This is a genomic window from Streptomyces sp. NPDC001544 (assembly GCF_042894285.1).
Taxonomy (GTDB): Bacteria; Actinomycetota; Actinomycetes; order Streptomycetales; family Streptomycetaceae; genus Streptomyces.
Window position 1 is genome coordinate 63880 of the sequence record NZ_JBIAVN010000019.1, and the last position, 55929, is coordinate 119808.

53 protein-coding genes, 5 tRNA genes and 1 other RNA gene are annotated in these 55929 nt (G+C 71.8%); 25 read left to right on the forward strand and 34 right to left on the reverse strand.

Annotation, left to right across the window (positions count from 1 at the left end; all coding sequences use genetic code 11):
• Positions 1-458, reverse strand: a 458-nt coding sequence (locus tag ACFY0F_RS33380; protein WP_388802832.1) for a PPOX class F420-dependent oxidoreductase, incomplete at its 3' end; no start/stop codon positions are given.
• A 39-nt stretch (positions 459-497) separates the two neighbouring features.
• The gene (locus tag ACFY0F_RS33385) at positions 498-851 is read right to left on the reverse strand and encodes an STAS domain-containing protein (protein WP_388802835.1); all 354 of its coding nucleotides are present in this window, start codon (positions 849-851) and stop codon (positions 498-500) included.
• A 232-nt stretch (positions 852-1083) separates the two neighbouring features.
• On the opposite strand from ACFY0F_RS33385, the gene ACFY0F_RS33390 reads away from it, so the two are divergent.
• Both ACFY0F_RS33390 and ACFY0F_RS33395 read left to right on the forward strand, forming a co-directional pair.
• A complete protein-coding gene (locus ACFY0F_RS33390; protein WP_388802837.1) occupies positions 1084-1803 on the forward strand; it encodes an ANTAR domain-containing protein in 720 nt (239 codons plus the stop codon).
• A gap of 81 nt (positions 1804-1884) precedes the next feature.
• Positions 1885-2604 carry a GAF and ANTAR domain-containing protein gene (locus ACFY0F_RS33395; RefSeq protein ID WP_388802839.1) on the forward strand — a complete coding sequence of 240 codons (720 nt, stop codon included), beginning with the start codon at positions 1885-1887 and terminating at the stop codon, positions 2602-2604.
• Positions 2605-2608: 4 nt separating this feature from the next.
• On the opposite strand, the gene ACFY0F_RS33400 is transcribed toward ACFY0F_RS33395, so the two are convergent.
• From ACFY0F_RS33400 to ACFY0F_RS33410, 3 genes are all read right to left on the reverse strand, one after another.
• Positions 2609-3430, reverse strand: coding sequence for a YceI family protein (locus tag ACFY0F_RS33400; RefSeq protein ID WP_388802841.1), 822 nt, complete (start codon positions 3428-3430; stop codon positions 2609-2611).
• Between the two features lie 95 nt (positions 3431-3525).
• Positions 3526-6084: an MFS transporter gene (locus ACFY0F_RS33405; protein ID WP_388802844.1), complete on the reverse strand. Its 2559-nt coding sequence runs from the start codon at positions 6082-6084 to the stop codon at positions 3526-3528.
• A 20-nt stretch (positions 6085-6104) separates the two neighbouring features.
• Positions 6105-6596, reverse strand: a complete 492-nt coding sequence (locus ACFY0F_RS33410) for a MarR family winged helix-turn-helix transcriptional regulator (RefSeq protein WP_388802847.1) — start codon at positions 6594-6596, stop codon at positions 6105-6107.
• 227 nt (positions 6597-6823) lie between these two features.
• On the opposite strand from ACFY0F_RS33410, the gene ACFY0F_RS33415 reads away from it, so the two are divergent.
• Positions 6824-7018, forward strand: a complete 195-nt coding sequence (locus ACFY0F_RS33415) for a hypothetical protein (protein WP_388802850.1) — start codon at positions 6824-6826, stop codon at positions 7016-7018.
• Here ACFY0F_RS33415 and ACFY0F_RS33420 read toward each other — a convergent pair.
• Positions 7011-7265 (reverse strand): hypothetical protein, encoded by a 255-nt coding sequence (locus ACFY0F_RS33420; protein WP_388802853.1) that lies wholly within the window; start codon positions 7263-7265, stop codon positions 7011-7013. The genes ACFY0F_RS33415 and ACFY0F_RS33420 overlap by 8 nt on opposite strands.
• 28 nt (positions 7266-7293) lie before the next feature.
• Here ACFY0F_RS33420 and ACFY0F_RS33425 point away from each other — a divergent pair, with 28 nt between their 5' ends.
• Positions 7294-7665: a hypothetical protein gene (locus ACFY0F_RS33425; RefSeq protein WP_388802856.1), complete on the forward strand. Its 372-nt coding sequence runs from the start codon at positions 7294-7296 to the stop codon at positions 7663-7665.
• Positions 7666-7873: 208 nt separating this feature from the next.
• Here the strand turns inward: ACFY0F_RS33425 and ACFY0F_RS33430 are convergent, their stop codons facing one another.
• The 8 genes from ACFY0F_RS33430 to ACFY0F_RS33465 all read right to left on the reverse strand — a co-directional run bounded on the left by ACFY0F_RS33430 (position 7874) and on the right by ACFY0F_RS33465 (position 12446).
• A complete protein-coding gene (locus tag ACFY0F_RS33430) occupies positions 7874-8800 on the reverse strand; it encodes an RNA polymerase sigma factor SigF (RefSeq protein ID WP_388802858.1) in 927 nt (308 codons plus the stop codon).
• Between the two features lie 337 nt (positions 8801-9137).
• A complete protein-coding gene (locus ACFY0F_RS33435; protein WP_388803053.1) occupies positions 9138-9959 on the reverse strand; it encodes an RNA polymerase sigma factor SigF in 822 nt (273 codons plus the stop codon).
• Positions 9960-10152: 193 nt separating this feature from the next.
• The gene (locus tag ACFY0F_RS33440) at positions 10153-10446 is read right to left on the reverse strand and encodes a Dabb family protein (protein WP_388802861.1); all 294 of its coding nucleotides are present in this window, start codon (positions 10444-10446) and stop codon (positions 10153-10155) included.
• An 18-nt stretch (positions 10447-10464) separates the two neighbouring features.
• Positions 10465-10644 (reverse strand): hypothetical protein, encoded by a 180-nt coding sequence (locus ACFY0F_RS33445; protein ID WP_388802864.1) that lies wholly within the window; start codon positions 10642-10644, stop codon positions 10465-10467.
• 123 nt (positions 10645-10767) lie between these two features.
• Positions 10768-10852 (reverse strand) — tRNA-Ser (locus ACFY0F_RS33450).
• Positions 10853-10920: 68 nt separating this feature from the next.
• Positions 10921-11352 (reverse strand): tRNA adenosine(34) deaminase TadA, encoded by a 432-nt coding sequence (gene tadA / locus ACFY0F_RS33455; RefSeq protein WP_388802867.1) that lies wholly within the window; start codon positions 11350-11352, stop codon positions 10921-10923.
• Between the two features lie 71 nt (positions 11353-11423).
• Complete coding sequence (locus ACFY0F_RS33460; protein ID WP_388803056.1) at positions 11424-11954, reverse strand: hypothetical protein; 531 nt, start codon at positions 11952-11954, stop codon at positions 11424-11426.
• A 300-nt stretch (positions 11955-12254) separates the two neighbouring features.
• On the reverse strand, positions 12255-12446 hold the full coding sequence (locus ACFY0F_RS33465) for a hypothetical protein (RefSeq protein WP_388802870.1): 192 nt from the start codon (positions 12444-12446) through the stop codon (positions 12255-12257).
• Between the two features lie 124 nt (positions 12447-12570).
• On the opposite strand from ACFY0F_RS33465, the gene upp reads away from it, so the two are divergent.
• On the forward strand, positions 12571-13206 hold the full coding sequence (gene upp / locus ACFY0F_RS33470; protein ID WP_388802873.1) for a uracil phosphoribosyltransferase: 636 nt from the start codon (positions 12571-12573) through the stop codon (positions 13204-13206).
• Positions 13207-13210: 4 nt separating this feature from the next.
• Here the strand turns inward: upp and ACFY0F_RS33475 are convergent, their stop codons facing one another.
• The 3 genes from ACFY0F_RS33475 to ACFY0F_RS33485 all read right to left on the reverse strand — a co-directional run bounded on the left by ACFY0F_RS33475 (position 13211) and on the right by ACFY0F_RS33485 (position 15146).
• Positions 13211-13822: a LytR C-terminal domain-containing protein gene (locus ACFY0F_RS33475; RefSeq protein ID WP_388803060.1), complete on the reverse strand. Its 612-nt coding sequence runs from the start codon at positions 13820-13822 to the stop codon at positions 13211-13213.
• 124 nt (positions 13823-13946) lie between these two features.
• Positions 13947-14243 carry a type II toxin-antitoxin system VapB family antitoxin gene (locus tag ACFY0F_RS33480; RefSeq protein WP_003999914.1) on the reverse strand — a complete coding sequence of 99 codons (297 nt, stop codon included), beginning with the start codon at positions 14241-14243 and terminating at the stop codon, positions 13947-13949.
• Positions 14244-14528: 285 nt separating this feature from the next.
• Positions 14529-15146 (reverse strand): HhH-GPD-type base excision DNA repair protein, encoded by a 618-nt coding sequence (locus ACFY0F_RS33485; RefSeq protein ID WP_388802876.1) that lies wholly within the window; start codon positions 15144-15146, stop codon positions 14529-14531.
• A 119-nt stretch (positions 15147-15265) separates the two neighbouring features.
• Between ACFY0F_RS33485 and ACFY0F_RS33490 the strand changes: the two genes are divergently transcribed.
• The 4 genes from ACFY0F_RS33490 to ACFY0F_RS33505 all read left to right on the forward strand — a co-directional run bounded on the left by ACFY0F_RS33490 (position 15266) and on the right by ACFY0F_RS33505 (position 20470).
• Positions 15266-17356 (forward strand): penicillin acylase family protein, encoded by a 2091-nt coding sequence (locus ACFY0F_RS33490; protein WP_388802878.1) that lies wholly within the window; start codon positions 15266-15268, stop codon positions 17354-17356.
• Positions 17349-17987, forward strand: a complete 639-nt coding sequence (locus tag ACFY0F_RS33495; RefSeq protein WP_388802881.1) for a GNAT family N-acetyltransferase — start codon at positions 17349-17351, stop codon at positions 17985-17987. Before ACFY0F_RS33490 ends, ACFY0F_RS33495 begins: the two co-directional genes overlap by 8 nt.
• Positions 17953-18468: a cupin domain-containing protein gene (locus ACFY0F_RS33500; RefSeq protein ID WP_388802884.1), complete on the forward strand. Its 516-nt coding sequence runs from the start codon at positions 17953-17955 to the stop codon at positions 18466-18468. The genes ACFY0F_RS33495 and ACFY0F_RS33500 overlap by 35 nt, the downstream gene beginning before the upstream one ends.
• 163 nt (positions 18469-18631) lie before the next feature.
• Positions 18632-20470, forward strand: a complete 1839-nt coding sequence (locus ACFY0F_RS33505) for a copper resistance CopC/CopD family protein (protein WP_388803063.1) — start codon at positions 18632-18634, stop codon at positions 20468-20470.
• Between the two features lie 29 nt (positions 20471-20499).
• Here the strand turns inward: ACFY0F_RS33505 and ACFY0F_RS33510 are convergent, their stop codons facing one another.
• From ACFY0F_RS33510 to ACFY0F_RS33540, 7 genes are all read right to left on the reverse strand, one after another.
• A complete protein-coding gene (locus ACFY0F_RS33510) occupies positions 20500-23295 on the reverse strand; it encodes a SpoIIE family protein phosphatase (RefSeq protein WP_388802887.1) in 2796 nt (931 codons plus the stop codon).
• A gap of 7 nt (positions 23296-23302) precedes the next feature.
• Positions 23303-25840 (reverse strand): SpoIIE family protein phosphatase, encoded by a 2538-nt coding sequence (locus tag ACFY0F_RS33515; protein ID WP_388802889.1) that lies wholly within the window; start codon positions 25838-25840, stop codon positions 23303-23305.
• Between the two features lie 189 nt (positions 25841-26029).
• Positions 26030-26251 carry a hypothetical protein gene (locus ACFY0F_RS33520; RefSeq protein WP_388802892.1) on the reverse strand — a complete coding sequence of 74 codons (222 nt, stop codon included), beginning with the start codon at positions 26249-26251 and terminating at the stop codon, positions 26030-26032.
• A 266-nt stretch (positions 26252-26517) separates the two neighbouring features.
• Positions 26518-26940: a PIN domain nuclease gene (locus tag ACFY0F_RS33525; RefSeq protein WP_388802895.1), complete on the reverse strand. Its 423-nt coding sequence runs from the start codon at positions 26938-26940 to the stop codon at positions 26518-26520.
• Positions 26937-27152 carry a type II toxin-antitoxin system VapB family antitoxin gene (locus tag ACFY0F_RS33530; RefSeq protein ID WP_132835829.1) on the reverse strand — a complete coding sequence of 72 codons (216 nt, stop codon included), beginning with the start codon at positions 27150-27152 and terminating at the stop codon, positions 26937-26939. The genes ACFY0F_RS33525 and ACFY0F_RS33530 overlap by 4 nt, the downstream gene beginning before the upstream one ends.
• Positions 27153-27256: 104 nt before the next feature.
• Entirely contained in the window at positions 27257-29683 is a 2427-nt protein-coding gene (locus tag ACFY0F_RS33535) for a helicase-associated domain-containing protein (RefSeq protein WP_388802899.1), read from the reverse strand.
• A gap of 479 nt (positions 29684-30162) precedes the next feature.
• A tRNA-Ser gene (locus tag ACFY0F_RS33540) sits at positions 30163-30250 on the reverse strand.
• Between the two features lie 72 nt (positions 30251-30322).
• Here ACFY0F_RS33540 and ffs point away from each other — a divergent pair.
• The 6 genes from ffs (at position 30323) to ACFY0F_RS33570 (ending at position 38983) form a co-directional block, all read left to right on the forward strand.
• An RNA gene (gene ffs, locus ACFY0F_RS33545) (signal recognition particle sRNA small type) lies at positions 30323-30419 on the forward strand.
• Between the two features lie 71 nt (positions 30420-30490).
• Positions 30491-32773 (forward strand): DNA polymerase III subunit gamma and tau, encoded by a 2283-nt coding sequence (locus ACFY0F_RS33550; RefSeq protein ID WP_388802902.1) that lies wholly within the window; start codon positions 30491-30493, stop codon positions 32771-32773.
• 85 nt (positions 32774-32858) lie between these two features.
• Positions 32859-34121 carry a phosphoribosylamine--glycine ligase gene (gene purD / locus ACFY0F_RS33555; protein WP_388802905.1) on the forward strand — a complete coding sequence of 421 codons (1263 nt, stop codon included), beginning with the start codon at positions 32859-32861 and terminating at the stop codon, positions 34119-34121.
• Between the two features lie 276 nt (positions 34122-34397).
• Positions 34398-36188, forward strand: coding sequence for a hypothetical protein (locus ACFY0F_RS33560; RefSeq protein WP_388802908.1), 1791 nt, complete (start codon positions 34398-34400; stop codon positions 36186-36188).
• Between the two features lie 294 nt (positions 36189-36482).
• Positions 36483-37994, forward strand: a complete 1512-nt coding sequence (locus tag ACFY0F_RS33565; RefSeq protein ID WP_388802911.1) for a N,N-dimethylformamidase beta subunit family domain-containing protein — start codon at positions 36483-36485, stop codon at positions 37992-37994.
• Between the two features lie 89 nt (positions 37995-38083).
• Positions 38084-38983, forward strand: a complete 900-nt coding sequence (locus tag ACFY0F_RS33570; protein WP_388802914.1) for a phosphoribosylaminoimidazolesuccinocarboxamide synthase — start codon at positions 38084-38086, stop codon at positions 38981-38983.
• 41 nt (positions 38984-39024) lie between these two features.
• On the opposite strand, the gene ACFY0F_RS33575 is transcribed toward ACFY0F_RS33570, so the two are convergent.
• The 8 genes from ACFY0F_RS33575 to ACFY0F_RS33610 form a co-directional block, all read right to left on the reverse strand.
• Positions 39025-39100: transfer RNA gene (locus ACFY0F_RS33575), tRNA-Gly, on the reverse strand.
• A 23-nt stretch (positions 39101-39123) separates the two neighbouring features.
• The gene (locus tag ACFY0F_RS33580) at positions 39124-39738 is read right to left on the reverse strand and encodes a response regulator (RefSeq protein ID WP_388802917.1); all 615 of its coding nucleotides are present in this window, start codon (positions 39736-39738) and stop codon (positions 39124-39126) included.
• Positions 39735-40979, reverse strand: coding sequence for a sensor histidine kinase (locus tag ACFY0F_RS33585; RefSeq protein ID WP_388802920.1), 1245 nt, complete (start codon positions 40977-40979; stop codon positions 39735-39737). The genes ACFY0F_RS33580 and ACFY0F_RS33585 overlap by 4 nt, the downstream gene beginning before the upstream one ends.
• A 16-nt stretch (positions 40980-40995) precedes the next feature.
• Entirely contained in the window at positions 40996-41775 is a 780-nt protein-coding gene (locus ACFY0F_RS33590) for an ABC transporter permease (protein WP_388802923.1), read from the reverse strand.
• On the reverse strand, positions 41772-42710 hold the full coding sequence (locus ACFY0F_RS33595) for an ABC transporter ATP-binding protein (RefSeq protein ID WP_388802926.1): 939 nt from the start codon (positions 42708-42710) through the stop codon (positions 41772-41774). Before ACFY0F_RS33595 ends, ACFY0F_RS33590 begins: the two co-directional genes overlap by 4 nt.
• A gap of 118 nt (positions 42711-42828) precedes the next feature.
• Positions 42829-42904 (reverse strand) — tRNA-Gly (locus ACFY0F_RS33600).
• Between the two features lie 80 nt (positions 42905-42984).
• Positions 42985-43056, reverse strand: a tRNA-Gly gene (locus ACFY0F_RS33605).
• Positions 43057-43229: 173 nt separating this feature from the next.
• Complete coding sequence (locus ACFY0F_RS33610; protein ID WP_388802929.1) at positions 43230-43547, reverse strand: Lsr2 family protein; 318 nt, start codon at positions 43545-43547, stop codon at positions 43230-43232.
• A 342-nt stretch (positions 43548-43889) separates the two neighbouring features.
• Here ACFY0F_RS33610 and purS point away from each other — a divergent pair, with 342 nt between their 5' ends.
• The 8 genes from purS (at position 43890) to purM (ending at position 52290) form a co-directional block, all read left to right on the forward strand.
• Positions 43890-44153 (forward strand): phosphoribosylformylglycinamidine synthase subunit PurS, encoded by a 264-nt coding sequence (gene purS, locus ACFY0F_RS33615; RefSeq protein ID WP_007383088.1) that lies wholly within the window; start codon positions 43890-43892, stop codon positions 44151-44153.
• Positions 44150-44830 (forward strand): phosphoribosylformylglycinamidine synthase subunit PurQ, encoded by a 681-nt coding sequence (gene purQ / locus ACFY0F_RS33620; protein ID WP_388802934.1) that lies wholly within the window; start codon positions 44150-44152, stop codon positions 44828-44830. The genes purS and purQ overlap by 4 nt, the downstream gene beginning before the upstream one ends.
• Complete coding sequence (purL, locus tag ACFY0F_RS33625; RefSeq protein WP_388802937.1) at positions 44827-47085, forward strand: phosphoribosylformylglycinamidine synthase subunit PurL; 2259 nt, start codon at positions 44827-44829, stop codon at positions 47083-47085. The genes purQ and purL overlap by 4 nt, the downstream gene beginning before the upstream one ends.
• Before the next feature lie 133 nt (positions 47086-47218).
• Entirely contained in the window at positions 47219-47719 is a 501-nt protein-coding gene (locus tag ACFY0F_RS33630; RefSeq protein WP_388802940.1) for an ArsR/SmtB family transcription factor, read from the forward strand.
• 45 nt (positions 47720-47764) lie between these two features.
• Positions 47765-48607 carry a M23 family metallopeptidase gene (locus ACFY0F_RS33635; RefSeq protein ID WP_388802943.1) on the forward strand — a complete coding sequence of 281 codons (843 nt, stop codon included), beginning with the start codon at positions 47765-47767 and terminating at the stop codon, positions 48605-48607.
• 9 nt (positions 48608-48616) lie between these two features.
• Positions 48617-49414 (forward strand): sterol carrier family protein, encoded by a 798-nt coding sequence (locus tag ACFY0F_RS33640; protein ID WP_388802946.1) that lies wholly within the window; start codon positions 48617-48619, stop codon positions 49412-49414.
• 217 nt (positions 49415-49631) lie between these two features.
• Positions 49632-51161 (forward strand): amidophosphoribosyltransferase, encoded by a 1530-nt coding sequence (purF, locus tag ACFY0F_RS33645; RefSeq protein ID WP_388802949.1) that lies wholly within the window; start codon positions 49632-49634, stop codon positions 51159-51161.
• Between the two features lie 61 nt (positions 51162-51222).
• A complete protein-coding gene (purM, locus tag ACFY0F_RS33650; protein WP_388802952.1) occupies positions 51223-52290 on the forward strand; it encodes a phosphoribosylformylglycinamidine cyclo-ligase in 1068 nt (355 codons plus the stop codon).
• An 82-nt stretch (positions 52291-52372) separates the two neighbouring features.
• Here the strand turns inward: purM and ACFY0F_RS33655 are convergent, their stop codons facing one another.
• Positions 52373-52624: a DUF3073 domain-containing protein gene (locus ACFY0F_RS33655; protein WP_161181528.1), complete on the reverse strand. Its 252-nt coding sequence runs from the start codon at positions 52622-52624 to the stop codon at positions 52373-52375.
• A gap of 273 nt (positions 52625-52897) precedes the next feature.
• Entirely contained in the window at positions 52898-53998 is a 1101-nt protein-coding gene (locus tag ACFY0F_RS33660) for a Leu/Phe/Val dehydrogenase (RefSeq protein WP_388802955.1), read from the reverse strand.
• A gap of 287 nt (positions 53999-54285) precedes the next feature.
• Here ACFY0F_RS33660 and ACFY0F_RS33665 point away from each other — a divergent pair, with 287 nt between their 5' ends.
• Both ACFY0F_RS33665 and bldC read left to right on the forward strand, forming a co-directional pair.
• Entirely contained in the window at positions 54286-55146 is an 861-nt protein-coding gene (locus ACFY0F_RS33665; protein WP_388802958.1) for a hypothetical protein, read from the forward strand.
• 541 nt (positions 55147-55687) lie between these two features.
• Entirely contained in the window at positions 55688-55894 is a 207-nt protein-coding gene (bldC, locus tag ACFY0F_RS33670) for a developmental transcriptional regulator BldC (RefSeq protein WP_003949541.1), read from the forward strand.
• Positions 55895-55929 lie beyond the last annotated feature (35 nt).

The following is a 55929-nucleotide window of genomic DNA, read 5'->3' on the forward strand; positions in this document are numbered from 1 at the left end:
GCCAGTCGTGCCGGGAAGCCGCCGGTGGCGACCGGGCTCCAGCGTTCGGGGGTGATGCGGATGATGGACTTGCCCTGCTTGACCATCGCCTGCCGGTACTCGTCCCAGTCGGGGTGCTCGCCGGCGATGTTGCGGTAGTACTCGACCAGGGGCTCGACGGAGTCGGGGGTGTCGATGACCTCGGCCGTGCCGTCGATCTGGACCCAGGGGCCGTTCCAGTCGTCGCTCAGGACGATCAGGCTTACCCGGGGGTCACGCTTGGCGTTGCGGGTCTTGGCGCGTTCGGGGTAGGTGGAGACGACGATCCGGCCCGAGTCGTCGACCCCGCAGGTCAGCGGCGACCCCTGGGGGCCGCCGTCGGCCCGGCGGGTCAGCAGGATCGCGTGGTGGCGGGGGCGTACGAAGTCCAGCAACTCGTCGAGGGAGACGGCGGTGTTGGTCGCGATGTTCGGTGCCATACGGCCAGCCTAGGCCGCCCGCCACCGGATTGGCCGGTGCTACGCCGTCAGCGCCTCCGTCAGGTCGTCGTACACCGGGACGTCGCGGCGTACGCCGGTCAGTTCCAGGACGCGGCCGGGGAGTTCCTCGGGGTGGGCCACCACGCGTACCTGGGTGTCCGGGGGCAGGAGGCGGCGTACCTCGTGGATCAGGCGGGCGCCCTGGGAGTCGAGGAAGCCGGTGTCCGTGAGGTCCAGGACGAGTACGCGCAGGCGGCCGGCGCGTGCCTCGCTGAGGGACAGCACATGGGCGAGCAGGGCGTCGGCGTTGCAGAGGTCGATTTCCGGGGGCAGCGTGAGCAGGGTGCGACCGGGCAGGCCACTCGGGTCGCGGGGAGTCGGGAGGAAGGTCACGGCACTCACCTGACGGCAGACGGACGTCCGGATTCCTGACGGAATGGAACGCGGCCGCTTCCTGACCCTCGGCCCATTCCACCACGCGTCGTGCGGTCACGGAAGCGCGTGCTGCCGGGTCGTCGGGCGAAGGTCACCTTGCGGCAACGGAGCAGCTAGAGTGCTGTACGTCCTGTGCTCGCAGTCGGGAATGTGCTGCGGAGCTCTCCTGCGCATGGCCGTGAGGCCTTGCATGCCGAAGAGGTTCGTGGTGGCTGCGTCTGACTTTTCCGATGTGCCCGGTTTGCCGGTTGACTTCGAGCTGGCCGAGGCACTCACGGTGGCGGCTCGGCAACTGCACGAGACCACCACCTCGCACGGCACCCTGCGCACCGCGGTCAATCTGGCGGTTCACCTGCTGCCCGGCGCCGAGCACGCCGGCATCTCGGAGATCGAGCGCGGCGACCTGCGTCGCACGATCGCCTGGACCGACGAGGTGGTACGCACCGCCCAGTCACCGGACGGCGCCGAAGGCGCACCGCACTGGGAGCAGTTGTGGAACACCCCGGTGGCGCGGATAGAGGACAGCGGGACCGACGGCGGCGGTGGCCTGCTGTCGGACCTGGGGCTGCGCTCGGTCCTCTCCCTGCGGCTGCGCGCCGACCGCCGCCGGCTCACCGTGCTGACCGCCTACTCCCGCAAGCCGCGCGCCTTCGACGAGGCCACCACCCGGGTGGGCCGGCTGTTCACCGCCCATGTCAGCCTGGCCCTGCAGTCGGTGACCGTCCGCGAGCAGCTCACCGAGGCCATGCGCACCCGGGACCTGATCGGCCAGGCCACCGGCATCCTCATGGAACGCCTGGACATCGACGCGGCGGAGGCCTTCGACAGCCTGGTCCGCACCTCCCAGCGGGAGAACGTCAAGCTGCGTGACCTGGCCCGCCGCATCGTGGGCAACAAGGAAGGGGCCTGAGGCCCACGGGCCCGTCAAGAGGGAGGCGTGAAGGGGCCCACACCCTGCTTCAGCGGCCGGTGACGGGATATCCGATACGTCATGAGATCTGAGACCCCTGACACGCTGGACCGGGCGATGGCGCGCAGCGGTGGTCTCGACACGCTGCTGCGCGATCTGGCCGACCGTGCCGTGCACGAGGTGCCCGGCGTGGTGGCGTGCAGCATCACCGTGCGCCGTGCCGACCGGCTGCTCACCCTGGCGGGCAGCGGCGGCATGCCCGGCGGGCTGGACCAGCGGCAGTACGAGAACGGCGCGGGCCCGTGCGTCGACGCGGCCGGCACCGGGCAGGAGCAGTACGCGCCGGACCTGGCCCGGGAGACGCGCTGGCCGGCGTACCGGACGTACGCGCTCTCCGTCGGTGTCCGCAGTGTGCTGGCGATGCCGCTGGACGTCGAGGGGGAGACGGGCGCGGCCCTCAATCTCTACGCCGCCGAGCCGGGCGCCCTGGAGTCCGGCCACGAGCAGGCCCGGCGCTTCGCGGAGCGGGCCGCGGACACCGTGAACGTGGCCCTGCACATCGAGCGGAAGCAGCAGTCCGCCGCCGACGTGCGCGTCGCCCTGCTCTCCCGCAGCGTCATCGACCAGGCGATCGGCATCCTGATGGCCCGTGAGCGGGTCGACGCCCAGCGGGCCCTGGAGCGGCTGCGCCGTGCGTCCCAGGACCGCAACGTCAAGCTCCGCGACCTGTGCGCCGACCTGGTGACCCGGGTCGGCGGCACCCCGCCGCCCTCGCCGGAGCGGTCCTCGGCCGAGCGGTAGCGACTCAGCCGAGCGGCAGCGACTCGCCCTGTACGGCCTGGACGTCCAGCTCCACCTTCAGCGTCGTGCCGATGGCCGCGATGCCCGCCTGCAGGACCTGGTTGTAGTTCATCGCGAAGTCCTCGCGGTGCAGCTGAGCCGTCGCCCGGAAGGCCGCTCGGGTGCCGCCCCACGGGTCGGCGCCGGTGCCGAGGTAGGCCAGGTCGAGGTCGACGGGACGGACGATCCCGTGCATCGCGAGTTCGCCGTGCACGGTCCAGCGGTCGGAGCCGGTGGCCGTCAGACCCGTCGAGTGGTACGTGATCTCGGGGTGCCGCTCGACGTCCAGGAAGTCGGCGGAGCGCAGATGGGTGTCACGTGTGTCGTTGCCGGTGTCGACGGAGGCGGCACTGATGACCGCCTGGACACGGGACTTGGTGACGTCGTCGGGCGCGATCTCGATCGTGCCGGAGAAGTCCCTGAACCGGCCGCGCACACTGGAGATGCCCAGGTGCTGGGCGACGGCGGCCACCGAGGAGTGCGCGGGGTCGATGGTCCACGGTCCGGGCGGGGGCAGTTCGGTGCCGCCCTGCCGGGCCAGCGTCACCGTCCCGACCTCGGCCCGCCCGCTGGCGGTGACGAGGGCGCTCGCGGCGGCGGGCGCGTACCCGACGGCCGTGACGATCACCGTGTACGCTCCCGGCGCCAGCTCGGTGGTGTCCCGCACCGCGCCCTCGGCGTCCGCCTCGGCGCGCAGCACCTGCGTGCCCGTCATGTCGGTCACCGTGACGACCGCGTGCGACACGGCCCAACCGTCGCGGGTACGGATCCTCGCGGTCAGTCCCATCCCGTCAACTCCCTGAAAAGCTCTGAATAGCGCTATGAATCGCGCCCATGGAAGCCGGCCCGGGGCAGCGCGGGCTGCCCCGGGCCGGCCGTGGACTACTCGCCGGGGTGGGCGAGTTCGATGTCGTGGCCGTCGACTCCGCTGCCGGACAGCGTCAGGGCCGTGGCGGCCGGCGGGTAGCCCGTCGCGATGACGGTGTACTCGCCGCTGTCCAGGTCGGCGAAGGCGTACGCCCCGTCCTCCCCGGTGGTGGCCGTGCCGACCACGTTGCCCGCCGCGTCCACCAGGGTCACGCGGGCGTCGGCCAGCGGACCGTGCGGGGCGCGTACGACACCCTGGAGCTGGGCGCCGGCGTCCAGGTCGACCTCCAGCCGGGTGACGCCGGTGGCGCCGATCTCGACGGGCAGGGCGCGCGGCCGGAACCCGGCGGCGTTGACCGCGACGGTCACGACGCCCGGCACCAGTTCGGTGAAGGAGAAGTCGCCCTGCTCACCGGTGTTGCCGGTGGCCAGCAGATCGCCGCGCACATCGGTGACGATCACCATGGCGTCCTTGACCGGCAGCGCGCTCCCGGCCGCCCGGACCACACCGCTCAGCCCGCTGGTGCCGCTGAGCAGGATGTCGTACGACACCGGCTCCTCGCCCACCACCACGGTGGACGCCTGCGGCTGGTAGCCGTCGGCGGAGGCGATCAGGACGTAGGAGCCCGCGCCCGGGGCGCTCAGCGTGTAGGAGCCGTCGGCCTGCGCGACCGAGCGGCCGAGCTGGCGGCCGGAGAGCGAGATCAGGGTGACGGCGGCCTGCGGGACCGGGGCGCTCTCGGCGCCGCGGACGAAGCCGTGCAGCGGGGTGCCGCCGGACGCGGACTGCCCGGGCGCGGCGACCGTGGCGACGGCGGCGAGGCGCTGCGTGCCCTCGGGACCGGCCTCGGTGGTGGAGCCGGCGTCGGCCCAGCGGGGCACCCGCTGCTCCGCGGCGGGCTCGAAGACCTCGGCGGCGGGGGCCTGGGCCTCCGCGACGGCCGGGGCGGCGGCGGGGTCGACCGGTGCGGCCTCGCCCTCGGCGGCCTGCGCCAGCGCGCCCTTCGTCTTCAACGGGACCTCCTTGATGAACAGGGTGATCAGGAAGGCGATGGCCGCGAGGCCGCCGGCGATGAAGAAGACGTCGGCGATGCCGTGGCCGTACGCGCTCTCCAGGAGCGTGCGGATGGGCGCCGGCAGTTTGTCCATGTCGGGGATGCTGTCGGTGGAGCCCGATCCGGCGGCCAGGGCGGCCTGGTACTTGGGGCTCAGGGCGGAGACGCCGTCCTGGACGTAGTGCGTGATCCGGTGCGACATCACCGCGCCGAGGGCGGAGACGCCGACCGCACCGCCGAGGGAGCGGAAGAAGGTGACCGTGGAGCTGGCGGAGCCGAGGTCGGACGGAGCCACCTGGTTCTGCGTGGCGAGCACCAGGTTCTGCATCATCATGCCGATGCCGAGACCCAGCAGCGCCATGAAGATGGCCATCTTCCAGTAGTCGGTGTCGTAGCGGATGCCGCCCAGCAGGCACAGGCCGGCCGTCACCAGGACGCCACCGCTGACCAGCCAGGCCTTCCAGCGGCCGGTGCGGGTGATGAACTGACCCGAGACGGTCGAGGAGACGAACAGACCGCCGATCATCGGGATGGTCATGACGCCGGACATCGTCGGGGACTTGTCGCGGGCGAGCTGGAAGTACTGGCTGAAGAACACCGTGCCGGTGAACATCGCGACACCGACGAACAGCGAGGCGAGCGACGCCAGCGTGATGGTGCTGTTCTTGAACAGGCGCAGCGGGATGATCGGCTCGCTCGCCTTGGACTCGACGAGCACGAACAGCGCGCCGAGGACGATCGAGCCGCCGACCATCGCGTACGTCTGCCAGGACAGCCAGTCGTACTTGTCACCGGCGAAGGTGACCCAGACCAGCAGCAGGGAGACGGCGGCGGAGATGAAGAACGCCCCGCCCCAGTCGACCTTGACGTCCCGCTTCACCACGGGCAGGTGCAGGGTCTTCTGCAGCACGATCAGCGCGATGACGGCGAAGGGCACGCCGACGTAGAAGCACCAGCGCCAGCCCAGCCACGAGGTGTCGGTGATGACACCGCCGAGCAGCGGGCCGCCGACGGTGGCGATGGCGAAGGTGGCGCCGAGGTAGCCGGAGTAACGGCCGCGCTCACGCGGGGAGATCATCGCCGCCATGACGATCTGGGCCAGGGCGGACAGACCGCCGACGCCGATGCCCTGCACGACACGGCAGGCGATCAGCATGCCCGGGTTCTGCGACAGGCCGGCGGCGGCCGAGCCCAGCACATAGATGACCAGGGCTATCTGGACGAGCGCCTTCTTGCTGTACAGGTCGGCGAGCTTGCCCCACAGGGGAGTGGCCGCGGTCATCGACAGCAGGGCGGCGGTGACGACCCAGGTGTAGGCGGACTGGCCGCCGCCGAGGTCGCTGATGATGTGCGGCAGGGCGTTGGTGACGATCGTGGACGACAGGATCGCCACGAACATGCCGAGCAGCAGCCCGGAGATCGCCTCCATGATCTGCCGGTGCGTCATCGGGGCGTCGGCGCCTGCGCCTCCCCCGTGCTTGGCGTGAGCCCGCACACCGGCTGGTGTGGTCGTTGCCATGGGCTTCCTTTTCCTACGTCTTATGCGGGTGTACGGGTGGTGGTCTCGAGTACGGGTGTGGCGGCCGTCGGTCTGTGGGGGGTCCGGCAGTCGCCGAAGCTCGCCCTGAGCCGGGTCATGAGCCTGATCAGCTGGCCCACCTCCTCGTCGGTCCAGTCGCTCAGCCGCTCGGCCAGCAGCTCGCTGCTGCGCCGGGACAGCTCGCAGACCTTGTCCTCGCCCGCCGGGGTGAGACGCAGGATGCGCGAGCGCTTGTCCGCCGGGTCGGGTGCCCGTTCGATCCAGCCCCGCTCGGCGACGTGCGTCACGTGCCGGCTGGTGACCGACATGTCCACGGCCAGCAACTCGGCGAGCTTGCTCATGCGCATGTCCCCATGCCGGCCGAGCAGCGTCAGCACGCCGGCGGAACCGGCCGGGCAGTCGGGCGGCAGGATCCGTCCCAGGTCCCGTTTCACGGCGCCGAAGGCGCTGAGCTGACGCGCCAGCTCTTCGAACTGCGTCTGCTGCGCCATCACACCTCCCGTATTCGTTGCTTGTGGCAACCATAAAGGTGATTGGTTGCTGCAGGCAAATATGATCGGGGTCGACGGCATAAAAACTTGGCAAAGGCAAGTACTGCGTCAGTAAACGAGCAGGTGGCCACGGCTCCTGGGTGCATGCCGCCCACACTCAGCCCCAGCCGGCTCCCACCCGGCCCCCCACTTGGGCCGTCCCCCGCGATTCGCTAGTGTCTCGGGCCATGGCTAACACCCAGGGCCCCCAGGGCAACTACGACCCCGCAGGCAGCACCCAGATGTTCCGCGCGTTCGTCGACGAGGCCCCCCAGGGGCGGCAGCAGGCGGCCACCTCGTCCGGCCCCCGCGTCGGTCTGATCGTCGGCGTCGTCGCGGCGATCGTCGTCGTGGCGGTGGTGGCCTGGCTCGCGCTCATGTAACCGCCCGCGGCTCCTTCCACTCCACGTCCACGTCGCGCGTCTCGACGTGCATGCCGAGGGGCACCCTCCAGGCGGCGACGCACACCGTCCAGGTGTGCTCCTTGTGTGCCCCGGCACCGATCGGCGCCGGCAGGTCCTCGGCCGACCCGACGGTCGCCCAGTCGGTGCCGAGCGCGTCGACGATGTGCGTCCCGAAGTGCACCGTGCCCGAACGGACGGCCGTTCCGCCCGAGTTGTGGAAGTCCACGGTCACGTCCTCGCACCAGCGTCTGTCCGTGGGCGCACGGGCGGGTTCGCCCCAGGTGAGAGCGGCCGGGCCGGGAGCGGGTGTGGAGGAGGGCGGCTCCGGCGCCGAGGAGGACGGCCCCGACGTGGGGGCGGACGGCTTCGGGGTCGTACGTCCACCGGACTCGGGGACTCCGCCGGCACCGGGTGAAGTGGGGCCGGGCCCCTGTCCGGAGCCGGACGGCTCACTGCGGCCACCCGGCGCGGCGCCGCTCGTCGAGGGAGCGCCGCTGTTCCGGCCCGTGGTCCTGCTGCCGTCTCTCGCGGTGCCGTCGAGCGGCACCAGCGTCACCGCGTCCGTGGGGCCCGCCCCCGTGGCCGACGTGCCCGGCGTGCCGCCCACCGGGCCGACCGCGGCGTAACCTTCGCCACCGCCGCTTCCGCACGCGGACAGGGCCGCGCCGAGGAGGACGACGGCCGCCGACGCTGCCGTGACGACGGCGCACCGGCGGCCATGAGTCGGGCCTGTCGGTTCTTTCGGTCCTGTCGATCCCGCAGGACCTGTCGCTCCCGTCGCGCGAAGCATCACGCCATACTGGCTGACACTCCGTCAGACGGGAAGGGCTGCGGTCAGTCCGAGATCAGACCGTCCCTGAGCTGTGCCAGGGTCCGGGTCAGCAGCCGGGAGACGTGCATCTGAGAGATGCCGACCTCCTCGCCGATCTGGGACTGGGTCATGTTGGCGAAGAAGCGCAGCATGATGATCCGCCGCTCCCGGGGCGGGAGCTTGGCCAGCAGCGGCTTCAGGGACTCCCGGTACTCCACGCCCTCCAGGGCGCTGTCCTCGTAGCCGAGCCGGTCGGCCAGGGAGCCCTCGCCGCCGTCGTCCTCGGGGGCGGGGGAGTCCAGCGAGGACGCCGTGTAGGCGTTCCCGACCGCCAGGCCGTCCACGACGTCTTCCTCGGACACGCCCAGCACGGCGGCGAGTTCGGTCACCGTCGGGGAGCGGTCCAGCTTCTGGGAGAGCTCGTCGCTGGCCTTGGTGAGGGCCAGCCGCAGCTCCTGCAGGCGGCGCGGGACGCGGACCGACCAGGAGGTGTCGCGGAAGAACCGCTTGATCTCGCCCACGACCGTGGGCATCGCGAACGTCGGGAACTCCACGCCGCGCTCGCAGTCGAAGCGGTCGATCGCCTTGATCAGGCCGATGGTGCCGACCTGGACGATGTCCTCCATCGGTTCGTTGCGGCTGCGGAAGCGGGCCGCCGCGTACCGGACGAGGGGGAGGTTGAGTTCGATCAGCGTGTCCCGGACGTAGGCGCGCTCGGGGCTGTTCTCGTCGAGCGCGGCGAGCCGCAGGAACAGGGAGCGGGACAGCGTGCGGGTGTCGATGTCCGCCGAGACCGGCAGGGCCGGGGTGTCGGCGGCCGGGATGGCCGGGGCCTGCGCGGAGTCGAGGGGCGTGACGTCGTCGATCACGTCGAGCACATCGAGCTCCTTGGGTGCTGCCTCGCTCATGGTGGGCGTGAGCACCTTCGAGCTGCCCTGTTCTGCGGACATGCCACCCCCTTTGGGTCGCGGGACGATCGCGGCTGCGCTCTGACGAAGGAACGCAGCCCTCACCTGAATACCGGAGCCGAAGCCGCGGCAAACGCGCTTCCCGCAGAATGTCACATGTCGGCAACACGCTGTAGTGACATGTCGACACACAGGAAGCGAATCGGCCCTGGAAAAAAGGGGTCTGACGGTTTTTCGGGGCACAACTGCCGGGAAGTTCCCCGGTGAGTGATTCGCTCGCGCCGGTTATGACTCGATCCTGCTTGCGAGTCTTATCCGTGATACCCCGCGTGATGCCGTGCGCACTCCGGTGCGCCCCCTGCGCCCCCCGTGCCTCGGCTTATGCCTCGATCCGGTTGGCGGAACGCAGTCGCTGGAAGCTGCGTGCGAGGAGGCGGGACACGTGCATCTGGGAGACGCCGAGTTCCGCGCTGATCTGTGACTGGGTGAGATTGCTGTAGTAGCGCAGAAGCAGAATTCGCTGTTCTCTCTCGGGGAGCTGGACCAGGAGGTGGCGTACGAGGTCGCGGTGTTCCACCCCGTCCAGGGCCGGGTCCTCGTAGCCGATGCGGTCGAGCAGTCCCGGCAGTCCGTCGCCCTCCTGCGCGGCCTCCAGCGAGGTCGCGTGGTACGAGCGGCCGGCCTCGATGCAGGAGAGCACCTCCTCCTCGCTGATGCGCAGCCGCTCGGCGATCTCGGCGGTGGTCGGGGTGCGCCCCAGGGCCGTGGTCAGGTCCTCGGTGGCGCTGTTGACCTGCACCCACAGCTCGTGCAGCCGGCGCGGTACGTGGACGGTGCGGACGTTGTCCCGGAAGTACCGCTTGATCTCACCGACCACCGTCGGCATCGCGAAGGTCGGGAACTGCACGCCCCGGTCGGGGTCGAAGCGGTCGATGGCGTTGATCAGGCCGATGGTGCCGACCTGGACGACGTCCTCCATGGGCTCGTTGCGGGAGCGGAAACGGGCGGCCGCGTACCGCACGAGGGGCAGGTTCGCCTCGATCAGCGCCCCGCGGACCCGGGTGTGCTCCGGGCTTCCCGGCGTCAGCTCCTTGAGCTGGGCGAAGAGCACCTGGGTGAGCGCGCGGGTGTCGGCGCCGCGGCGCTTCTCCGGAGCGGGTGCCTCCTCCTGGGGCGGCGCAGTACTGGCCGACACGGTCAACGCCACCTCTTCATCGGTCCTCCGTCAAAAGGCGGTCATAGCATCACAAGACATGTGCACTGTGTGCAAGCACCGCATAACCCCGTGTTGAGGACAAGTTGGGGCAAAAACCACCCGCAAGAAGCAGTGCGCCAGAAGCAGCGCAGCCCCCCGCCGTACCGGCGGAGGGCTGAAGAGGCAGGGGCCCGTGGGTTCAGAACTCGTAGTCGGCGATCACCCATGTGGCGAACTCCCGCCACAGTCCGACGCCCGCCTGGTGGTCCGGGTGTTCCACGTAACGGCGCAGCGCCTCGGCGTCGTCGAAGGCGGAGTTGATGGCGAAGTCGTAGGCGATGGGCCGGTCGCTGGTGTTCCAGCCCAGCTCCCAGTGGCGGATCTCGGGGATCCTGCCGTCCAGGGCGCGGAAGGCCGCCTCGCCCGCGACGACCCGGGGATCGTCGCGCCCGACGCCCTCGTGGAGCTTGAACAGGACCAGGTGGCGGATCATGGGCTCCAGCTCTTCCCGCTAGTTCTTCGCTCCGTCGGCGACCCAGGTCATGAAGTCGCCGATGGCCTTTGCGGCATCCGATATGCCCTGGAAGCCTATCTGCACGTAGTCGGCGGCCTTTGCCGGGTCTGTGATGATCACGTACAGAGCGAAGACCACGAGCACGTACACGGTGATCTTCTTGGCGTTCACCGCCACCGCGGCCTCCCCTGTCGCTGACTGTGCCGTGCGCTGCTGACTGTGCCGTGCGCTGCTGACCGCGCTGAGCGCTGTTGATAATCGCACAAAGGGCCCCGTCCAACGGACGGGGCCCTTTCCAAGCGGTAGCGGAGGGATTTGAACCCTCGGTGACTTGCGCCACACTCGCTTTCGAGGCGAGCTCCTTCGGCCGCTCGGACACGCTACCGAGGGAGACCTTACAGCAAGGTGGGCCGTGGTCCGAAATCCTTTCCGGGGCCCCTGAATGGCCTGGCTTCAGCGCTCCCGGAAAAAGTCGGTGAGGAGCCGGGCGCAGTCCTCGGCCAGCACGCCCTCGACGACCTCGGGGCGGTGGTTGAGCCGCCGGTCGCGGACCAGGTCCCAGAGCGAACCGGCCGCGCCCGCCTTCTCGTCACGGGCGCCGTAGACCACCCGGTCCACTCGGGCCTGCACGAGCGCGCCCGCGCACATGGTGCAGGGCTCCAGCGTGACCACGAGCGTGCATCCGGCCAGCCGCCACTCCCCGAGTTTCGCCGCGGCCCGCCGCAGCGCCAGCACCTCGGCGTGGGCCGTCGGGTCGCCGGTGGCCTCGCGTTCGTTGTGCCCGGTCGCGAGCACCGTCGTACCGTCCCTGGACAGCACGACGGCGCCGACGGGAACGTCCCCGCCCCGGACGGCCGTTCGGGCTTCGTCCAGGGCGAGCCGCATGGCGGCCCGCCAGCGGTCGCGTACCGGGTCCGGTGTCCTGTCCCGGGATGCCTCGTCCGGGTCCGGGGCGGTCAGCGGACGGTCTCCAGCACCTCCGAGGCGCCCAGGGCCTCGGCGATGGTGCCCAGCGCGTCGTCCGCGTCCAGGGCGCGCAGCTCCTTCTCGCCGATGCCCAGGTCGTCGAGGATCTCGCTGTCGCCCACCGGGCTGTGCGGCACCGAGTCGGCGGAGGAGCCGTCCTCGTCGTCATCGTCGTCGGACTCGCCCTCCTCGGTGCCGTCGAGGTCCAGCGCGTCCAGGTCGGGGCCGTCGGAGCCGGGCTCCCGGCCGAGCAGCTCGTCGGTGAGCAGCAGCTCGCCGTACGCGCTGCGGGCGGCGGCGGCGGCGTCCGAGACGTAGATGCGAGGGTCGTCCTCGCCGTCCACGCGGACGACGCCGAACCAGGCGTCCTCCTGCTCGATCAGAACGAGCACCGTGTCCTCGTCGGGAGAGGCTTCCCGGGCCAGGTCGGCCAGATCCGACAGGGTCTCCACATCGTCGAGCTCTGTGTCGCTCGCTTCCCACCCGTCTTCGGTGCGCGCGAGCAGTGCGGCGAAGTACACCGTGACTCTCCCACTGGTCATAGGCGTGCCGGTTGGGGGTCCCCCCGGCGGAGGTTCTGGGCGGAGAGAGCTCTGGCTCCGAGCCCCACCCACTCGGAATCGTGGCAGAAACAAGGCGTTCAGGGGACGTCTTCCGCTCCCTGTGTCCGGCAGTTTTGATCGCATGGACGCATACGGGTATCCGCGCGTCCATGACGGAGTCACCAGCGCACTCGTTGCCGCCACCTGCGGATCGTACGCGGCTTTTCCCGCCGCCCACGCACAGCGTTACCGGGAACACCCCAGGAAAGGCGGATCTTCCTACCAGCGGAACGTGCGCATGCGCATGGCGTGGCGGAGTCTGGCCACCTTCGCCCGGCGGGGCTGGACCCGGTCGCGCAGCTCCCGGGCCTCGGCGAGCTCGCGCAGGAACCGCGCGCGGCGGCGCCGGCGCTCGGCGTCCGTCTCCGGCTGCGCCGTGTGCGTGTCGTTCACGGAGGCGTCCTCGGGCATGTCGGATTGGTTCTCTGGCAGGTCAGACACAGTCACACCACCCCAGTCCGTCTCTCCACTTTCCCCCGGAGGGGTGGTTTGATGCCAGAGCGAGCGGTGGTGTGACGCGGTTACTGTTATGGGCATGCGTCTCCACGTCGTCGACCACCCCCTGGTCGCCCACAAGCTCACCACCCTGCGCGACCGCCGCACCGACTCCCCGACCTTCCGCCGGCTGGCCGACGAACTGGTCACCCTGCTCGCCTACGAGGCCACGCGGGACGTGCGCACCGAAGCGGTCGACATCGAGACCCCGGTCGCCACGACCACCGGCGTCAAACTCGCCCGTCCGCGCCCGCTCGTCGTCCCCATCCTGCGGGCCGGTCTCGGCATGCTGGACGGCATGATGCGGCTGCTGCCGACCGCCGAGGTGGGCTTCCTGGGAATGATCCGCAACGAGGAGACGCTCCAGGCGTCCACGTACGCCACCCGCATGCCGGAGGACCTCTCCGGCCGTCAGGTGTACGTCCTGGACCCGATGCTGGCCACCGGCGGCACGCTGGTCGCGGCGATCCAGGAGCTGATCAGGCGCGGCGCCGACGACGTGACGGCCGTGGTGCTGCTGGCCGCGCCGGAGGGCGTCGAGGTGATGGAGCGCGAGCTGGCGGGCACCCCGGTGACCGTCGTCACGGCGGCCGTCGACGAGCGCCTCAACGAGCACGGCTACATCGTGCCGGGCCTGGGGGACGCGGGCGACCGGCTGTACGGGGCGGCCGAGTAGGCCGTCAGCAGTCCTTCTTCTTCACGGTGGACGCCGGCGCGGGCGCGGACAGCTCGGCGACGGCCTTGTCGGCGTCCGCCCGCTTGCTGAGGTTCTTGAACCCGTCGCCGATGATCAGGTCGACGGCGTCGCCCTTGCGGGTGGCGTCGGTGTGCTGCTCGGTGCCGGTGAGCTGCGCGGCGACGACGGGCAGCGAGGTGTTCAGGGCCGACGCGGGGCCCAGGAGCACGCCGGGGCCCTTCACCTTCTTGTCGTACTGCTTGGCCGCGTTGCCCACGTCACCGATGCGGAACCCGCGCTTCTTCAGCTCGTCCGCGGTGGCCTTGGCCAGGCCGGTGCGGGCCGTGGCGTTGTAGACGTTGACGGTGATCTTCCCGGGCGCGGGCAGCGGCTTCGTGTGCGCGGCGGGGCTCGCCTTGGTCGTGCAGTCTTTCTTGGCGCCGACCGTCTCGGACTTCCCGCCGCCGGTGAACACGTCGATGAGCTGCAGCGTGCCCCAGCCGGCGACCCCCAGTGCGGCGACGCCGGCCACGGCCATGAAGGCGAGCCTGCCGCGCCTGCGGGGAGGGCGCATCCGCGGGTACTTGCCCCCCGTGATCCGGTACTGGCCGCCCATGCCGGGGGGAGTCAGCATGCTCATGAGCGCAGCGTAGTGCGCCCGGGCGACGATTCCTACTAGATGATCATTCGACGCCGGTCAGCAGAACCCGAAAGGGGCAATTCGCGGTGCGCCGGCCGATTCAGTCGAGCTCGAGCACGCGGGCGTGCAGGACCTGACGCTGCTGGAGGGCGGCGCGGACCGCGCGGTGCAGGCCGTCCTCCAGGTACAGGTCGCCCTGCCACTTCACGACGTGCGCGAAGAGGTCGCCGTAGAAGGTCGAGTCCTCGGCGAGAAGGGTTTCCAGGTCGAGCTGGCCCTTGGTCGTCACGAGCTGATCGAGGCGGACCGGGCGCGGCGCGACGTCCGCCCACTGCCGGGTGCTTTCCCGGCCGTGGTCGGGGTACGGCCGGCCGTTTCCGATGCGCTTGAAGATCACACGGAAAGCCTACCGGTCCCGACGTTCCGGGCGCAGCCCAGGCGACACAGCGCGGCGTTGGAAAAGACACCGTATACGGGTCATACCCGTCGTGGGCGGGTCGCGAATCGTTGTGCACAGGCTGTGGACCGAGGCTGTGTTGCTCGTGTGGGCACGGGGTTCGGCGTCCGGCGTGTGCTCCGGGATCCGTGGCCGGTGGTCGGCGAGGTCTTGCTCGGGGCTTCCGGGGCCTCCTGGAACGGTGGCCGGGGCCCGGGCGGGCAGGGACCGGGGGGGGGGGTCCGCCTACTTGCCGGAGGCCTTCGCCGCCTTCATTTCCTGTTTGTGGGCGCGCACCTTGGCCAGTGAGTCAGGGCCGGTGATGTCGGCGACGGAGCGGAAGGACTGCGGCTCGCCGTAGGGGCCGGCGGCCTCGCGCCAGCCCTCGGGCCGCACGCCGAGCTGTTTGCCCAGCAGGGCGAGGAAGATCTGGGCCTTCTGCTTGCCGAACCCGGGCAGGTCCTGGAGCCGGCGGAGCAGTTCCCGTCCGTCGTCGACGCCCTTCCAGACGAGCTCGGCGTCTCCGTCGTAGTGCTCGACGAGGTACTGGCACAGCTGCTGGATCCTCCCCCACTCTCGGCTTCGCTCGAGCGGGGGGACCCCCATGGCCATCGACCCCGGGTAGCGGTGCACGGCCGGTTTCTCCGACAGCAGCGCGGCGAAGGCCTCCGGGTCCCGGGCGGCGATGTCGTGCGCGTCGAGGTCGTCGGCGCCCATCCGCCGGGCGATGGTCGACGGCCCCTTGAACGCCCACTCCATCGGGACCTGCTGGTCCAGCAGCATGCCGGTCAGCGCCGCGAGCGGGGACCGCCCGAGGAGCTCGTCGGCCTCGGGGTCCTGGGCGAGGTGCAGGGTGACGTCCATGACCCCGATCATCCCCCGGTCCGGGCACCCGCGCCCCTCCGCCCGTCGCGTACGATCACGCCAGGACAGGGAGTTAGGGAAGGCTAACCTAAAGGTCGATCGAGGGGTGGCGGCACAAGGTGGACACCGGAACCTACCGAGACGCCTGGGGCATCCCGCACCTGCGCGCCGGCAGCGCACACGAACTCGCCCGTGCCCAGGGCCGCGTGACCGCCCGCGACCGGGCCTGGCAGCTCGAGGTCGAGCGGCACCGGGCGCAGGGCACGTCGGCCTCCTTCCTCGGCGCGCCGGCCCTCTCCTGGGACGTCCTCGCCAGACGGGCCCGCCTCGCCGACACGGCCGTACGCTGCTTCGCGGCCCTGGACGGACGCGACCCGGAGACGGCGGACTGGCTGAGGGCGTACGCGGACGGCGTCAACGAGGGCCTGGCCCGGACCGACGCCCCGGAGTTCGCCCCTACCGCCCTCACCCCCGGCCGCTGGGAGCCCTGGACCCCGCTCGCCGTCTGGCTGTCCACCCACATCCTCTTCGCGGGCTTCCCGGCCAAGCTCTGGCGCGAGCGGGCCGTACGGCACCTGGGCGCGGACGCCGTCGGCCTGTTCGCCACCGACGGCCCCGGCACCTCGGGCAGCAACGGCTGGATGCTCGCCGGCGAGCGGACCACGACCGGCCACGCCCTCATCGCCGGCGACCCGCACCGCTTCATCGAGGATCCGGGCGTCTACCAGCAGATCCACCTCTCCTGCCCGGAGTTCGACGTCGTCGGCCTGGCCGTGCCCGGCGTCCCCGGCATCGCCCACTTCGGCCACACCGGCACGGTCGCCTGGGCGATCACCAACGCGATGGCCGACTACCAGGACCTGTACCGGGAACGGCTGAGGCGCACCGGCGCCGGGGTGGAGGCGCTCGGCCCCGACGGCGTCTGGCACCGCGCCCACCGGCACACCGAGAGCGTGGAGGTCGCGGGGGAGGAGCCGGTCGAGGTGGAGGTGATCGAGACGGAGCGCGGTCCGGTGATCGCCGGGGGACCGGAGGGCCTCGACGGACCCGAACCCGGACCCGACGCCCCCGGGACGCCCACCGCCCTCGCCCTGCGCCACCCGCCCCGGGTGACCGAGGACCTCGGCTTCAGCGCCCTGCTGCCCCTGCTGCGCGCCCGCCGGGTCGCCGACGTGGACCGTGCGCTGGACGCCTGGTCGGAGCCCGTGAACGTCGTGCTGGCCGCCGACACCGAGGGCGGTCTCCTGCACCGGGTCGCGGGCCGGGTGCCGGTACGGGCGGAGGCCAACCGGATCCGGCCGGTGCCCGCCTGGGAGCCGGGGCACGAGTGGCGCGGCCTGCACGAGACGCCCTGCGCCGGACTCACCGACGGCGTCGCGGTGATGGCAAACCAGCGCGGCCCCGCGGCCCCGCTCGGCGTGGAGTTCGCCCCGCCGCACCGCGCCGACCGCATCACCGCCCTGCTGCGGGAGAAGGACCGCTGGTCGCCCGGCGACATGCCCGCCCTCCACATGGACACCCACCTGGCCTCCGCGGGCCCGCTGCTGGACCGTCTGGCCGCCCTGGACGGGCTGTCCCCGGCCGCCGCCGAGCTGCGCGACCGCCTCCTGTCCTGGGACCGCCACATGGACGCGAGCAGCACCGACGCGGCCGCCTACGCGGCGGTGCGCGGCGCGGTCGTACGCCGGATCGCCGCCCACCCCGCGTTCGCCGCCCTCGCCGAACCGCCCGCCTGCCCCGAGGTCCTCCTCCCCTGGCTCGCCCTGCTCCCGCGCGTCGGCTTCGCCCTGGAACACCTGCTGACCGCCGAGAACCTGTACGGCGTCGACCGCCCCGCCGCCGTCCGCGCGGCCGTCGAGGAGGTCGCCGCGGACGGGCCGGCCGGCACCTGGGGCGACAGCCACCGCCTCGCCCCCTGGCGGGCGCTGCCAAAGACGCCGGACGACGAACCGGGGCTGTCCGGGGACCACGACTGCGTGCTGTGCACCTCCGCCGTGCCCGGCCTCACCGACCGGAGCGCCCGCGGCCCCGCCGCCCGGTACGTGTGGGACCTGGCCCGGCGGGAGGGCAGCCGGTGGGTCGTCCCGTTCGGCGCGTCGGGCGTGCCCGGCTCGCCCCACCACCGCGACCAGCTCCCGCTGTGGCTCGCCGGGGACCTCGTCCCCGTCGTCACCGACTTCGACCGGCTCGTGAAGGAGACCGATGTCTGACCCGTACGCGACCCGCGCGGCCGTCCACGAGCAGGTGATCGACGGCTTCGGCACCGTCCGCGTCCTGCCCCTCGACCCGCACGCCGACGCCGGGGTGGTCCACGACTGGGTGAGCGAGGAGCGGGCCGTCTTCTGGGGCATGACCGGCCTGACCCGGGACCAGGTCGCGGAGATCTACACCCACATGGACTCGCTCGACACGCACCACGCCTTCCTGCTCCTCAAGGACGGCGCACCGGCCGGGCTGCTGCAGACGTACGAGCCGGAGGCCGACCGGGTCGGCGAGACCTACGCCGTCCGCCCCGGCGACATCGGCATCCACCTGCTGCTCGCCCCCGCGGGACCCGGCGGCGCGTGCACCGGCTGGTCCTCCCACCTGCTGACCGCCGTCACCTCGTACGCCCTGCGGGGCACCGGCCGGCACCGGATCGTGGTCGACCCCGACGTGCGCAACGAGAAGGCGGTCGCCCGCTTCCTCCGGCAGGGCTTCGAGGCGGGCGGGACGGTCGTGCTGCCGGAGGTCGACCTCCCCGACGTGCACCTGCCCGAGAAGCGTGCGCAACTGGCCTTTCTGACCCGGGAGGTAGCCTGCCGGGATGACGGTGACGCACGACGGGCCGGACCGGCCTGACGGCCCGGTCACGGCGGAGTTCCTGGTCGCCCACTACGGCCTGGAGCCGATCCCGCGCGAGGGCGGGCTGTTCCGGCAGACCTGGGCCGGTCCCGGGAGAGCCGACGGCCGCCCCGAGGGCACGGCGATCGTCGCCCTGCTCACCGCGGACGACTACTCGGCCCTGCACCGCCTGCCCACCGACGAGATCTGGCACTTCTACCTCGGTGACCCTCTCCACCTGCTGCTCCTCGCCCCCGACGGGACGTCCGCCCGCCCGGTGCTGGGCCCGGACGTCCTCGCCGGACAGCAACCGCAGCTCACCGTGCCCGCGGGCACCTGGATGGGCGCGCGGGTGGCGGCGGGCGGCGCCTGGACCTTCTTCGGCTGCACGATGGCACCCGGATTCACCTTCGAGGGCTACGAACACGGCGCCGCGGCGGACCTGACGGCGCGTTACCCGGCCGAGGCCGCCCGGATCACGGAACTCTGCCGTCCATGAACCGTCCATGAACCCTGCCGGGTGGTGAGCACGGCCGCCCTCCGCCGCGTACATACCGGGAAGTACGCGAGTCCGAAGACGGAGCGGTGACGTGGGCGAAGTACGACGGCCAGACGCACGCAGCGGTGGCACGCAGGACGGAAGGCGGCGACTTCGGGGGCTGGTGCTGCTGGGCAGCATGCTGGTTCTGCTCCTCTTCGGCGGAGCCGGCCCCGCCTCGGCGCACGCCGCGGTCCGCAGCACCGACCCCGCCGACGGATCCGTCCTCAAATCCGCGCCCAGACAGGTCACCCTGACCTTCACCGAGTCCGTCGGACTGCTCGACGACTCCTTCCGGGTGTACGACCCCTCCAACCACCGGGTCTCCACGGGTGAGGCCCGGCACGCCCCGGGCCGCTCCGACACCGCCCGGATCACCCTGCCCGCGCGGCTCGGCACCGGTACCTTCACCGTCGCCTGGCGGGTGGTCTCGGCCGACAGCCACCCGGTCTCCGGCGCCTTCACCTTCTCCATCGGCAAGCCCTCCGCGACGACCGCGCCACTGGACACGGGACAGACCGAGGACCCCGCCACGGGCAGCCTGTGGAACATCGGACGCTACGTGGCGTACATGGCGGCGGCGCTGCTGATCGGCACACTGACGTTCGCCGCGGTCTGCCGCCCGCCCGACCTCGAGCCGCTGCGGAAGGCGGTCGCGGGCGGCTGGTGGGCGCTGGTCGCGGCCACCGTCGTGCTCTTCGTGCTGCGCGCCCCGTACGAGGAGGGCGCCGCACCGGCGTCCGCCTTCGACGGGTCCGCGCTGACCCGCACGGCGACCGGCCGCCCGGGCCTGCTCCTGCTGACCCGCCTCGCCCTGCTGCTCGTCACGGGCGCCTTCCTGCTGCTCCTGCGCCGCAGGAGCAGCGCGCCCGGCCGGCCGGTCCTCGCGGCCGGCGCCGTGCTCGCCGTCGGGCTCGCCCTGACCTGGGCGGCCGCCGAACACGCCTCGGCGGGCATCCAGGTACCGGTGGCCATCACCTCGTCGGTCCTGCACCTGCTGGCGATGGCGGTGTGGCTCGGCGGACTGACCGCGCTGCTCACCACCCTGCGCGGGGCGGCCGGGTCCGGGTCCGTCACCGTGCCGCCCGCCACGGTGACCCGCTTCTCCCGCCTCGCCTTCGCCTCCGTGACCGTCCTGGCCGTCACCGGGGTCTACCAGTCCTGGCGGGGTCTCGGGTCCTTGCGGGCGCTCGGCGACACCACGTACGGCCGCCTCCTGGTCGTCAAACTCGCCGCGGTGATGGTGCTGTTGCTGATGGCGAACTTCTCCCGTCAGTGGACGGCACGGCTGGCGGTGGTCGAGGTGAGCGAGAGCGTGCGGGAACGGGTGCCGGAGACGGTCGGAGGACCGTCTCCGGCACCCGAGGAGGAGACACGGGAGTCCGGGCCGGAGTCCATCGAGGAGTCCGCCGAGGAGCCCGGCCAGGCGTCCCACCGGAAGTCCCCCCGGATGGCCTCGCCGTCGCTCGGTGTCCACCGGGCCCTGCGGCGCTCGGTCCTGGCCGAAGTGGCCGTCGCCGTCGTCGTGCTGGGGGTCACCACGGTCCTCACGGGCACGCTGCCCGCCCGGGCGGAGGCCGAGGCGGCGGCGGACGGTGCGGCGTCGGAGAGCGGCCTGCCGACCGCGTCCGTCACGTTGATCCCCTTCGATCTCGGCAAGCCCGGCGCCCGCGGCAGCGTCCAGGTCACCCTGGACTCCGGACGGGTGGGACGGCGCTCCGTCGAGGCCGTGGTCTACGGCCCCGACGGCGGCCTCTCCACCGTCCCCGAACTGCGCCTCTCCTTCACCCTCCCGGCCCAGAAGATCGGCCCGATCGACGCCAAGGTCACCAACCGGGGCGGCTACTGGGGCACCGACTCCCTCAACCTCCCCATCCCGGGCACCTGGACGATGAAGGCGACGGTGCGGGTGTCGGAGGTGGACCAGGTGAGCGCGTCGAGGACCGTACGGATCACGCGGTAGCCGGCCCGCGGCCAGGGACGCCGTCCGGCTCACATACCCGGGTCACCGAACTGTTCGAGGAGGACGTCGGCCGGTGTGTGGGCCAGGACGGGGGACGCGCCGTCCTGGACGGTCTGCTCCGCCCAGATGACCTTGCCGCGGGTGGTGTACCGCGTCCCCCACCGCTGCGCCAGCCGGGCCACGAGGAACAGCCCGCGCCCGCCCTCGTCCGTGGTCGCCGCCCGCCGCAGGCGCGGCGAGGTGCTGCTGCCGTCCGACACCTCGCAGATCAGGGACTGCCCGCACAGCAGCCGCACCCCGATGGGCGCGGAGCCGTACCGGATCGCGTTCGTGACGAGCTCGCTGAGGATCAGCTCCGCGGTGAACGCGATCTCCTCCAGCCCCCACTCCCGCAGCCGCCGTCGGCAGCGCGCCCGCACCGAGGGCACCACCGCCGGGTCCGGCGGCACCTCCCACTCGGCCACACGCGAGGGCGGGATCAGCCGGGTACGGGCCGCCAGCAGCGCGATGTCGTCGCCGCGGTGCGCCGGCTTCAGCGCGTCGATCACCGCCTGGCAGGTCTCCTCCGGAGCGCGCCCTCCGGCCCCGCCCAGCGCTGCGCGCAGCCCTTCCAGCCCGACGTCGATGTCGCGGGTACGGTCCTCCACCAGCCCGTTGGTGTACAAGACCAGCTGGGAACCCTCCGACAGCCGCAGCTCGGCGGTCTCGAAGGGGCCTCCGCACAGGCCGAGTGGTGCGGAGGCCGGCACCCCGGGGCAGTCGACCGTGCCGTCCGGGCGCACCACCACCGGGTCGGGGTGACCCGCCCGGGCCACCGTGCACGTCCCCGTCACCGGGTCGTAGATCGCGTACAGGCAGGTCGCCCCGGACACCCCCTCGCCCTCGTGGCCGTCCGCTCCGTCGCCCTCCTCGTTGTCCATGCGTACGACCAGCTCGTCCAGGTTCCAGAGCACCTCGTCCACCGGCAGGTCCAGCGCGGCGAAGTTGTGCACCGCCGTACGCAGCCGGCCCATCGTCGCCGCCGCGCGCAGCCCGCGCCCGACGACGTCGCCCATCACCAGAGCCACCCGCGCACCCGGCAGCGGGATGACGTCGAACCAGTCCCCGCCCACCCCCGCCTCGGCCGGCAGGTACCGCCAGGCCACGTCCAGCGCCTCCTGCTCCGGCTGCCCCCGGGGCAGCAGGCTGCGCTGCAGCGTCACCGCCATCGCGTGTTCCCGGGCGAACCTGCGGGCGTTGTCGATGGCCACCGCCGCCCGGGTGGCCAGCTCCTCCGCGAAGGACAGATCGTCCGGCTCGAACGCCGGGGAGTCCTTCGTCCGGTAGAAGTTCGCCACGCCCAACGGCACGCCCCTCGCCCGCAGCGGCACGGTCAGCAGCGAACGCAAGCCCCCCTCCAGCGACTTCCGGGCGCGCTCCGGATCCTGCTCCTGCCAGCCGCGTGCCTCACGCAGGTCCGCCTCCAGCACGCCCCGGCCCTTCTGCAGCGTCCGCATCTGCGGGGTCGCGGTCGAGAAGTGGATCACCTCGCCCAGCGGATACACCGGCACCATCCGCTGATCGCCGGCGATCGCCGCCCGCCGCAGATGCCGCCAGCCCTCCGCCGTCGGTTCCCACCCGCGCAGCACCGCGTCCAGCAGGTCCACCGTGACCAGGTCGGCGAACCGAGGCACCGCCACCTCGGCCAGTTCCCGGGCCGTACGCTCCACGTCCAGCGTCGTCCCGATCTCCGTCCCCGCCTCGTACAGCAGCCTCAGCCGTTCCCGCGCGGCCTCCGCCCGCCCGGAGACCGCCGCCAGCTCGGTGGTGTCCCGCAGGGTCAGCACGCTGCCGCCGCGGCCGTTCCGCGGGAACGTGGACCGCTTGTTCACCGCCAGCAGCCGGTCGCCCACGAGACACACCTGGTCGGTGACCTCCTCCGGCGACTCCAGCAGCCGCGTGAGCCGCTCCGGCAGTCCCAGCTCGCTCACATGACGCCCCAGTGCGTCCGCCGCCAACCCGAGCAGCCGCGCCGCCTCGTCGTTGGCCAGCACCAGACACCCCTCGGCGTCGCCGATCAGCACGCCTTCCCGCACCGCGTGCAACACCGCGTCATGGTGCTCGTACATCCCGGCGAGCTCCGCGGGCGTCAGCCCGCGTGTCTGCCGCAGCAGCCGCCGGGAGGCGAGCGTCGTCCCCATGCCCGCCAGCAGCAGCGCGACCGCGCCGGTGCCGAACGCGATCGGCACCTGGGGTATCCACAGCCGGGCCACGTTCCTGACCGTGATCCCGGCGGAGACCGCGCCCACGACCGTGCCCCGCGGATCGGTCACCGGTACCACCGCCTGCACGGCCGTCCCCTTGCCGGCCGGCAGCGGCGGTCCCCCGGCCTGCTCCACGACGGTACGGCCGCGCAGCGCGGAGCCGATGTCACCGACGAACTTCTTCCCGATCTCCGCCGGGTAGGGGTACGTGTACCGGATCCCCCGGGTGTCGGTGACGACCACGAAGTCCACGCCCGCCCGCTTCCGCGCCTGCTCGGCCCGGGGCTGCAGCACCGCGGAGGGATCCGGGCCGCGCAGCGCCTGCGCCGTCCCGGGCGCGTTCGCGAACGACTCGGCCGCGACGACCGACTCCCGCCGCCCCTGCTGCACCGCGTCCCGCGCCGCCTGTAGCACCACGGCCGCCACCGCGGCCAGCACCAGCAGCACCACGATCACGACCTGCAGCAGGAACATCTGCCCGGCCGTACTGCGCGGGTTCAGCAGGGAGACACGGCGCCCACCCGGGCGTCCGGCGCCCACCCCTGCCGTCGGGCTCCGGGAATGCCCGGAAAACACCCTCATGCATCCTTCATAACACCGGGGAGCGAGCCTCACCGGGCGGGTCGGTCGGCCCGGCGGACGGCTCCACGGGCAGCGGCTGTTCGGCCCAGATGGTCTTGCCGGTCGCGGTCTGGCGGCTGCCCCAGCGTTCGGAGATCTGGGCGACGAGCAGCAGCCCGCGCCCGCCCTCGTCGAAGACGCGGGCCCGGCGCAGGTGCGGCGCGGTACTGCTGCCGTCGGAGACCTCGCAGATCAGCGTCGCGTCGCGGATGAGACGCAGCATGATCGGGGGTTCGCCGTACCGGACCGCGTTCGTCACCAGCTCGCTCACGATCAGTTCGGTCGCGAACGCCGTGTCCGTCAGCCCCCAGGCGGCCAGCTGCGTCCCCGCCACCTTGCGGGCCCCGGCCACGGCCGCCGGGTCCTGCGGCAACTGCCAGGTGCGGACCTTCGCGCTGTCGAGCGCGGACGTCCGGGCCAGCATCAGCACGATGTCGTCGGCGGAACGGTCGGCCAGTACGGCGCGCAGCACCTGGTCGCAGGTCTCCTCCAGCGGACCGCCCGGACCGCCGAGCGCCTGCTGGAGCAGGGCGAGCCCGACCTCGATGTCACGGTCGGCGGCCTCGACCAGGCCGTCCGTGTAGAGGGCGAGCAGGCTGCCCTCCTCCAGTTGCAGCTCGACGGATTCGAAGGGCAGGCCACCGAGGCCGAGCGGCGGCCCGGCGGGGAGGTCCAGGAACCGTACGCCGCCGCCGGGGGTGACCAGGGCGGGCGGGGGATGCCCGGCGCGGGCCATGGTGCAGCGCCGGGACACCGGGTCGTACACGGCGTACACGCAGGTGGCGCCGACCTCGCCGGAGGCGTCCTCGGTCCGTCCGCGTACCTCCGGGCCCTCCTCCCGGTCGAGCCGGATGACGAGGTCGTCGAGCTGGGTGAGCAGTTCGTCGGGGGCGAGGTCGACGTCCGCGAGGGTCCGTACGGCCGTCCGCAGCCGGCCCATCGTGGCCGACGCGTGGATGCCGTGGCCCACCACGTCGCCCACCACCAGGGCGACCCGGGCACCGGACAGCGGGATCACGTCGAACCAGTCCCCGCCGACGTCCGCGCCGGATCCGGCCGGCAGGTAGCGGTAGGCCACCTCCATCGCCGCCAGACCCGGCGGCCGCTCGGGCAGGAGGCTGCGCTGGAGCGCCAGCGCGGTGCGGCGTTCACGGGTGTAGCGGCGGGCGTTGTCCACGCTCACGGCGGCTCTCGCGACGATCTCCTCCGCGAGCAGCAGGTCGTCCGCGGTGAAGGACTCAGCCGTGCGGTGCCGCAGGAAGTGCACCAGACCGAGGGTCACCCCGCGGGCGCGCAGCGGTACCAGCATCACCGAGTGGATCATGTGTCTGGCCACGGTCTCCGCCCGGGCCCGGGAGGACCGGATCCACTCCCGCATCTCCGGATCCGCCATGCGTTGCCGTGTGCCGCGGCCCCCGGCCAGTGTCTGCGCCGGCGGCGTCCCCACCGGGTAGAGGAACGTTCCGCCCGTGGGCACCACCGATTCCGGGCAGCCGTCCAGGACCGACTTCTGCGCCGTGCGGCGAACGGTGACCGGCTCGTCCGGCAGCACCGGTTCCGGCTCGTCGCCCAGTGCGACGGACTCCAGCAGGTCCACGGTGACGAAGTCCGCGAAGCCGGCGACGGCCACGTCGGCCAGTTCCTCGGCGGTCCGGGTCACGTCCAGGGTGCTGCCGATGCGCAGGCTCGCGTCGTTGAGGACCGCGAGACGGCGGCGAGCCCAGTACTGCTCCGTGGTGTCGAAGACCGCCGCGGACAGCCCCCGGACGGCGCCGGTCCCGTCCTTCAGCGGCGACAGGAACATCGACCAGGCACGCTCCCGGGTGTCACCGGGGGACTGGCCGCGCCCCTCGTGGAACACCGTCTTCCCGGTGCGCAGGACCTCTCGCTGGAGGCGGTCGTACTCGTCGAACGGCGCTCTGGGCTCGATCTCCCACAGGGTCAGGCCCCGCATGTCCGCCTCGGACCTGCCCATCAGCCGGGTCATGACGTCGTTGGCGGCCACCAGCCGGGCCTGGCGGTCGTAGACCGCCACCGGCACGGGGAGCTGCGCCAGCGTCAGGTCCCACAGCTCCGCGCCCTCCGGCTCCGGCTGGACGGCGAGGTCCGCCGGGACGGCACCGGTCACCAGCCAGAGCCGTCCGGGGCCCGCGTCGGCCAGCGGCGTCCCCCGCAGCCGCACCACGACACGGTCTCCGTCCCGGCGCCGCAGTGCCACCTCACCGGCCCACCGCTGCCCGTCCGCCACCCGCCGCCGCGCCGACCCGGGCAGCTCACCGGCGAGCAGCTCCCCGGCGGGCCGGCCCACGATCTCGGCTGCCCCGTATCCGAGCAGCCGCTCAGCCGCGTCGCTCCACGCCAGCACCAGCCCGCCGGCGTCGACGACGACCGCCGAGTCCTCGGCTGCGCGTACCTCCACGGTGCCTCCGGATGTGACGCCCCTGCCGCTGTGCGGACACCCGGGTACCCAGTCCGACGCCGTGCTCCACGGCCGGCCGACGGGCATCGGGTTCTTACGAGACCCTGACAGGGGAGCCGAAATCCCCCGTCACCCGAGTCTCGTGGGCGACCATGGAGGGCATCGCCGCGGTATGAAAAGCGGCTGCCGCGGAACAGCGCCCCGGGGGCTCCTCCGGGGCGCGACGCGTTGTCCCGGAAGTCAGCGGCCTGGTGCGCCGTGCCGGGCAGAGCGGTCCTACAGCTTGGTCATCTTGGCGTACGGGCTCAGGATCCGCATCTGCGCCGATCCGAAGTCCACGAGCGCCGCGATTCCCTCCTCGACGCCGACAACCCGGCCGAGGCCGTACACGTCATGGGTGACCTGGTCGCCCACCGCGAAGTGCTTGGGGACCGGGACGACCGGGGCCTTGAAGGGGCTGGTGGGCAGATGACGCTTGGGTGCAGCGGGCTTTGTCATGGTTCAGTATGGGCCCATGTGGCGTCCCGTTGGCTGTGGCCGTCGGCACAGATCCACTGCGTTGACGTCCAGGGCGGTCGCGTTCGTCCACCACGACCGGTCCTGCACCGCCTAGGTGTATTGATCACGAGCGTTGTTGACAGTCGCCGGGCTTGATCATGGCGAAGACCTCCGGTGTGGTGGAGCTGTCCAGGACTGCACCCCCACCGCAGGCGGTGGGGCCCTTCGACATCGTGCCCGGTGAGGCACTGGCAACCACCGCCCGGCTATTTGCCGCTCTCCGGGCCGTACCACTGGAGAGCCTGGCCGGTCACTGCCGCGATGCAGGCGAAGTCGTGGTCGCGGTGCAGGAGGGTGAGCCCTTGCAGTTCGGCCGTCGCGGCGACGACGAGATCCACCGCACCCGCACTGCGATGCTTTCCCTGTTTGGTGAGTGCTTCCTGGACCTGCCAGGCGCGGTCGTATGCGCGGTCGTCGACGGGAACCCAACCGAAGATCAGGCGCATGTCCTCGATGCCGCGCGCCCTGTCGGCGGCCGACCGGGCGCTGTGGAAGAACTCAAGCTCGGTGATCGGGCAGGTGGCGATGAGCCCGGCGGCTGCCGCCTGGTCCCAGCCGTACTGCTCCGCGTCCTCGCGCATGAACCGAGCGAGCGCGCTGGTGTCGATCAGGAATTGGGCCGCGTTCACCGGCGGTAGTTCCCCTTGCTCTCGAACAGCTCCAGATCGAACGCGCCGTCCTCGGCCGCGGCCCGCAGCCGGGCGAGAGCCAGGGCACGACGTCGACTCTCCAGCACCTCGCGAAGAGCGGTGTTGACCGTCTCCTTCTTGGTGCTCGTCCCGAGGGCTTTGGCCACGTCCGCGACCAGCTCGTCGTCCAGGTCGATAACAGTCCGGCTCATTTAGTGACCTCCCTGATATCAAATGTGGGGTCAAGTATATCTCGCGAGGTGCCCGCAAGATGCGCACACTGGGCGCCCGGGCACCCGGCCTTGACCGTCGAGTCCTACGCGGGCATCACGCCATGGATGCGGGAGAGAGTGAAGACGCGTTCCGCCTCGCGCAGGTGGCACCAGGCGTCGAGGTAGGGCGGGTCGAGTTCCAGGTCGCTGAGGGTCCGTACGGTCCGGTTGCCCGAAGTGGCGATGTACTCGACCGTGATGGCCGCACCCGTGTCGATGGCATGGGCGACCTGGCGGACGTCGCTGTACGACAGGTGCTTCGCGTATCCGGCGACGATCTCCTCGGTGTCCGTCGCGAACGGCACCCCACTGCCGAACGGGGCGGGTTCCGGTGCCGTCGGCGGGGCCTTGAGCAGGAGGTCGGCCAGGGCGTCCATCTCGGTGCAGGTGGGCGCGTCCGAGGCGCGGGTCGCGGTGGTCCGGGGGCCACGCCGCCCGACGTTCCCTCGCGGCGGCGGGACGGCGGCGGCCCTCTGCGGCTGGCGTTTCTCGATACGTACCGTTCCCCCGGCGGTCTCGGCGACCGGGGCGTAGCCCGCGGCACGGAGCGTGGCGAGAGTCGTCGCCGGTGGGCTGCCGCTGACCAGGACCGTGGGGGCGAGTTGCCGTAGGGCGAGCTTGGACAGTGCGCGGTGGGCGGCGAGTTCGGCCAGGAGCGCGGGTTCGTCGCCGTGGATGACACAGGCCGCGGGGGCGATGCGCACCCGTCCATGACCTCGCGCGGTGTCGGCGATGAGATAGGTCAGCGGCTGTGGCAGGGCCGTGGCGGAGCTACCGGCCAGGTCGGCTGCGATGTCGTCCGGCGTACGGCCGGCGTCCAGGGCCCGGCGGATACTGCCGGCACTGAAGCGCCATACCGACGCCGTCCCCCTGGTCTCCCGGTCGGCCATCGAATCCAGCAGCGCCGAGAGCCGCGCGGACGGGGTGCCGGTGACGACGGCGGTCAGGTCGGCGCCGATCCGGGCCGTCGTGGTCGCGGGGGGCAGCAGCCGCCGGGCCGTGATGTCGAGCTCTTCGTCGGCCTGGGCCGCCAGGTGGGCACCGAGCGGGGACAGCGCACCCCGTGCCAGCACGCCCAGCAGTTCGCCTTCGCGGATCACGGTGCTGAACGGTGCCGTGTCCTCGGGCGAGGCGTCGTCGGCGAGCGGGCGGTGCCAGGCCACGAGCGGCCCCAGCTCCGAAGCGACCTTCACGCCCTGTCCTGCGGGGAGCCCTGCCGCCGCGGAGAGCAGCCCGCGGCGGGCTTGCAGACAGCCCCCGCAGGCAGGCGCGCCGGCGAGCGCGGGAAGCGCCTTGTTGTCTTCGTCGCGCGCCCGGGCGGGGGTGAGCGGCAAGTCCCGCCATGCCCGGAGCAGTACGGCGAGTTGTTCTGCGGGCTCCTGCTCGGCCCAGGTGTCGTACGCCTCGGTGGGAGGTACGCGATCACCGTCGCGGGCCAGCAGTCCGGCGGCGTACGCGGTCTCCAGGGCGATGCGTACGACGGCTTCCTCCGCCTGTGCGGCCTTGCCGAGCCGGGCCAGTTCCCGCGCGCCGATCCCGCCCGACTTCAGCCGGACCGGTGGGGCGGTCGCGCACGCTGAAAGGACGGAGGCTGCCTGGGCCGCGAACGCGGTGGCGGCCACCGCGGCCTCCCGCTCCACCTCCGAGGAGGTGACGGGCACCAACTGTGGGACGGGCGGAAGAGGTTCGAACGGAGCGTGCCAATTGGGCCCCCGCAGAGCCAAGGCCACCTCGACCGGCATCCGGACGGGCCCGTACTGGTGACGGTCCTGGAACAGAAGCCCGCGGTCGAGTGCCCAACGGGCGCCCGGCTGGAGGTCGCGGCCAGGAGCCCCGAACACGACGAACGGTGACTGACGTGGCGTGGACCTGGCGCTCTGCTCAAGCAACTTCCGCGTGGCCACCGGTGCCCCCGCCACCAGCGCGGCGACCCGTTCCGCGTCACTGTGATGCTCCACCAGAGCCGCGAGCCGCTGCTGCTTGGTGCCGGGTGGCTTGATACCCAGGACCGCCAGCATGCCGCGCAGTTCCTCCGAGGTGGTGCCGGCCAGCAGCTCCTCCAGCGGGGCGTCAAGTCCCAGGGGCGTGCTCCACGCCTGCCGCAAGGGCGTGGACATGCGGAGTGCCTCGTTGTCGTCGTGCCACACGAGCGCCCGATCCGACAGCGCCTCCAGGGTCGCGTCCAGAGCTTGCACCGCTGCAGGGGAAGTCGAGCCGAGCAACTCTGCGAGGCTGTCGCGGGTCGCTCGTGCTCCCAAGGCTGCCAGCGCCTCGGCGGCCTGCAAGCACGGCAGCGTGAGGCTCGGCAGGACGAGCGCCACGGACCCCGGACGTTGGAGACGGTCCGACAGTTCCCCCAGCGAGCGTGGTTCCGGAGAGGCGGCCGCGTCCTTCCGCAGGGCGAGTACGCGTGCCAGGCGGGAACGGTCGAGTTCGCTCAGCCAGGTCGCAAGCGTCGATCGGGACTTCATGAGGGTGCACCTCGACAGGCAGAGAACGTCACGGGCGGGCCGAAGCCGCTTCGGTGCCAAGGTCAAGGATGGCGCAGTTCCATGATCCGCAGATGCCGTACGAAGACAGAGCCAGCCCACGGCAGGAGAAGATCCGGCTGCCCGCTCACCGAAACCAGGAAGCCCAGGAGCGGGAGCGGATCGCGGCCGGTGCCGACTGGGAGGGCAAGGGATACGTCTTCGCGTCGCCGGTCGGCGGGCCGCTGAGCCCGAACACCGACCGTGATCGACTCGATTGGGTTGGGAGCCCGGGGGAGCGGCTCGGATGCGCGCCCGCTACATGCATGTGACGGGGGTCATGCTCCGCAAGGTCGCGCAGCAGGTCGGCGACGCGCTCTGGGAGCTCCCGGAAACCAACTGAGACGGAAACTGAGACGGACAACGCCGAAGGGCCCCACCGCAAGCGGTGGGGCCCTTCGGCATCGTGCCCGGTGAGGCACTGGCGGAGGATACGAGATTCGAACTCGTGAGGGGTTGCCCCCAACACGCTTTCCAAGCGTGCGCCCTAGGCCTCTAGGCGAATCCTCCGCCGGAAACATTACATGACCGAGGGGAGTGCTCGCGAACTCGTTCGCGCAGGCCGGGATCGGGTACTCTGTGCGCAGCCCCTCACGCGGCGCTATCTGACTGAACTCCCCCAGGGCCGGAAGGCAGCAAGGGTAGGTTGGCTCTGGCGGGTGCGTGGGGGGCGTCTGCGTTGCGGTGGAGGCCGGTCGCGGGTGGCTCGGGCGGGGACCGTTGTCAGTGGGCGCCTATAACCTCGTAAGCGTGTCGTCTCTCGCTCTGTACCGCCGCTACCGCCCGGAGTCCTTTGCCGAGGTCATCGGGCAGGAGCATGTCACGGACCCGCTGCAGCAGGCGCTGCGGAACAACCGGGTCAATCACGCGTACCTGTTCAGCGGGCCGCGCGGGTGTGGCAAGACGACCAGTGCCCGGATCCTGGCCCGCTGCCTGAACTGCGAGAAGGGGCCGACGCCGACGCCCTGCGGGGAGTGCCAGTCCTGTCGGGACCTGGCGCGCAACGGGCCCGGTTCCATCGACGTCATCGAGATCGACGCCGCTTCGCACGGCGGTGTCGACGACGCGCGTGAGCTGCGGGAGAAGGCCTTCTTCGGGCCTGCCGGCAGCCGCTACAAGATCTACATCATCGACGAGGCCCACATGGTCACGTCGGCCGGGTTCAACGCGCTGCTGAAGGTCGTCGAGGAGCCCCCGGAGCACCTGAAGTTCATCTTCGCCACCACCGAGCCCGAGAAGGTCATCGGGACGATCCGGTCGCGGACCCATCACTACCCGTTCCGGCTCGTGCCGCCGGGGACGCTCCGGGACTACCTGGCGGAGGTGTGCCAGAAGGAGGCCATCACCGTCGAGGAGGGTGTGTTCCCGCTCGTCGTGCGGGCCGGCGCGGGCTCCGTGCGTGACTCCATGTCCGTCATGGACCAGCTGCTCGCCGGCGCCGGCGAGGACGGCGTGACGTACGCCATGGCCACCTCGCTGCTCGGGTACACCGACGGGTCGCTGCTCGACTCCGTCGTCGAGGCCTTCGCCACCGGAGACGGGGCCGCCGCCTTCGAGGTCGTCGACCGGGTCATCGAGGGGGGCAACGACCCGCGCCGGTTCGTCGCCGACCTGCTGGAGCGGCTGCGGGACCTGGTGATCCTCGCCGCCGTGCCGGACGCCGTCGACAAGGGGCTCATCGACGCCCCCGCCGACGTCCTGGAGCGGATGCAGGCCCAGGCCGGCACCTTCGGCGCCGCCGAGCTCAGCCGGGCCGCCGACCTCGTCAACGAGGGCCTGACCGAGATGCGCGGCGCCAACTCGCCCCGCCTCCAGCTCGAGCTGATCTGCGCGCGCGTGCTGCTGCCCGCCGCGTACGGTGACGAGCGCTCCGTCATGGCCCGGCTGGACCGGCTGGAGCGAGGGGTCAACTTCTCCGCCGCGCCTGCCGGTGCGCCTGCCGCGGGGTACGTACCCGCGCCCGACGCCCACACGGGCGGTGGCGGGATGCAGGTGCCGCCGGGCGGCGGTGCCGCGGCGGCCCGGGCGGCCGTGCGGGGGCAGGGGGGCGCCGGCTCCGGTGCGGCCGGGGCTCCCCCGGCCGAGCCCGCGGCTCCGCCCGCGCCGTCGCCTGCGCCCGCACCGTCCCCCGCGCCCGCGCCCGCACCGTCGCCCCAGCAGGCTCCCGCGGGGCCCCCGCCCGGCGAGCAGGCCCCGCCGCCCGCACCCGCGGGTACTCCGGCGCGCGGCGCCTGGCCCACCGCGGCTCCGGCGGGTGGCGGCCGGCGGCCCGGCGGCTGGCCCACGGCCGCCCCGGCAGGCGGCGGACAACCGGCGGCGGCCGGTGCACCGGCGCCCGCCCCGGCCCCGGCGGCCCCGGCACCCGCTCCGGCGGCACCCCCTCAGGCACCCGCGCCCTCGGCCCCCGCTCCCGCCGGTGGCCCCGACCCGCGCATGCTCTGGCCGAACATCCTGGAGGCCGTCAAGAACCGCCGCCGTTTCACCTGGATCCTGCTCAGCCAGAACGCCCAGGTCGCGGGCTTCGACGGCACCACCCTGCAGCTCGGCTTCGTCAACGCCGGTGCCCGCGACAACTTCGCGAGCAGCGGCAGCGAGGACGTGCTGCGGCAGGCGCTGGCCGAGCAGTTCAACGTGCAGTGGAAGATCGAGGCCCTCGTCGACCCCTCGGGCGGGTCCGGCGGCTCCGCACCCCCGCCCGTCGGCGGACCCGGGGGCTTCGGCTCCTCCGGCCCCTCCGGGTACGGCGGAGGCGGTGCCGGTGGTGGCTACGGCGGCTCCGGCGCCGCGAACCCGCAGCGCCCGGCCGCCCCGCAGCCGAGCCAGGCCGCCCCGCAGGCCCGGCCCTCGGCTCCGGCAGCCTCTCCGGCGCCCGCCTCCCGGCCGGGGCCCGCACACGAGCCGTCCCCGGTATCCCCGGAGGACGACATCCCCGCGGACGACGACCCCGACCTCGACGAGTCGGCCCTGTCCGGACACGAACTCATCGTCAGGGAGCTGGGAGCGACGGTGGTGGAGGAGTTCTCCAACGAGTGACGCCGGGAGTCCGCAGGGGCTTGTAGGAACGTACAACCTCCCCGCCCTCCGGCTCTCATGGGGAACGCCAGCTAGGCTGGCCCCCGTGAAGGTCCTCGTCATCGGCAGCGGCGCCCGCGAACACGCCCTGTGCCGCTCCCTGTCCCTCGACCCCGACGTCACCGCGCTGCACTGCGCCCCAGGCAACGCCGGCATCGCCGAGGTCGCCGAGCTGCACCGGGTCGACGCGCTCGACGGCGCCGCGGTGTCCGCGCTGGCCACCGAGCTGGGCGCCGACCTCGTGGTGATCGGCCCGGAGGCCCCGCTGGTCGCCGGTGTCGCCGACGCCGTCCGCGAGGCGGGTATCCCGGTGTTCGGCCCCTCGCGGGAGGCCGCGCAGCTCGAGGGGTCCAAGGCGTTCGCCAAGGAAGTGATGGCGGCGGCCGGTGTGCCGACCGCCCGCTCGTACGTGTGCACGACCGCCGACGAGGTCGCCGAAGCCCTCGACGCCTTCGGCGACCCTTACGTCGTCAAGGACGACGGGCTGGCCGCCGGCAAGGGTGTCGTGGTCACCTCCGACCTGGAGGCCGCCAAGGCCCACGCGGCCGGCTGCGAACAGGTGGTCATCGAGGAGTTCCTCGACGGCCCGGAGGTCTCGCTCTTCGCGATCACCGACGGCGAGACCGTCGTCCCGCTCCAGCCCGCCCAGGACTTCAAGCGGGCCCTGGACGGCGACGAGGGCCCGAACACCGGCGGCATGGGCGCGTACTCCCCGCTGCCCTGGGCCGACCCGAAGCTGGTGGACGAGGTGCTGCAGAGCGTCCTGCAGCCGACCGTCGACGAGATGCGCCGCCGTGGCACGCCGTTCTCCGGTCTTCTCTACGCCGGTCTGGCGATCACGAGCCGGGGTGTGCGGGTCATCGAGTTCAACGCCCGCTTCGGCGACCCCGAGACCCAGGTCGTCCTGGCCCGTCTGAAGACCCCGTTGGCCTCGGTCCTGCTCGCCGCCGCGAACGGCACCCTCTCCGACCTAGCTCCGCTGCGCTGGAGCGACGAGGCGGCGGTCACCGTGGTCGTCGCCTCGCACAACTACCCCGGCACCCCGCGCACCGGCGACCCGATCACCGGCCTCGACGAGGTGACGGCCCTGGACGCCCCGCACGCCTACGTCCTGCACGCCGGCACCAGGCGCGACGGTGACGCCGTCCTCAGCGCGGGCGGACGCGTGCTGTCCGTGACGGCCTCCGGCAGGGACCTGGCCGAGGCACGGGACCGGGCCTACACCGCTGTGGCCCGTATTCGCCTGGACGGCTCCCAGCACCGTTCGGACATCGCGGCGAACGCCGCGGCGGAGGCGGCAGGCGCGTAAAGCCGCCGGTCAACAGCACTGTGCGGACGACCAGGCCCCGGATGCGAATCCGGGGCCTGATCGTTGCTGTGCGTCATCCACCTCTGACCAAAGCCATTCCATCGAGTGACCGATGCCCTATCCGGCTGACGGGGGCCCGGGCCCCAACTAGGGTGCGGCGCAAGCGTTCCGGCACTTGGCCCACCGGCATTGCGATGTCACTGGGGGGTGCCACAGTGGGGGAGTGAGCAACGCCAGGACAGCGCGAGGACAGCACGGAGGGGGTGAGGTCCGGTCGTGACCGGTATCGGTATGGAGGCAGGCGCGCAGGCCGCGCGGTCCCGGGCCCTCGCCGTGCTGCGGGTGCGCGGCCGGGGGCTCGCCGTCGCCGTGCTGCCCGCGGCCGCCGCCGTGATCCTGCTGGCGGGAGACTCCAGCGGCCATCTCGTCGGCCAGGGCTGGGACGTCGCCCGCTGGGTGGTGAGCGCGCTGGCCCTGGTGGTGCTGCTCGCCGCGGCGGGGATAGCCCTGGTCGTCGTCCGGGCCCGGCCCGCGGTGAGCCCCACGGTGTCCGTCCCCGAGGAGTCCGCGCCGGACCTGTACCGCATGGTCCGCGACCTCGCCGACCGCCTCGACGTGCCCGCGCCGTCCGCGATAGCGATCACGCCGGACTGCGACAGCTGGCTGGAGGACCGCACCCATCCGGCCCACGGCCCGCCGCCGCCCGAGTCCGGCGACGAGATAGCCGGACCGGGGCGGCGCCACCATCGGCGTACGGCCGTGGCTCCCGTCCTCGTCATCGGCTCCCCGTTCCTGTGGTGGATGCGGGTCGGCGAACTGCGAGCGGTCCTCGCCCCGGTCGTGGCCGGTACGGGGCCCTCGGCGCATCCGGACATAGCGGCCGCCCGCCGTTTCGTACGGGGGCTGGACGCGGCGGTGGCGGTGGCGTCCACGCCCGGCCGCTGCCGGATGGTCCGGGGAGTGTGTGCGGGGCTCGGCTGGGTGGCCCGGTTGCTGCTGCGCGGCTGCCGGGAGCACGCGGCCCTGATGGAGCGCGCGGTCGCGGCCGCCGCCGCCGAGCGTGCACAGGCTGTGGATTACGGGCTGCGGATCGTCGCCCAGGAGCAGGTCGGGCTGGCGTACGCGGGCTGGGACCGGCTGCTGACCCGGGTGGCACTGCCCGCCTGGCGGATGGGCCGCTGGCCCTCGCGGCTGGACGCGGGTGTCGTCGCGGCGCTCACCGAGCTGTCCCGGCGGGACCGGCTGGCCGAGGGCTTCGCCTCCCGGCTGGGCGAGCGCCCCGCCTGTGACCTGCTCGAGGAGCCGGGCCTGGTGGACGAGGCCGCCTCCCTGCTCGCCGCCCGTCTCTTCCACGGCGGCCCCGCCGAGTCCGGTCCGGACTGGGCGCCGGTGGACTGGCAGGAGTACCCGGAGGAGGTGGTCGACCGCACCTGGCGCACCGAGGCGGCCCGTCTCCACCGGGTCCTGGACTCTCTGGGCGTCCGCCCCGCCGCCACCGCCTCCCCCGCCCCGACGCTGTCCCGGGTGCTGGAGCACCTGTCGTGCCCGCCGCACCCACCGCCCGCCGGCGCCGAGCCGGACGGCTGCCGGGCCGACGACCCGCGCTACGCGTCCGCGGACGACCCGGGCCACGCACCGGCGGACGGCGAGCCGCTGAACGAGCGCAGCGCCTCGCTCGCCGCGCGGCTCAGCGCCGAGGTGGCCCGCGAGGAGGCCACCGGGCCGGATCCGGCGCAGACGGCCGGTGCGGGCGCAGGCCAGGGCCCCGACACCGCCCTGTGGGACGACGGCGCGCTGCCCCTGTTCCCGCTCCAGCCCCCGCGCACCGCCCGCGACCTGCTCGCCGAGCACGTCACGGCGATGGTGTGCTGCGCCGCGGTCGACACGGCGGGCGCGAGCCCGGGGCTGGACTGGCTCGACGGTCCCTCGCTGCTCGTCCACGGCGAGAGGGCCGCCGACCTCTCCGCCCGGGTGCTCAGCCTGATCGAGGAGGGAGACCCACTGCCGTTGCGCGCCTGGCTGGTGGAGTCGGGGATACGCCCGGAGAAGCCGGTACGGCTGGTCTGACGAGCCGGCCGGACGGTCGTACCGGAATCGACTCTTCCAGTTCAGGTCAATTCGCAACGAATAGTGACCATACGCGTGTCGAATGTGCTGTGCTGGGACCGAACGCGCTCATGGCAAGGGCGTACGACATACGACAGGCACACAGGACAACTCGCAAGCCAGGCACACCAGTTCGCACGGACACGTCGCGGAACGCGTCGCACGGACCACGACGTACGGACCAGTCGCACGGACCAGTCGCACGGACCACGACGCACGGACGAGACCACGGGGGCACGAGGGAGGGGAGCGGCCATGGCTTCGGACCACATTCGCCGCTGGGAGTCGGGAGCACTCGCGCACGCCGTCACGGACCCCTTCGGACAGGGCCCGGTCCCCTGGCTGCGCGGCAGCGAGACGTACTTCGACGACACGGGACACGTCGTCCCCTGGTACGTGGACACCACCCTGCAGCACCCGCCGACGACCGGCGCCGGCCGGGGCGCCGGACGGGTCCCGGCCCCGCGGGCCTCCGGCGGCGGTCCCCGCTCCGCCGACGACGTGCACCGCCAGATCAAGGGGTTCACCTCCGCCGGCGCGGTCGCACCCGGCGAGGCCCTCGACTTCCACATCACCGTGGACCCGCCCCAGCAGTTCGGCGTGGACATCTACCGCATCGGCCACTACGGAGGCGACGGGGCCTCCAAGATCACCACGAGCCCCCGGCTGTCCGGCATCGTCCAGCCCAAGCCGCTGACCGCCGACCGCACGGTCTCCTGCCACCACTGGTGGCTCTCCTGGCGACTGCAGATCCCGTCGTACTGGAACATCGGCGCGTACGTCGCGGTGCTCACCACGGCCGACGGCTACCGCTCCCACGTGCCGTTCACCGTCCGGGACAACCACCCGGCGGACCTGCTCCTGCTCCTGCCGGACATCACCTGGCAGGCCTACAACCTGTACCCGGAGGACGGCCACACCGGCGCGAGCCTCTACCACGCCTGGGACGAGAAGGGCCGTCTGCTGGGCGAGGCCGACGCCGCGACCACGGTGTCCTTCGACCGCCCCTACGCGGGCGCGGGACTGCCCCTGCACGTCGGTCACGCCTACGACTTCATCCGCTGGGCCGAGCGCTACGGCTACGACATCGCCTACGCCGACGCACGCGACCTGCACGCCGGCCGGGTCGACCCCACCCGCTACCGGGGCCTGGTCTTCCCCGGCCACGACGAGTACTGGTCGACGCAGATGCGCCGCACGGTGGAGCTGGCCCGGGAGAACGGCACGTCGCTGGTCTTCCTCTCCGCCAACACCATGTACTGGCAGGTCGAGCTGGGCCCGTCCCCCTCCGGCGTCCCCGACCGCCTGCTGACCTGCCGCAAACGCAAGGGCCCGGGCAGGCCCGTGCTCTGGCGGGAGATCGACCGACCCGAGCAGCAGCTGGTCGGCATCCAGTACGCGGGCCGGGTCCCCGAGCCGCACCCCCTGGTCGTACGCAACGCCGACCACTGGCTGTGGGAGGCGACGGGCGCGCAGGAGGGCGAGGAGATCGAGGGCATGGTCGCCGGCGAGGCCGACCGGTACTTCCCGCGCACCCCGCTGCCCGAGCACGAGGAGCGCATCCTGCTCGCCCACTCCCCGTACACCGACGGCGAAGGCGTCCTACGGCACCAGGAGACGTCCCTGTACCGCGCCACCTCCGGCGCCCTGGTGTTCGCCTCGGGCACCTTCGCCTGGTCCCCGGCCCTCGACCGCCCCGGCCATGTCGACCCCCGTATCCAGCGGGCCACGGCCAATCTGCTGGACCGTATCTGCAAACGGGACTGACGGCTGTCCGTGAGGGCACCCGACCCGCCGTCCGTGACCCGTGTCCGGTACGGGACAATCGAGTCTGGACCAACCCACGGGGAGGAACCGTGTCCGGATTCGTAGAAAAGCCCGAGCCGATCCAGGTTCCGGGTCTGGTGCACCTGCACACCGGCAAGGTGCGCGAGCTGTACCAGAACGAGGCGGGCGACCTCGTGATGGTCGCCAGCGACCGCATGTCCGCCTACGACTGGGTGCTGCCCACCGAGATCCCGGACAAGGGACGCATCCTCACCCAGCTCTCCCTGTGGTGGTTCGACAAGCTCGCCGACCTCGTACCCAGCCATGTGCTGAGCACCGAGCTGCCCGCCGGCGCGCCCGCCGACTGGGAGGGCCGCACCCTGGTCTGCAAGGCGCTGAGCATGGTCCCGGTCGAGTGCGTGGCCCGCGGCTACCTCACCGGCTCCGGCCTGGCCGAGTACCGGGAGTCCCGTACGGTCTGCGGCCTCGCCCTCCCCGAAGGCCTGGTCGACGGCTCCGAGCTGCCCGCCCCGATCTTCACCCCGGCCACCAAGGCCGCGGTCGGCGACCACGACGAGAACGTCTCCTACGAGGAGGTCGCGCGCAAGGTCGGCGCCGACACCGCCGCCCGGCTGCGCCAGGCCACCCTCGCCGTGTACGCCCGCGGCCGTGACATCGCCCGCGACCGCGGGATCGTCCTGGCCGACACGAAGTTCGAGTTCGGCTTCGACGGCGACACGCTGGTCCTCGCCGACGAGGTCCTCACCCCGGACTCCTCCCGTTTCTGGCCGGCCGACCAGTGGCAGCCGGGCCGCGCGCAGCCGTCGTACGACAAGCAGTTCGTCCGCGACTGGCTGACCTCCGCCGAGTCCGGCTGGGACCGCAAGGGCGAGCAGCCCCCGCCGGCGCTGCCGCAGCAGGTGGTGGAGGCGACCCGGGGGAAGTACGTGGAGGCGTACGAGAGGCTGACGGGCGTCCGCTGGTCGTAGGAACGGCGAAGGCCCCCGGTGGGAACCGGGGGCCTTCGCACTGGAGCGGACGACGAGGCTCGAACTCGCGACCTCAACCTTGGCAAGGTTGCGCTCTACCAACTGAGCTACGTCCGCATTGCGCCGTGGCGCGAGAGCAACTATACCCAACCTCGCTCCCGCGCGAGACGCACCGCCGTGTGCCGGTTCTCCGCCCCGAGCTTCGTCGCGGCCGAGGAGAGGTAGTTCCGCACCGTCCCCGGGGACAGCGCGGCCCGCTCCGCGATCTCCGCGACCGGTGCCCCGTCGGCGGCCAGCTCCAGCACCTCCGCCTCCCGCGCGGTCAGCGGCGAGTCCCCAGCGGAGATCGCGTCGGCGGCCAACTCCGGGTCGACGTAGCGGTTTCCGCCGTGCACGGTACGGATGATCTCCGCGAGCCGCTGCGCGCTGACCGTCTTCGGCACGAACCCGCGCACACCCGCGGCGAGGGCCCGTTTCAGATGGCCGGGACGCCCGTGACCGGTGACGATCAGTACCCGGCAGCCGGGCAGTTCGGTGCGCAGGGCTGTGGCGACCTTCACACCGTCGGCGCCCGGCATCTGCAGGTCCAGGACCGCCACGTCGGGTGCGTGCGCCCGTGCCATGGCCAGCGCCTCCGGCCCGCTCGCCGCCTCCGCCACCACGAGGAGGTCGTCCTCCAGGGAGAGCAGCGCGGCCAGCGCACCGCGGATGAGGTGCTCGTCGTCGGCGAGCAGCAGACGTACCGGAGCACTCATGACGCGACCTCACTCATACCGGCCACACCGGCCAAGGGCACCTCCGCGACCAACCTGAACCGGTCAGCCCCGACCGGCCCCGCCTCCAACGAGCCGTCGACCGCCGCCAGCCGTTCCCGCAGCCCGGCGAGCCCCGAGCCGCCGCTCCCGCCGGGGCCGGCGACCCCGTCGTTCTCGACCGTCAGCACCACAGACCCCTCCCGTAGCCGCAGCCCCACCGTGCACCGCCCCGCGTCCCCGTGCCGCAGCACGTTGGTCGCCGCCTCCCGCACCACCCAGCCGAGCGCGGACTGCACCTCGGAGGGCAGCCCGTCGGCGTCCCCGGTGATCTCGCAGTCGATCCCTGCCGCCGTCAACACGCCCTTCGCACCATCGAGTTCGATTCCGAGATCGGCCTCGCGGTAGCCCCGTACGACGTCCCGCACCTCCCGCTGGGACTCCTGGGCGATGCGCTGGACCTCGATCATCTGCTCCACCGCCTCGGGCCGCCCGCGCCGGGCCAGCTGCACGGCCAGCTCGCTCTTCAGGGAGATGACGGACAGGTTCCGCCCGAGGACGTCGTGCAGGTCCCGCCCGAACCGCAGCCGCTCCTCGGCGACGGCGAGCCGGGCCCTGGTCTCGCGGGCCTCGTCGAGTTCGTAGACGGCGTTGAGCAGCCAGACGGAGAAGAGGCAGGTGGTGGCGAGGGATCCGGCGCCGATGAGCACCACGAACGCCGTGACCACCACTTCGGCCAGGGGCGCACCGAACGGGAACGACGCCGTGCTCGCGCCGAACGCGGCTCCGAGCACGGTCGCGAACACGCGCCGCCGCCTGCGCACACCCAGCGCCATGGTGCCCGCGCCGAAGGTCAGGATCCCCGCGAAGACCGTGCCGACGGCGGTGGCCATGCCCGGTCCCCCGGGCTGGTACCTCTTCAGTCCGAGAGCGACGTTCGCCAGCACGAAGGTGAGGGTGGCGAGCACCCACAACAGGCGTATCGGCCGGCCGCGCCGGCCGCGGGTCCAGTCCAGCGCCCGGGATGCGGTCACGCCGCCGGTCACCGCGTGGAGGGCGACCATGGCCATCAGCCAGCCCGCAATGCGCGCATTCACCTGTCCGAACACCGGCAGCCCGATCGCCGCGACCTCGATCACGGCGAAGAGGTGCAACGACCAGCGGGTGTAGGTCTCGACCTTCTCCGGCGTGCTCTTGCGCCGCCACCAGCCGGCGGGCCTGCCCGTGTCCCCTGTGCCCCGCATGTTCCGTCCCCCTGGGTCACCGCCGCGGTTCCCAGCGGAACCGCCGCCCTACAGCAAACACCGCCACGACGGTCCAGGCCAGCGCGGTCGCCAGGGCGCCCAGTGCGTCGTACGCGCTCAGCTCGCCGGTCCAGCCGGCCCGGACCAGCCGGGCCGCCGGGGACAGCGGGAGGAGTTCGCAGACGGAGACGAGGCGGTCGGGCATGACCTCCGTCGGGATCGCGAAGCCCGAGCCCATCATGGAGACGAGCACCAGCGGCAGTGCGGTCACCTGGGCGCTCTCGGCGGTCCTGGTGAAGGAGGCGGTGAGCGCCGCGAGCGCTGCGGACAGCACCAGGCCCAGCAGCAGCCCCAGGACGGTCAGATACGGCGCCTTTGGGGCCCCGGTGTCCAGGAGCACCGTGCAGGTCGCGGCCAGCAGCAGCGACTGGGCGAGGCCGAGACCGACGGCTGGCAGGGCGGTGCCGGTGAGGATCTCGGCGTCACCGAGTTCGCCGGTGCGCAGCCGTTTGAGGACGAGTTCCTCCCGGCGCGCGACGAAGGCGCTCACCAGGGGGGTGTACACGGCGAAGAGGAAGGAGAAGCCGATCGCGGCGGTGAGCATCACCGTGCCGGCGGTCAGCCCCTCGGCCTTGAGGTCGATCCGGTCGATCGCCCGCCGCACGCTGAACGGCAGCGCGAGCGGGACTAGCAGCGCCGTGACGACCGCACTGCGGTTGCGGCCCAGCAGGGTGAGCTCGGCCCGTGCGAGGGCGCGCAGCCGCCGGGCGGTCGGGGTGAGGGCCAGGGTGCTCATGCGACGACCTCCAGGTCCCGCGCGATGGACAGGAACGCCTCTTCCAGCGAGGCCGAGCGCACATCGAGTCCGTGCAGTTCGACCCCGGTCCGCTCGGCCCACAGCAGCAACGCGGTGGCCGTGCGCTGCAGCTCCCGGGTGCGCAGCCGCACGTCCCGGCCGGTCAGCTCGTGTCCGCACACCCCCAGTTGGGCGAGCGGCGGCAGGTCTCCGAGGAAGTAGCCCTCGGGGAGCCGGAAGGAGATCCGCGCAGGCCGGCCGGCGGTCACCTCGTCCGGTGTGCCGGCGGCCGCGATGCGCCCCTCGTGCAGGATCGCGAGCCGGTCGGCGAGGCCCTCGGCCTCCTCCAGGTAGTGCGTGGTCAGCAGCACGGTGGTGCCGCTCTCGCCGAGGGCCCGCACCAACTCCCAGGTGTCCCGGCGCCCTTCGACGTCGAGCCCGGTCGTCGGCTCGTCCAGGAACAGCACCTCGGGCTCGCCGAGCAGGGCCAGCGCGAGGTCCAGTCGGCGTCGCTCACCCCCGGAGAGCTGCTTCACCCGCACCCCGGCCTTCCCGGCCAGCCCCACCAGGCCCAGGGCCTCCGACTCGGGGCGGGCCCCGCTGGTGCACCCCGCCCACATCCGGGCGGTCTCGGCGACGGTCAGCTCGGAGGGGAAGCCGCCCTCCTGGAGCATCACGCCGGTGCGCGGCCGTACGGCCGCCCGTTCCCGCCAGGGGTCGTGGCCGAGGACGCGCACCCGGCCCCCGGCCGGTGCCGCGAGCCCCTCCAGCAGTTCGACCGTCGAGGTCTTGCCCGCACCGTTGGTGCCGAGCAGTGCGAAGACCTCTCCACGGGCCACGGAGAAGCTGATTCCGCGTACCGCCTCGAACCCGCCCCCGTATACCCGCCGGAGGTCGGTGACCTCGATCACGTTCTCGTGTTCGCCGCTGTTCATGCCTTCAGCGTCCCGGCGACCAGGAGGCGGCGGCAGTGCGCGGTGTCATGGTCCGGCGTGACAAATGTCAGCAGCCCGGGGGAACGAAAAAACCCCGGCCGTATGACCGGGGCTTCCCTGGAGCGGACGACGAGGCTCGAACTCGCGACCTCAACCTTGGCAAGGTTGCGCTCTACCAACTGAGCTACGTCCGCACTGCTCCCGACCGGCTCCCACCGATCGGTGCGAGCACCAGCCTACCTGATCCACAAGCTGATCAGGACCGGCGGTGCAGAGCGGGTGACAGGAATTGCACACTGCGCCTTCCCCCTGGAAGGGGGATGTTCTGCTACTGAACTACACCCGCATGTACTCCGTCGGGCTCGGGCCTTTCGGCCTCGCCCTTCGGCGTGCTCCAGACATTAGCTGAACAACAGGGGGGTTGCGCAAGTCGGTTCCCCTCGGGGGTGCCCGACACCCAACGCGGCTGCCCCCAGGGCCCGCTGACGGACCCTGAGGGCTCACCCCTCGCGGGCGGACTCACTGTGCCGCGCTGAACGCCTCGTAGACCTTCTTGGGGATACGGCCGCGCGCGGGCACGTCCATCTTGTTCGCCTGGGCCCAGGCGCGGACCGCCGCGGGGTCGGGGGCGACCTCCGTCTGGCGGTACGCCTTGCCCGACCTCGACCGCTTGCGGCCGGCCGTCACGTAGGGCTCGAGGGCCTTACGCAGTTTCTTGGCATTGACCTGGTTCAGGTCGATCTCGTACGACTTGCCGTCGAGTCCGAAGGCGATCGTTTCCGCCGCTTCCGAGCCGTCGATGTCGTCAAAGAGAGTGACCACGACCTTCTGCGCCACGAATATCGGTCCCTTCGTGCGACACCTCTCCGGTGATGACGTGCCGAGACGTCCGGAAGATGTCGACTGTCCGCCTGTTATTGGGCAAAGTATCGGCTATTGCCAATTCATTTGTACAGTGCGCGGCATTGGAAAGTGAAGCCCGGCTAAATCCGTCCGCGTGTCCGGGGGCAATACGGTTCGCCGGACGATCCGGTAACTTTCCCAGAATTTTTCACGGTGTACCCCGTTCGACACCGGACCGTGATGCCGCTCACGTAGGTTCCTACAACTCTACCCGCGTAGAAATTTTGTGCGGGTAGTCTGAAGGAACCTGCTCAGCACCACACACCGGGAGTGCCAGTGGCACGCGTCGTAGTCGACGTCATGCTCAAGCCGGAGATCCTCGACCCCCAGGGCCAGGCGGTGCAGCGCGCACTGCCGCGCCTGGGTTTCGACGGCATCTCCGACGTACGTCAGGGAAAGCGATTCGAACTGGAAGTTGACGGGCCGGTCGACGAGGCCGCGCTCGCCCGCATTCACGATCTTGCCGAATCCTTCCTCGCCAACACCGTGATCGAGGACTTCACCGTCAAGGTGGAGGAAGTCGCGGAGGCCGCGAAGTGACCGCTCGTATTGGCGTCGTCACTTTCCCGGGCAGTCTGGACGACCGGGACACCCAGCGGGCGATCCGCCTCGCCGGTGCGGAGCCGGTCGCGCTGTGGCACAAGGACAAGGCCCTCAAGCAGGTCGACGCCGTGGTGCTGTGCGGAGGTTTCTCCTACGGCGACTATCTGCGCGCCGGCGCCATCGCCCGCTTCTCGCCGGTGATGGAGCCCCTCATCGAACAGGCGAAGGCCGGCCTGCCGGTCCTCGGCATCTGCAACGGCTTCCAGATCCTCACCGAGGCCCATCTGCTGCCCGGCGCGATGCTCGGCAACGACCACCTCCACTTCATCTGCCGCGACCAGAAGCTGCGGGTGGAGAACGCGGAGACCTCCTGGACCACCGACTACCGCGCCGGCCAGGAGATCCACATCCCGCTGAAGAACATGGACGGCCGGTACGTCGCCGACGCGTACACGCTGGAGAAGCTGGAGGCGGAGGGCCGGGTCGCCTTCCGCTACCTGGACTTCAACCCGAACGGCTCGCTCAACGACATCGCCGGCATCACCAACGAGGCGGGCAACGTCGTCGGCCTCATGCCGCACCCCGAGCACGCCGTCGAGCCGCTGATCGGTACCGGCCGTACCGACGGCCTCCCCTTCTTCACGTCGATCCTCAAGAAGCTGGTGGGCGCATGAGCCGGACGCCTCTGGACACGGTCGAGCACGCGGCCGCGACCCCCGACGTCGAGCTGCCCTGGGCCGAACTCGGCCTGAAGAAGGACGAGTACGAGCGGGTGGTGGAGATCCTCGGCCGCCGCCCGACCGGCGCCGAACTCGCCATGTACTCGGTCATGTGGTCCGAGCACTGCTCGTACAAGTCCTCCAAGGTCCACCTGCGCCAGTTCGGCGAGAAGGCCCCCCGGTCCGACGCCCTCCTCGTCGGCATCGGCGAGAACGCCGGTGTCGTCGACGTCGGCCAGGGCTACGCGGTCACCTTCAAGGTCGAGTCGCACAACCACCCCTCCTACGTCGAGCCCTACCAGGGCGCGGCCACGGGCGTCGGCGGCATCGTCCGCGACATCATCGCCATGGGCGCCCGCCCGGTCGCCGTGGTCGACCCGCTGCGGTTCGGCGCCGCCGACCACCCCGACACCAAGCGGGTGCTCCCCGGAGTCGTCGCGGGCATCGGCGGCTACGGCAACTGCCTGGGCCTGCCGAACATCGGCGGCGAGGTCGTCTTCGACGCCTGCTACCAGGGCAACCCGCTGGTCAACGCCGGTGCCATCGGTGTGATGCGGCACGAGGACATCCACCTCGCGAAGGCGTCCGGCGCCGGCAACAAGGTCATCCTCTACGGGGCCCGGACCGGCGGCGACGGTATCGGCGGCGCGTCGATCCTGGCCTCCGAGACCTTCGACGACGCGAAGCCGAGCAAGCGCCCCGCCGTCCAGGTCGGCGACCCCTTCCAGGAGAAGCTCCTCATCGAGTGCACCCTGGAGGCCTTCAAGGAGAAGCTGGTCGTCGGCATCCAGGACCTCGGCGCGGCCGGCCTGTCCTGCGCCACGTCCGAGCTGGCCTCCAACGGCTCCGGCGGCATGCGCGTCACCCTGGACGACGTACCGCTGCGCGACTCCACGCTCTCGCCCGAGGAGATCCTCATGAGCGAGTCGCAGGAACGCATGTGCGCGGTGGTGGAGCCGGCGAAGGTCGACCGGTTCCTGGAGATCTGCGAGAAGTGGGACGTCATCGCCACCGTCATCGGTGAGGTGACCGACGGCGACCGCCTGGAGATCTACTGGCACGGCGGCAAGATCGTCGACGTCGACCCGCGCACGGTCGCGCACGAGGGCCCGGTCTACGAGCGCCCCTACGCCCGCCCGTCCTGGCAGGACGAGCTGCAGGCCGACGACGCGAACAAGCTGCCCCGGCCGGCGACGAGCGAGGAGCTGAAGGACCAGGTCCTGAAGCTGGTCGGCTCGCCCAACCAGGCCTCCAAGAAGTGGATCACCTCGCAGTACGACCACTTCGTGCAGGGCAACACCGTCCTCGCCCAGCCCGAGGACTCCGGCATGATCCGCGTCGACGAGGAGACCGGCCTCGGCGTCGCGATCGCCACCGACGGCAACGGCCGGTACGCCAAGCTCGACCCGTACGCGGGGGCGCAGCTCGCCCTCGCCGAGGCCTACCGCAACGTCGCCACCACCGGCGCCAAGCCGCTGGCCGTCTCCGACTGCCTGAACTTCGGCTCGCCCGAGGACCCGGCGGTCATGTGGCAGTTCGCCGAGGCGGTACGCGGTCTCGCGGACGGCTGCCAGCAGCTCGGCACCCCGGTGACCGGCGGCAACGTCTCGCTCTACAACCAGACGGGCGAGGTGGCCATCCACCCGACGCCGGTGGTCGCGGTGCTCGGCGTGATCGACGACGTCGCCCGCCGCACGCCGGTCGCCTTCCAGGAGGAGGGCCAACTGCTCTACCTCCTCGGCGACACCCGTGAGGAGTTCGGCGGCTCGGCCTGGTCGCAGGTGGTCCACGACCACCTCGGCGGTCTGCCCCCGAAGGTCGACCTGGAGCGGGAGCGCCTGCTCGCCGAGATCCTGATCTCCGCCTCGCGCGACGGCATGATCGACTCCGCGCACGACCTGTCCGACGGCGGTCTGATCCAGGCGGTCGTGGAGTCGGCGCTGCTCGGCGGCAAGGGCGCCCGTCTGATCGTCCCCGACGGTCTGGACGCCTTCACCTTCCTCCTCTCCGAGTCAGCGGGCCGTGCGATCGTCGCCGTGCCGCGCTCGGAGGAGGTCCGCTTCAACGACATGTGCGGCGCGCGGGGCCTGCCGGCCACCCGCATCGGTGTGGTCGACGGAGACTCCGTCGAGGTGCAGGGCGAGTTCGCGCTCACCCTGGAGGAGCTGCGCACCGCCCACGAGGGGACCATCCCGGCCCTGCTGGCCTGAGTCCCCGCGGGGTTCCGCGAAGTCCCGCTCTTTCGAAGCCCCCGCCCGGGTCACCGGGTGGGGGCTTCGGCATGTGTGCGCGGGTTCGAAGTACTGCTTGCACGTGATTACGTAGTTCCGTAATCTCATAGCCGTGGAACTCGAACAACGCGTCGCGGACCTCGAACGCAGGCTGGCGGCGCTGGAGGACGCGCAACGCGCCGCCCCGCAACTGGACGCGAGCGACTTCTGGGCCCTGAACGGGCTCAAGGAGCAGCTGGCCCAGCTCGGAGCGGCCGACGGAGGCGTCCTGTTCACGGGGGCCGTACGGCTGCCGACCGGGGAGCGCTACGACTGGCAGCACGGCGCGCTCACCGACGAGCTTCTGGACGACGACTGGACCCGCGTCGCCGAGCCGCTCGCCGCCCTCGGTCACCCGGTACGGCTGCGGCTGCTCCGCGAGATCCTCGGCGGCCGGCGCACCGCGGCCGAGCTCGCCGAGCTGGACGAGGTCGGCACGACCGGCCAGATCTACCACCACCTGCGCCAGCTCTCCGCCGCCGGCTGGCTGCACACGACCGCACGCGGCCGCTACGCGGTACCGGCGGGACGGGTGGTGCCGCTGCTCGTCGCACTGTCCGCGGCCCGGTCCTGACCGGGCCGACGCCGACACCGAGCGCCAACACCGACAGGGGGAACCATGACCGCACGGACCGTCCGCAAACTGATCGCCGTCGCCTACCGGCTTCTGCAGCTCGTCTTCCTCGGTCTCGTGGCCGCCCACTCGTTACTCGACCTCGGGTATCCGTGGTGGTGGAACTTCGGACCGCTCGTCCTCGCCTACGCCCTGGTCGCCGCGGGCCGTCGGTGGGGCGGTGCCCCGGACCGCCCGCGCGTGGCCCGTGAACCCGTCGAGGTCGTCCCGCCCGTGACGGGCCGCTGGTCCGCGCTGAACAGCCCGGCCGACCGCACGCCGAGCCACGGCACGCACGCCTACGGCCAGACGTTCGCCATCGACGTCGTCGCCGAGCCCGAGCCGGGTGACCGCCCGCGCTTTCGCGTGCTGTGGCCGCTCGCCCGGCGCAGCAGCGCCTTTCCCGCCTTCGGTGCCCCGCTGCTCGCAGTGGCCGACGCCACCGTCGTACGGGCCACCGACGACCAGCGCGACCACCTCAGCCGCACGTCGCTGCCCGCACTGCTGTACCTCACGTTCCTGGAGGCGTCCGTGCGCGACCTGTTCGGCGTCAGGCGGATCGTCGGCAACCACGTCGTGCTGGACCTCGGCGACGGCACCTACGCGCTGTACGCGCACGTCCGGCGCGGCTCCCTCACCGTCCGGGAGGGCGACCGGGTGCACGCCGGACAGACCCTCGCGGCGTGCGGGAACTCCGGCAACTCGACCGAGCCGCACCTGCACTTCCAGTTGATGGACGGCCCCGACCCGGACACCGCCCGCGGTGTCCCCTTCACCTGGCGCGGCATCGGCGTCCCCCGCAACAGCGAGGTGTTCGAGGCGCCCACGACCGCGTCGCAGCCCACATAGGCTGCCGTCATGCCCACGGCCAAGAAGCGCACCCGGACGTACGACCCCGTCAGGACCCGCACCGCGGTACTCGGCCAGCTCGCCCATGTACGGGAAGCCGTCCGCGGCCTCACGCCCGAGCAGCTCGCCCTCCCCACCCGGCTCGGCGGGTGGACCGTACGGGAGCTGGTCGCGCACATCGGGATGGCGCTCACGGCCATCGAGCGGTCCCTCGCCCTCCCCGAGCCGGAGAAGCAGGACACCGCCCTCGTCGCATGGCCGTTCGCGACCTCCGCCAACGCCTCGGCCATCGACGAGTTCACCCGGCGGCTCGCCGAGCGGCACCCCGACCTCGACACGTACCTCGCCGGTATCGAGCGGAACCTCGTCGAGCAGCTCGACACACACCCCGGGACCCGCCTGCTGCAGACCAGCGCGGGCGTCCTGCCCCTCGCCGACTACCTGGTCACCCGCGCCGTCGAACTCGTCGTCCACACCGACGACCTCAACGCCGCGGTGCCCGGCCTGGAAGTGCCGTACGAGCGTCAGGCCCTCGCCGCCGCCACCCGGCTCCTCGCCGACGCGCTCGCCGTGAAGGCGCCCGGCGGCTCCACCGAGGTGCGGATCCCGCCGTACGCCGTCGTGCAGTGCGTCGAAGGGCCCCGGCACACCCGCGGCACCCCGCCCAACGTCGTCGAGACCGACCCGCTGACCTGGATCCGGCTCGCCACCGGGCGGCTGGCCTGGGCGGACGCCCTGGCGCGGGCCGAGGTCAGCGCCAGTGGGGAGCGGGCCGACCTGGGGGAAGTGCTGCCGCTGATGGCGTGACGGACACCCGAATGATGTGCGACACCTCACTCACGCATGGGGGCAAAGGGAGCCGCAGCGACCCTGCCACGGCCCCCCGGTGACCGGACGGCACTGTGCAACACGGCGCTGACCTGCGGGGACGCAGAAACCGGCGAGACGATCACCAGTGCGTGATCACTTACCGCCCACTGTCCCCAATTCGGACCAGTGGTCGACCTCGCCTACACTCGGGAACGTGCCACGTGGTGACGGTCGACTCAATCACGATCTGCTTCCCGGCGAGAAGGGCCCCCAGGACGCCTGCGGCGTCTTCGGTGTCTGGGCTCCGGGCGAAGAGGTCGCAAAGCTCACTTACTTCGGGCTCTACGCCCTCCAGCACCGGGGTCAGGAATCCGCGGGAATCGCGGTCAGCAACGGCTCCCAGATCCTCGTCTTCAAGGACATGGGCCTGGTCTCCCAGGTCTTCGACGAGACCTCGCTCGGTTCGCTCCAGGGTCACATCGCGGTCGGACACGCCCGCTACTCGACCACCGGCGCCTCCGTGTGGGAGAACGCCCAGCCGACGTTCCGGGCCACCGCGCACGGTTCGATCGCGCTCGGCCACAACGGCAACCTGGTCAACACGGCGCAGCTCGCCGAGATGGTCGCCGACCTGCCGAAGGACACCAACGGGCGGTCCACACGGGTCGCGGCCACCAACGACACCGATCTGCTCACCGCGCTCCTCGCGGCCCAGGTCGACGAGGACGGCAAGCCGCTGACCATCGAGGAGGCCGCCCACGCGGTCCTGCCGAAGGTGCGCGGCGCGTTCTCCCTCGTCTTCATGGACGAGCACACCCTCTACGCGGCCCGCGACCCGCAGGGCATCCGCCCGCTGGTCCTCGGCCGCCTGGAGCGCGGCTGGGTCGTCGCCTCGGAGTCCGCCGCCCTCGACATCACCGGCGCCAGCTTCGTCCGGGAGATCGAGCCCGGCGAGTTCGTCGCCATCGACGAGAACGGCCTGCGCTCCTCCCGGTTCGCGGAAGCGAAGCCCAAGGGCTGTGTCTTCGAGTACGTGTACCTGGCCCGCCCCGACACCGACATCGCCGGCCGGAACGTCTACCTCTCCCGCGTGGAGATGGGCCGCCGACTGGCGAAGGAAGCCCCCGCCGAGGCCGACCTGGTCATAGCGACCCCGGAGTCCGGCACGCCCGCCGCGATCGGTTACGCGGAGGCCAGCGGCATCCCGTTCGGCTCGGGCCTGGTGAAGAACGCCTACGTGGGCCGGACCTTCATCCAGCCCTCGCAGACCATCCGCCAGCTCGGCATCCGGCTGAAGCTGAACCCGCTGAAGGAAGTCATCAAGGGCAAGCGCCTGGTCGTCGTCGACGACTCGATCGTCCGCGGCAACACCCAGCGCGCCCTGGTGCGCATGCTCCGCGAGGCGGGCGCGGCCGAGGTCCACATCCGGATCTCCTCGCCGCCCGTGAAGTGGCCGTGCTTCTTCGGCATCGACTTCGCCACCCGCGCCGAGCTCATCGCCAACGGCATGACCATCGACGAGATCGGCACCTCCCTGGGCGCCGACTCCCTGGCGTACATCTCCATCGACGGCATGATCGAGGCGACCACCATCGCCAAGCCGAACCTGTGCCGCGCCTGCTTCGACGGCGAGTACCCGATGGAGCTCCCGGACCCCGAGCTGCTCGGCAAGCAGCTCCTGGAGACCGAGCTCGCGGCCGGTCCGGCGGCCACGGCCGCGTCCGACGCCATCCGCCGTCCGTAGACGGCCCCTGCTGTCCCTTCTCCAAAACGCCTGCCGTACGACACGAAAGTCCTCATTGGCCATGTCTGAGACAACTGGTGCCAGCTACGCAGCCGCGGGCGTCGACATCGAGGCGGGCGACCGCGCCGTCGAGCTCATGAAGGAGTGGGTGAAGAAGACGCAGCGCCCCGAGGTCCTCGGCGGCCTCGGCGGCTTCGCCGGGCTCTTCGACGCCTCCGCCCTCAAGCGCTACGAGCGTCCCCTCCTCGCCTCCGCCACGGACGGCGTCGGCACCAAGGTCGACATCGCCCGGCAGCTCGGCGTGTACGACACCATCGGCCACGACCTGGTCGCCATGGTCATGGACGACATCGTGGTGTGCGGTGCCGAGCCCCTGTTCATGACCGACTACATCTGCGTCGGCAAGGTCCACCCCGAGCGGGTCGCCGCCATCGTCAAGGGCATCGCGGAGGGCTGCGTACTGGCCGGCTGCGCCCTGGTGGGCGGTGAGACGGCCGAGCACCCGGGTCTGCTGGGCGAGGACGACTTCGACGTCGCCGGCGCCGGTACGGGCGTCGTGGAGGCCGACCGGCTCCTCGGCGCGGACCGTATCCGCGAGGGGGACGCGGTGATCGCCATGGCGTCCTCCGGGCTTCACTCGAACGGATACTCCCTGGTCCGCCACGTCCTGCTGAACACCGCGGGCCTCTCGCTCGACGCGCGGATCGAGGAGCTCGGCCGCACCCTGGGCGAGGAACTGCTGGAGCCCACGAAGATCTACTCCCTGGACTGCCTGGCCCTCGTCCGCACCGCCGACGTGCACGCCTTCAGCCACATCACCGGCGGCGGGCTGGCCGCCAACCTGGCCCGGGTGATCCCGGACACACTGCACGCGAGGGTCGACCGCTCCACCTGGACCCCGGGCGCGATCTTCGACCTCGTGGGCAGGACCGGCGACGTCGAGCAGCTGGAGCTGGAGAAGACCCTGAACATGGGTGTCGGCATGATGGCGATCGTGCCGGAGGAGTCCGTGGACGTGGCCCTGGCGACCCTGGCCGACCGCGGGGTCGACGCCTGGGTGGCAGGCGAGATCACCGACCGGGGCGACCACGGAACCGGCGCCGAGCTGGTCGGTACGTATTCAGTCTGACGGCGCCGCGGTCTGAACCCGCGGGTAGCACAGAACCCGGTCGGTGGCAGTGCCACCGACCGGGTGAGTGCTCAATGCAAGGTCAAGCGCCGCGACGGTGTTGTGAGGGACCGTCGTCCTCATCCTCGTCGTCGTCCTCATAGAGGTCGGCGTACCGAGAGTAAAGATCGTCCTCGTCGTCCTCATCGTCCTCGAACGGCTCGCCGTTCGGCGGCTGGCTCGAAGTTGATGCGCCCAGTTCACTGGCCAGACGCGACAGGTCAGTCCCACCGCTGTTGTACTTCAGCTGGCGGGCGACCTTCGTCTGCTTGGCCTTGGCCCGGCCGCGCCCCATGGCTCGACCCCCTCGGTGACGGGGCTCGACGGCCCCAGAGTCTGACACGCGTTCATGATCTGGAACGGACTCTCCGCGGAGAGGCCGGTCCGTAGGGCTTCCACGGTACCTGAGCCCGCGCCCATACGGTACGTCGCCCGCAGCACGCGCGTGTGCACAGCCCCTGCGAGGCGCCCCGTCCTCGCTGGTCAGTGGCGATTTTAACCACTTATCCCGGGACGACCCGCCGACGGAAGTGAGAGTTCTCTCCAAGTTCCCGCCGACGGGTACCGGTCATGCGTGCGAAGCCCTGCCCTCCGCCATCCGCTGCTCGGCGATCCGGTCGGCCGCGGCGGCCGGCGGAATACCGTCCTCCTTCGCACGTGCGAATATGGCCAGCGTGGTGTCGAAGATCTTCGCCGCCTTCGCCTTGCACCGGTCGAAGTCGAACCCGTGGAGCTCGTCGGCGACCTGGATGACCCCGCCGGCGTTCACCACGTAGTCCGGCGCGTACAGGATCCCGCGGTCGGCGAGGTCCTTCTCCACGCCCGGGTGGGCGAGCTGGTTGTTGGCCGCGCCGCACACCACCTTGGCGGTGAGCACCGCCACGGAGTCGTCGTTCAGCGCGCCGCCGAGCGCGCAGGGCGCGTAGATGTCGAGGCCCTCGACGCGGATCAGAGCCTCGGTGTCGGCGACGGCCGTGACGCCCTCGGCGTGCTGGTCGACGACCCGCCGCACGGCCTCCGCGCGCACGTCCGTGATCACGACCTCGGCGCCCTCGTCCCGCAGGTGCCGCACCAGGTGGTGCCCGACCTTGCCGACGCCCGCGATGCCGACCCTGCGGCCGCGCAGCGAGGGGTCGCCCCACAGGTGCTGGGCGGAGGCCCGCATGCCCTGGTAGACACCGAAGGCGGTGAGGACGGAGGAGTCGCCGGCCCCGCCGTTCTCCGGGGAGCGGCCCGTCGTCCAGCGGCACTCGCGCGCCACGACGTCCATGTCGGCGACGTACGTGCCCACGTCGCAGGCGGTGACGTACCGCCCGCCGAGCGAGGCCACGAACCGCCCGTAGGCGAGCAGCAGGTCCTCGGTCTTGTGCCGCTCCGGGTCGCCGATGATCACGGCCTTGCCGCCGCCGTGGTCGAGACCGGCCATGGCGTTCTTGTACGACATCCCGCGCGCGAGGTTGAGGGCGTCGGCGACGGCCTCCGCCTCGGTCGCGTACGGATAGAAGCGGGTACCGCCGAGCGCGGGGCCCAGCGCGGTGGAGTGGATGGCGATGACGGCCTTGAGTCCGCTGGCGCGGTCCTGGCAGAGCACGACTTGCTCATGACCGCCCTGGTCCGAGTGGAACAGGGTGTGCAGTACATCAGCAGGTGCGCCGGTCACGTCGGTCACTGTGGTGACTCCTGTTGCGAGTAGCGGCGGTGGTCCTGGGACCAGCTCCCATGGGGGTCCCCCCACGCTTTTGGCGGTGGGGGAGGGTGGCGGGTGCTGGGGCTGAGCGTAGAACACTGCCCGGCCGCCATCCGCGCAGTGTTCAGGATCACTCTCCGGTAGCTTCCACGCACGCATCGGCATGACACGATTTGCAGAGATTTCCCGTCGTCCGGAGCCCGGCTCGCGCGGATTCGGTGTCCGCCCCGCGAGGGTTTCGAGCCGAACCCGGTGGGGAGGGAGCAGGCGTGCCCAAGGTGTCCTCGGTGATCGTCCCCTACACCACGTACCTGCGTGTGTACGAGCCGCTGGCCGCCTTCCCCGAGCCCGAGCGCGGCCACTGGGCGCGGTACGCCCGCCGCCCGGAACGCCCCTCCTACCAGGACGAACTCCGCCGCTCGCTCGCCGACCTGCTGCCCACCCCGCCGGTCCCGGTGCCGGTGCACGAGAGCGGCGACGCCTTCGTCCTGGACATCGACGGGGTCGTCTGCGTGTGCCCGTGGCGGACCCGGCTGCGCGGCTGGCAGGCGCTCGGCGACCTCGCCGAGGAGCTGCCGCCGGCGGTCCTGGACGCGGTGCTGCCCCCGGTCGTGCGCCAGCAGGCCGGCCGGGACTACGAGCGCTGGCTCGACCGCAACCCCGACGCCCGCCCCTGGATCCGTACCGCGACCTGGCAGGTGCCGCTCGACTGGTTCGTCCTGGTGTCCGACGAGGAGCGGGAGTACGCCAAGGGCGCCGGGGACCTGGGGGCGGCCGGCGCCGAGCCGCCCGTGCTGCGCTACCGCACGCCCATGGTGCAGGCCCGGCGCCGGGTGGCCCGCGGGCTGCGCGCGCTGAAGGACGCCATCGAGGAAGGGCCGCTGATCGACGGCCTGGTGGACGTGGGCCGCTGGCTGGAGGAGTTCCACCCGCGCTCACTGGTGGAGCTGGACTACGGCGGCCTGGTGCACGTGCTGCCCGCCGGGGAGCTCGAGGGCGATCACTCGGCGGCCGACGTGGCCGAGGGGATCGAAGCGCTGCGCCGCGGGGACGGGGCCGCCGCCGGTGAGGCGTACGGGCGGCTCGTGGAGCGGTGGCGGTCGGTGCGGGATCGGCGTTCCGCGAACTGACGGGGCGTGAGTGACGTGGATCACGGCCGAAACTGCCTCGAACAGCGTACGGTTGCGCCACTTCGGTGACCTGACGGGATGTTGGTCCCGAACTGGGCTTTTGTCCGGAAGAGTGCCGCAAGGGTGATGGACCGCACGTACACGGCCCTTGCGCCACTTGCCCCTCCTCATGCCAAAATAGGACAAGGAGTCCGGGGAGGGCTCCATCCGTCCGCTTGTGCTTCATTGTGGGGGGAATCTCAGCATTGCACGCTTTGGGGGGTCTCGTGACTCCCGATCGCCAGTGTGACTGATCGTCACACTGGCGTGACTGTCCGCTATGGCATGGTCCATCGGCTTCCGTCGCTGATGAACACCTGGGAGGGCAATTCCATCGGTTTGGCCGACGCGGCTGGACGGATGGTGTAGTTGTAGTGCCGAGGACAAGCCGTTCGTCCTATAACCGACTCGACTCGCGTCCGCCATTTCGGGCAACGCGGGTCAAGGTGCAGAATTTAGAGGAAAGAACCGAGAAGGTTCGGTTCTCCCGAGGAGGCCGCTCATGACCGCTCGCACCCCTGATGCCGAGCCGCTGCTGACCCCGGCTGAGGTCGCCACCATGTTCCGCGTGGACCCGAAGACGGTCACGCGGTGGGCGAAGGCCGGCAAGCTCACGTCGATCCGTACGCTCGGCGGGCACCGCCGCTACCGCGAGGCCGAGGTCCGCGCGCTGCTCGCGGGCATCCCGCAGCAGCGCAGCGAGGCCTGAACAACTGAATAACCGGGCGATGCGGCAGGTCCCCC

Excerpts from the sequence above, each read along its gene's own strand:
- ACFY0F_RS33635 (WP_388802943.1), top strand. The coding sequence starts at position 47,765 with ATGACCGCACGGACCGTCCGCAAACTGATCGCCGTCGCCTACCGGCTT.
- ACFY0F_RS33485 (WP_388802876.1), bottom strand. The coding sequence starts at position 15,146 with ATGGACGTCACCCTGCACCTCGCCCAGGACCCCGAGGCCGACGAGCTC.
- ACFY0F_RS33510 (WP_388802887.1), bottom strand. The coding sequence starts at position 23,295 with ATGAGGGTGTTTTCCGGGCATTCCCGGAGCCCGACGGCAGGGGTGGGC.
- ACFY0F_RS33410 (WP_388802847.1), bottom strand. The coding sequence starts at position 6,596 with ATGGCGCAGCAGACGCAGTTCGAAGAGCTGGCGCGTCAGCTCAGCGCC.
- tadA (WP_388802867.1), bottom strand. The coding sequence starts at position 11,352 with ATGCGGCTCGCCCTGGACGAAGCCCGAACGGCCGTCCGGGGCGGGGAC.
- purL (WP_388802937.1), top strand. The coding sequence starts at position 44,827 with ATGAGCCGGACGCCTCTGGACACGGTCGAGCACGCGGCCGCGACCCCC.
- ACFY0F_RS33465 (WP_388802870.1), bottom strand. The coding sequence starts at position 12,446 with ATGCCCGAGGACGCCTCCGTGAACGACACGCACACGGCGCAGCCGGAG.
- ACFY0F_RS33440 (WP_388802861.1), bottom strand. The coding sequence starts at position 10,446 with ATGATCCGCCACCTGGTCCTGTTCAAGCTCCACGAGGGCGTCGGGCGC.
- upp (WP_388802873.1), top strand. The coding sequence starts at position 12,571 with ATGCGTCTCCACGTCGTCGACCACCCCCTGGTCGCCCACAAGCTCACC.
- ACFY0F_RS33430 (WP_388802858.1), bottom strand. The coding sequence starts at position 8,800 with ATGTCCGCAGAACAGGGCAGCTCGAAGGTGCTCACGCCCACCATGAGC.
- ACFY0F_RS33640 (WP_388802946.1), top strand. The coding sequence starts at position 48,617 with ATGCCCACGGCCAAGAAGCGCACCCGGACGTACGACCCCGTCAGGACC.
- ACFY0F_RS33580 (WP_388802917.1), bottom strand. The coding sequence starts at position 39,738 with ATGAGTGCTCCGGTACGTCTGCTGCTCGCCGACGACGAGCACCTCATC.
- ACFY0F_RS33595 (WP_388802926.1), bottom strand. The coding sequence starts at position 42,710 with ATGAACAGCGGCGAACACGAGAACGTGATCGAGGTCACCGACCTCCGG.
- ACFY0F_RS33475 (WP_388803060.1), bottom strand. The coding sequence starts at position 13,822 with ATGGGCGGCCAGTACCGGATCACGGGGGGCAAGTACCCGCGGATGCGC.
- ACFY0F_RS33495 (WP_388802881.1), top strand. The coding sequence starts at position 17,349 with ATGTCTGACCCGTACGCGACCCGCGCGGCCGTCCACGAGCAGGTGATC.
- ACFY0F_RS33400 (WP_388802841.1), bottom strand. The coding sequence starts at position 3,430 with ATGGGACTGACCGCGAGGATCCGTACCCGCGACGGTTGGGCCGTGTCG.
- ACFY0F_RS33530 (WP_132835829.1), bottom strand. The coding sequence starts at position 27,152 with ATGAGCCGGACTGTTATCGACCTGGACGACGAGCTGGTCGCGGACGTG.
- ACFY0F_RS33655 (WP_161181528.1), bottom strand. The coding sequence starts at position 52,624 with ATGGGGCGCGGCCGGGCCAAGGCCAAGCAGACGAAGGTCGCCCGCCAG.
- ACFY0F_RS33405 (WP_388802844.1), bottom strand. The coding sequence starts at position 6,084 with ATGGCAACGACCACACCAGCCGGTGTGCGGGCTCACGCCAAGCACGGG.
- ACFY0F_RS33500 (WP_388802884.1), top strand. The coding sequence starts at position 17,953 with ATGACGGTGACGCACGACGGGCCGGACCGGCCTGACGGCCCGGTCACG.
- ACFY0F_RS33585 (WP_388802920.1), bottom strand. The coding sequence starts at position 40,979 with ATGCGGGGCACAGGGGACACGGGCAGGCCCGCCGGCTGGTGGCGGCGC.
- ACFY0F_RS33565 (WP_388802911.1), top strand. The coding sequence starts at position 36,483 with ATGGCTTCGGACCACATTCGCCGCTGGGAGTCGGGAGCACTCGCGCAC.
- bldC (WP_003949541.1), top strand. The coding sequence starts at position 55,688 with ATGACCGCTCGCACCCCTGATGCCGAGCCGCTGCTGACCCCGGCTGAG.
- ACFY0F_RS33535 (WP_388802899.1), bottom strand. The coding sequence starts at position 29,683 with ATGAAGTCCCGATCGACGCTTGCGACCTGGCTGAGCGAACTCGACCGT.
- ACFY0F_RS33590 (WP_388802923.1), bottom strand. The coding sequence starts at position 41,775 with ATGAGCACCCTGGCCCTCACCCCGACCGCCCGGCGGCTGCGCGCCCTC.
- ACFY0F_RS33415 (WP_388802850.1), top strand. The coding sequence starts at position 6,824 with ATGGCTAACACCCAGGGCCCCCAGGGCAACTACGACCCCGCAGGCAGC.
- ACFY0F_RS33390 (WP_388802837.1), top strand. The coding sequence starts at position 1,084 with ATGCCGAAGAGGTTCGTGGTGGCTGCGTCTGACTTTTCCGATGTGCCC.
- ACFY0F_RS33395 (WP_388802839.1), top strand. The coding sequence starts at position 1,885 with ATGAGATCTGAGACCCCTGACACGCTGGACCGGGCGATGGCGCGCAGC.
- ACFY0F_RS33515 (WP_388802889.1), bottom strand. The coding sequence starts at position 25,840 with ATGCCCGTCGGCCGGCCGTGGAGCACGGCGTCGGACTGGGTACCCGGG.
- ACFY0F_RS33520 (WP_388802892.1), bottom strand. The coding sequence starts at position 26,251 with ATGACAAAGCCCGCTGCACCCAAGCGTCATCTGCCCACCAGCCCCTTC.
- purM (WP_388802952.1), top strand. The coding sequence starts at position 51,223 with ATGTCTGAGACAACTGGTGCCAGCTACGCAGCCGCGGGCGTCGACATC.